Here is a 45,024-nt window from a genome sequence, read left to right on the forward strand (position 1 = left end):
AACTCGCCTAGGGAGTAGGCGAGGGCGGACACCATTCCCGCCCGCTCCGCCCGGCACACTGTGCGGATGCGCGGGCGTCAGCGGCCCGGGCTTCGAGGCGTACGCCCGGATCCTGCACCCGGCCTCGCTTCAGGGGCGGCCGGTGCGCTGGTCGGCGGTGGCCGCCGCGCACGGGACCCGGGTCACTCCGGGCTCGCGCTGGTACGAGGTCGCCGGAAGGGACAGCGAGTACGTCAACGCCTCCGCATACGGACTGCCCGGTGTCTGGGACGAGCATCCCGGGGAGAGGCCGACCCCACCCGGTGTCGCGCGTGACCTCATCCCCCTGCCGGCCCGGCACACCACGGCTCCGGAGCGGTGCTGGTTCGGGCTGTGGCACGGGTACGGCCGCCGGGACTTCGGCCGGTGGCCGACCTTCGAGACCCCGGGCCGGGACGAGGTGCTGCTCACCGGCGCGCCGGCCGATGCCGCCTCGCCGGTGTCCCTGGGCGGTGACACCGATCTGACCAGCACCTCTGTCGGAGGGTCCGCCGAGCCGGTCGCGGTCCGCCGGCGTCGACGCGCCGTGGCTTCCCCGGCTAAGATCGGCAGTGGCATCGCGTGCCGGTCATCGGCTGGGTGAGGCATGGAGGTGCCGGGACATGCCCTGGAGGCATTCCTTGTCGGTCGAGTTGAACCACACCATCGTCCATGCCCGGGACAACCGGGAGTCCGCCGAGTTCTTCACCGAACTGCTCGGTCTCGAGATCACCGCGGAATGGGGCCCGTTCGTCGCGGTCGCCCTCGGCAACGGAGTCACCCTGGACTTCGCCACCGTCCCCGAGGACCGGATCACGCCACAGCACTACGCTTTCCTCGTCTCCGAGGAGGAGTTCGACGCCGCGTACGCGCGTATCGTCGAGCGCGGCATCGAGCACTACGCCGACCCGCACCAGAAGCAGCCGAACGCGATCAACCACAACGACGGCGGCCGCGGCGTGTACTTCATGGATCCGGCGGGCCATGCCATGGAGCTGCTGACCGTCCCCTACGGCGGCTGGCCTTCGTAACCGGCGCGCCTCACCTGCCGAATCCCCGGCACCTGGTGAGACGCGCCCGCAGCTCTAAACGTCACCCGGGTGCGCGCTGGTGGCCTGAACGCTCCGGGCGGGACGCCGTCGGCAACGGCGTCCCGCCGGGAGTGTGCCGTTCGTCGGCTACGGCGTCACGACCGAGCCGCCGAAGGTCACCACCAGCCGGCCGTTCGAGGCGAAGGACCAGCCGAAGGCGCCCGAGTACGGGGAGCAGCGGGAGCCGTTGGTGCCGGTCCAGAACTGGTTGGAGCTGTCGGCGTCGCCGATGGCCTTGTCGTTCGAGCCGCTGACGGCGAAGCGGCACGAGGTGTTGCCGCGGAACACCGAAGTGCCCTTGTCGAAGGCGTAGTTGCGCTCGGTGTTGTCGCTGCTCACGTTGTTGGAGATGGGTGCCGTCGGTGAGCGTGCCGTTGCCGTAGGACAGGGAGTACTCGATGGTCACCGGGCCGATGGCGCCGGTGTCGGTCTTGGTGCAGAGGTCCCAGCCGTCGTCGATGTTGTTGTGGGAGACGTCGTAGCGGAACACGTGGGTGAGACCGTACAGGCGCCAGTAGTCGGCGTTGAGCTGGATCCCGCGGTTGGACGAACTCTCGCTCTGGCCCGAGAAGTTCAGTACGGGCTTCTCGCCCGGGTAGGCGGAGAGGGTGGTGCGGGCGCTGGACGTGCCGTTGCTGCCGGGGAGGGCGTCGCCTACTCGCCCGGGGCGAGGATGCGGGCCACGATACGGGCCGCATCCGCGACGAGCGCGTCGTCCGCCGGTGCGTCCTGGGTGCTCTTGGCCGACAGCACGGTCAGCAGGAGCGGTGTCTTCCGGGTCGTCCAGGCCACGCCGATGTCGTTGGCGCTGCCGTAGGAGCCGGTGCCGGTCTTGTCGGCCAGCACCCAGTCGCGCGGCAGTCCGGCGCGGAACCGGGCGGCGCTGGTGGTGTTCCCTTTCAGCCAGGTGACGAGCCGTTCCCGGTCCGCGTCGGCGAGCGCCCGGCCCAGGGTGAGCCGCTCGAAGCTGCCGCCGAGGGCCTGCGGGGTCGTGGTGTCACGCAGGTCGCCTGGGATCGCACTGCCCAGGTCCGTCTCCCACCGGTCGAGCCGGCTCACCCGGTCGCCGAGCGAGCGGAAGAAGCGGGTGAGTCCGGCGGGTCCGCCGATCTCCCGCAGCAGCAGATTGCCGGCCGCGTTGTCGCTGTACTGGATCGCCGCCGCGCACAGGTCCGCCACCGTCATGCCGGTGTCCACGTGTTCCTCGGTGCGCGGCGAGTTGGGCAGGATGTCGTGGGGCGGATAGTGGACGACCCTGTCCAGCGGCGCGCAGCCGCCGTGGTCGCGCAGGACCGCCGCCGCGGCGAACGCCTTGAACGTCGAACACATCGCGAACCGCTCCCCCGCCCGGTGGGACACGGTGCGACCCGTGCGCACGTTGCGTGCGTAGACGCCGAGCCGGGCGCCGTGCCGCCGCTCCAGTTCGGTCAACTCGGCTTCCGCTGCCCGCCGTACGTCGTCCGGCGCCGCCGATGCGGCGGGTGCGGAGGCCGCGGTCGCCGCCATGGCCGCGGTGGTGAGGGCCAGGCCCGCCTTGAACAGGCCGCGTCGGGCCATGGGGGCGGGGCCGGGGCGGTCGGGGCGGGAGTGGTCGGGGCTGGTCATGGGCACAGTCCTCCTCTGGTCGGCGTCCGTGATCCGCTTCCTGGATCTTCGACGGGGACAGCGAAACAGCCGGAGGCCACTCATGTCCAAGAGTGAACTTTGAACGCCCCATGCTTTATTGATATGAGTGCTGGATGGATCTCCTGGCGCACCTCGAGGCGTATGTCGCGACGGCCGACGAAGCGAGCTTCTCCCGGGCGGCCGACCGGCTCGGCATCGCCCAGCCGCTGCTCAGCCGTCGTATCAAGACGCTGGAGGAGCACTTCGGCGGCCTGTTGTTCGACCGTTCGAAGCGGCAGATCACCACCACGGAGCTGGGGGTCCTACTGCTCCCGTACTCCCGGGACGTGCTGGACCGGGCCCAGCGGCTGCGCCAGGTCGCCGGTGCGGCCGGGCGGGCGCGGACGCGAGCCGTCGGGGTGCCCGCGCACTGCGCCCCGGTGGCACTGGCGCGCGCGATCCGCGCCGGAGCCGAGCGCGGGATCACCCTCGGCGTGCGTGAACTGCCGCCCGGTGAAAGGGATTCCGGACTCGCCGATGGCTCGCTCGCGTACGCGCTGGTGCGGGTTCTTCCGGAGCGGGGCGCGTTCCAGGTGCCGCTGGGTCTGGCGTCCGCGCCGGAGCCGGACACGGCGGACGGGGATCGGGTTCCGGTGTACGGCGGCGGCACTCGGCGCGGGGTGCACCTGGAGGACCTGCGCCCGCGGCGTGGTCGTAGCGCCGAACGCGCTGTGGCGCTACCGGTGTTGACCTTGCCGGAGGATCACGTGCCGTCCGGCGCGGACCGTCTGGAGCGGGCCGTGGCCCGCGCCGGGCTGCCCCCGGGCCGGTTCCGGCCGGCCGGGCCCGCGGCCACCGCGCTCGCCGAGACGCTGGCCGGGCGGACGCTGCTGCTGTGCGCCGAGTCGTTCGCCCGGCAGCACGGGGCACGATGGGCCCCGCTGGCCGACCGGTCACTGCACCGGGGGTACGACGTCAGCGCCGCCCCGGACCGGGCCGGCGCGGCGGATGTGCCGGAGTGGCTGGTCCCGCTGCTGGCGTCGGCGGTGGGGGCCGCCGCCCGCGGTACCGGCGCGGCGGGCCAGGGGACCGGTGGCGAGGACGTGGCGGCGCGACTGGCGGCCCGCGGATGAGCGCGGCACCGGTGTACGTCGGGGACGACGGCGCCCTGCTGGACGTCGCCGAGGCGATCGCCGCCGACTGGGCGGCACTCGGCGTGCGCGGCTCCTTCCTCGCCCGGAACCTGGACACGGGCGAACAACTCGGCTTCGACGTAGAGGAGTTGGTGCCGCTCGCGTCGGTGGTCAAGGTCCCGCTCGCCCTCGTCGTGCTGGACCGGATCGCGGCCGGTGACCTCGATCCGGCACACCCGGTGACGGTCGACCCGGCGAGGAGCAGCGTCGGTCCCACCGGACTCGCGGCGTTCCGGTACCCGGCGACCGTGGCCGTCCGCGATCTGCTGCTGCAGATGCTGTCGGTGAGCGACAACGCCGCGGCGGACGCCTTGCTCGACCTGGTGCCGGTGGCGGACGTGGACGCGCGGTTGCGCGCCTGGGGGTGCGGGGAGGTCCGGATGCGGCACCGGATGAACCACATGTACGAGTGTGCCGCCGGTGCCGCCGGCAACGACTTCTCGCTCGCGCTGGAACTGGCCCTCCGGGACGAGCGGGCTGACCGGCACACCATCGAGACCCTGGATCCCGCCTACGCCAACGCGGGCTCGGCCGCGGCGCTCGTCGAGCTGCTGCGGCGGGTGTGGTGCGACGAGGTCGCCGTCCCCGCGGCGACAGCGGAGCTGCGGCGGCTGATGGGGTTGCAGGTGTTCGCGCATCGGCTGGCGAGCGAACTACGGGCGGACACGCTGCGGTGGAGCGGCAAGACGGGCTCGTTCCTGCACCTGCGGCACGAGATCGGTGTGGTCGAGGCCGATTCGGGGGACCGGGTGGCCATCGCCGCGCTGACCCGCGCGGACCGCTGCGCGGGGCTCGCGCCGGACATCGACCTTGCGATCGGGGTCGCGGGGCGGGAGGCCTTCGAGGTGCTGCGGAGGTGACGGGGCCGTGCGCGTCGGCAGCGTTGGGCTACGGCCGTCGGGCGTCTGCGGGTGTCTTGTGGCTGCTCGCGCCCACGCGGCGGAGCCGCACATCGCATACGGCCTCGCGCCCCTTTGGGGGGCCGCCGCGCTCGGCCTCGACCGGATGGCCGGCGGCGCCGACCGGATCGTGCGGGCGCAGCGGGCGGCCCCGGCCGCCGTCTTGGTCGGGGCCGCCCGCTGGTCGAGGGGCGGTCAGGAAGGCTTTGCCGCCAGGACCGCGGTCGCGGTGACGGTGTTGTCGCACTCGGCGAACTCACCGTCCGAAAGGGCGACTTGGTGCGCCCCGGAGCCGGGAATTCCGACCACGAGCGTCGGGTAGACGACGGGCTTCGCACCCGACACGCAGTACCCGTCGGCCTCGCCCTGGACCTGGACGAAGGTCAGCTTCACCCATGCCTTGCCGCCCGGCGCGAGGGACACGGCCGACGCGCTGCCCGTGGGAGTCACCTTCAGCGGGCTGTTGTGCTCGGGGGACCCGTTGCCCGCTCCGGCCACCGACGGGTGGCCGCTCAGGACGCACGCGTGTCCGGAGGCGTTGGTGAACTCGACGATCGCCGCGCCCGTGCCGGTGCCGTCCGGGCGGTTGGCCGCCTGGTAGGCCGTCGCCGTCACGGCCGACACCGAGCACGTCGGCGTCGTACCGGCCGAGGTGCCGGACGTAGGAGTGGCCGGGGTGCTCGGAGCGGTCGATGTGCCGCCGCCGGAGGATCTCGTGGCCGACGGGGCCGTGGGGGTGGGGTTCGCGGCGGTGGGGGCGGTGTGGGCGGGGGTGGCGGAGGCCGGGGTCGGGGAGGACGTCTTGGCCGCCCCATTGTCATCGCCCTGGCTGCACGCCGTCAGGGACAGCGCGGCGGCGATCACGGCCGTAGCAGACGCAGCGAGGCGGATGGTGTTGCGGTGGTGCATGGGGTCCCCCGATTCCGGTGATCCGTGTTACGACCGGCTCCGTGCCGGTGTTCACGGACGGAGACAGCGCCGGGAGACTCGGAGTTTCCGCTGTGGCCCGCCTGTGACGGTTGTGGATCACCTGTGACGGTTCCATGAAGCCAAGGCCCCTGCCTCTGCCCCTGCCCCTGCCCCTGCCCCTGCCCCTGCCCCTGCCGGCAACGACGAGGGCGTCCGGGCCGACCTGTGCGGGTCGGCCCGGACGCCCTCGAAGCGTTGATCAGACGAGGTCGAACCGGTCCGCGTTCATGACCTTGACCCACGCGGCGACGAAGTCCTTCACGAACTTCTCCTTCGCGTCGTCGCTGGCGTAGACCTCGGCGAGGGCACGCAGCTCGGAGTTCGCACCGAACACCAGGTCGGCACGGGTTCCGGTCCACTTGACCGCACCGGAGGCGTCACGGGCCTCGAACTCGTCCTGCGCGGAGGACGTCGACTTCCACTCGGTGTCCAGGTCGAGCAGGTTGACGAAGAAGTCGTTCGTCAGCGTGCCCGGCCGGTCGGTGAGGACACCGTGCTTGGAGCCGTTGTGGTTGGCACCGAGGACGCGCAGACCACCGACGAGGACGGTCATCTCGGGCGCGCTCAGCCTGAGCAGGTTCGCCTTGTCGACCAGCAGGAACTCGGCCGGCAGGCGGTTGCCCTTGCCGACGTAGTTCCGGAAGCCGTCGGCGGCCGGCTCCAGCGCGGCGAACGACTCGACGTCCGTCTGCTCCTGCGAGGCGTCGACACGGCCCGGCGCGAACGGCACCTCGACCTCGACGCCGCCGTCCTTGGCCGCCTTCTCGACGGCCGCGGAGCCCGCGAGTACGACCAGGTCGGCCAGCGAGACCTGCTTGCCGCCCTTGGCGTTGAAGGACTGCTGGATCCCCTCCAGGGCGCGCAGCACCTGGGCCAGCTCGTCCGGGTTGTTGACCTCCCAGTTGCGCTGCGGCTCCAGGCGGATACGGCCGCCGTTGGCGCCGCCGCGCTTGTCGCTGCCGCGGAAGGAGGAGGCCGCGGCCCAGGCGGCGGAGACCAGCTGCGAGACGGTGAGGCCCGTGCCGAGGATCTCCTCCTTGAGGGAGGCGATGTCCGCGGCGTCGATGACCTCACCGATGCGCTGCGGCAGCGGGTCCTGCCACAGCAGCTCCTCGCTGGGGACCTCCGGGCCGAGGTAGCGGACGACCGGGCCCATGTCGCGGTGCGTCAGCTTGTACCAGGCGCGGGCGAAGGCATCCGCGAACTGTTCCGGGTGCTCGTAGAAGCGGCGCGAGATCGGCTCGTAGATCGGGTCGAAGCGCAGCGAGAGGTCCGTGGTGAGCATCGTCGGACGGTGCTTCTTCTCCGGGTCGAACGCGTCCGGGACGTCCTCCGGGGCATCCTTGGCCACCCACTGGTTGGCGCCGGCCGGGCTCTGGGTCAGCTCGTACTCGTACTCGAAGAGGTTCTTGAAGAACTCGTTGCTCCACTTCGTCGGCGACTGGGTCCAGATGACCTCGAGGCCACTGGTGATGGCGTCCTTGCCGACGCCCGTGCCGTAGGTGCTCTTCCAGCCGAGGCCCATCTGCTCCAGCGGGGCCGCCTCGGGGTCGGCGCCGACGTTGTCCGCCGGGCCGGCGCCGTGGGTCTTGCCGAAGGTGTGGCCACCGGCGATGAGGGCGACGGTCTCCTCGTCGTTCATCGCCATACGGCGGAAGGTCTCACGGATGTCGCGGGCCGCGGCGATCGGGTCCGGGTTGCCGTTCGGGCCCTCGGGGTTGACGTAGATGAGACCCATCTGGACCGCGGCGAGCGGGTTCTCCAGCTCACGGTCACCGGTGTAGCGCTTGTCGTCCAGCCAGACGGTCTCGGGACCCCAGTAGACGTCCTCGTCGGGCTCCCACTCGTCGACGCGGCCACCGGCGAAGCCGAAGGTCTTGAAGCCCATCGTCTCCAGCGCCACGTTGCCCGTGAGGATCATCAGGTCGGCCCAGGAAATGGACTTGCCGTACTTTTTCTTGACCGGCCACAGCAGCCGGCGGGCCTTGTCCAGGCTCGCGTTGTCCGGCCAGCTGTTGATCGGGGCGAAGCGCTGCTGGCCGCCGCCGGCGCCGCCGCGGCCGTCGCTGATGCGGTACGTACCGGCGCTGTGCCAGGCCATACGGATCATCAGCGGGCCGTAGTTGCCGAAGTCGGCGGGCCACCAGTCCTGCGAGGTGGTGAGCACCTCGGCGATGTCCCGTTTCACGGCCGCGAGGTCCAGGGCGTTGAAGGCCTCGCGGTAGTCGAAGTCCTCGCCGAACGGGTTGGCCACGGCCGGGTTCTTGGCAAGGATCTTCAGGTTGAGCCGGTCCGGCCACCACTGGCGGTTGCCACCGCCCTGGGTGGGGTGCGGGGCACGGTCGTGGGCGACCGGGCAGCCGCCGCTCGCTCCCTCCGACTTCGCGTCTGTGACGATCGCGTCGTGGTTCTCGGTCATGGCAATCCTTCCGAACTGTGCGGAACTCGGTGCTCAGGAACTGCGGCCGGTGGAACAGTCGGGGCACAGGCCCCAGTAGACGACCTCGGCCTCGTCGATGGCGAAGCCGCGGTCGTCGGAGGCGGTCAGGCAGGGCGCGTCGCCGACCGAACAGTCGACGTCGGCGACGGCGGCGCATGACCGGCACACGATGTGGTGGTGGTTGTCCCCCACGCGTCCCTCGTACCTGGCCGGGTGACCGGCCGGCTCGATACGGCGGACGAGGCCCGCCGCGGTGAGGGCGTGAAGGGCCTCGTAGACGGCTTGCAGGGAGATGTGGCCTACGCGGTGGCGCACCCCGGAGGCGATCGCCTCGACGCCGAGGTGGTCGCCCGCCCGGACGGTCTCCAGCAGCGCGACGCGGGCTGCCGTCACGCGCAGGCCGGCACCGCGGAGCTCCTCGGCGGTGGTCGGAGTCGGGGAGGCGGTCATAGAGCCGAACCTACCCTCAAAAACACGAGGGGTTCAAGAAAACGAACGATGCAATTTTGGTCGTGTGCCGTGGCCCGCCGTCCACCTCCGCGTCGCCCTCGGCACCGTCGTCCGCGCCCGCCCGGGCGTTTGCGTTCATGCTTGCGTTCGCATAGACCCGCCTGGTGGGCACGTCCGTCACCGGGTAGCCGCGCCCGGCGTGGGGCGCACGGGCACGGGCGGTACGGCGACCGGTCACGCCGTCGGCCGCGGGGCGGGGCGGCGAGTCGGTCTGTGGGTGGTTCTGCGGGTGGGTCTGCAGGTGGGTCGGGGACATGCCCGCATCATCTGGCCCGGGATCGGCGACAGCGGCGCGGCAAGCCGGACGGTCCTCCGAACAGGTGAGCCTGCGCGTGCCTTGCCGCGCTCTGTTCGCCTGGGCGGGGGCGAGGGCGAGGCGAGGGCGGCGGATACCAACGCTCTGTACGGCCTGGTGAACCCGCGGGCTCGGCCTGGGACGTCGGCTGTGGCACCGGCACGATGCCGCACCGGGCACGCGAGCGCGGGCATGCCGGGCGCGTGCGCCTCGCCCCGGCCCCGGCCGCCCTGGGGCCGCGCGCGACGTGGGAGCGGATGCCAACCTCGTGACCGCGGCTGACCTCGCCTTCCGGTTCCTGGCCACGGACGACGAGATCCCTGCCTCCCTCCACACCGTCCGTGCCGTGCCGCGGGACCTGCGATGCCGTCGGCTGGGAGCTGGGGGTCGCCCACGCCCGGCTTCGCTACCTGGACGTTCCTGGCCGAGACCGGCTTCGAGATCGAGGGCCGCCCCGGCGACTGGTGTCGCGCCCCCGTCACCCTGGCGGGCGGGGAGATCATCACCGTTGCCGGGCGCGCATAGCCGGAGGCTGTAACCGGGTGGCGGAGGCCGAGCCGACCGCAGACGGAGCAGCGGGTGGACGGCAGCCGACTCCGGCGCAGCGGAGTCGCGCGACCGGTCGGCGGCCAGGTCAGGTGCGGCCGGGTCGGTCGACCTGCCAACGGCCAAGTCCGGTGCAGCCCGGTCAGCCGACGTGGCGGAGGTCGGCGTGGGCGTGCCGGTAGCGGCGGGACAGGGCGTGGAAGGCTTCCTTCGGTTTCCAGTGCCAGTCGGAGGCGGGGTCGTCCGGGTGGGCCTTGATGGACTTGGTGATGGCGTAGCTCGCCATGTCGAGGTCGTGGCGCGGGTCGCCCGGGCGGTGCGGGGCGTCGGGGGTCACGAACTCGAAGGCCATCGCCGCGTACAGGTCCAACGAATCGAAGGCGTCCAGGAGTTGCATGAGATAGGCCGCTTGGGTGCGCTCGCTGCGGATCAGGTGGCCCTTGATCTCCGGGGGCTTCTGGTCGTAGTCGACGACGTCCCAGCCCATGCCGGCGGTCTGGGGCGCCCCGACGTAGGCGCAGGTGCCGAACTCCGTGATGGCCAGCGGTTTGCCCCACCGCAGATAGCGGCTCAGCTCCCTTACGTAGTCGGCCTTGCGGGGGAACCACGAGTAGTAGTCGATGCCCACGATGTCGAAGAGGCGCCAGTCGACCCGGTCGTCCTGGGCGGCGGCGTAGCTCAGCCGGCCGTGGAAGACGGACCGGCCGACCGCGGCCGCCTTCGCGGTGAAGCGGTCCAGGCGGCGCTGCATCGCGACCGGGTCCACCTTGCCCTCGCGCAGGTTCCGGATGCGCTCGAAGACGGTGTCACCGGGGACGATCCCGGGCACGAACAGCCAGAACTCGCAGCCCACGCTGAGGTCCACGGCCGCACCGTGCCGGCGCAGCCGCTCCGCGAACCGGCCGGTCTCGGCGAGGTGTTCCAGGATGTCGCGTTCCGGGACGTCGCCGAGGGTCGGCTGCAGCCAGACCCGCAACCCCCGTTCGGCGGCCTCGGCGGCGGTGGCCGTGAGGCGGTCGACGCCGTCACCCGTCACGTCGACCGTGTCGGCGTGCAGTTCGTCCCGGATGGCCCGGATGTCCTCCCGCATCCGCGCAACGCTGAAGGCCGTACCCGGTGTCTCCCTCTCGCCCACGGTGTACACGACCCCGTGGTGGCGCAGTCCGCCCCGTGCGGCTGCACGGGTCTGCCCCGAGTCGTCCTGTGTCGTGGCGCGGGCCCGCCCCGACGGCAGCACGGTCGCGGCAAGGCCCGCGGACGCCAGGCCGGCCAGGAACTGTGCGCGCTTGATCCCCTTGGTCCTCTGCATACGATCACCCTGCCGGGGCGGGCCGCACCGGCGCCGTCCGCCGACGGTCTACGGCACGGAGCCGAAGGTTGGGGATCCGGCGCCGAAAGTCACCGCCTCCGCCCCACCTCAACTCTCTCCCCCGCCCCACCTCCCTCACCTGGATGCATCGCCGGACACGGCACATGAACACTGCGGAGTGGGATACCCGGGCTCTGTCACCGAGGTCGCCGTCGAGAGGGACACTGGTGGACCTGGACGCCGTCGCCGACGAGCTGTACGGGCTGCGGCCGGAGGAGTTCGTCGCCGCCCGCGACCGCCGCGCCCTGGACGCCCGAAAGGCCGGTGATCAGGCCCTCGCCAAGGAGATCGGCGCGCTGCGGCGGCCGAGCCTGGCGGCCTGGGTCGGCAATCTGCTCGTACGCCGGCAGCCGGAGCAGGTCGAGCCGCTGCTCGGGCTCGGCGAGGAGCTGCGCCGCGCCCACCGCGAACTGGACGGAGCACAGCTGCGCAAGCTGGCTCGCCGGCAGAACGAGATGATCGGCACGCTCGGTCGGCAGGCCCGGCGACTGGCCGCGGAGGCCGGGCATCCGGTGGGCGAGGGCGTCCAGCGTGAGGTCGAGGAGACCCTGCATGCCGTGCTGGCCGATCCGGAGGCCGCGCGGGAGTGGGCGGCGGGCCGGCTGGTGAAACCGCTCAGCTCGATGGTGGGGTTCCCGGCGGCCGACGAGGCCCTGCTCGGCAGCCGCCCCGCTCCCCCTGCGGCCGAGTCGAAGAAACCCGGCCGAGGCAAGGATCGCGAGGCGAAGGACCGCGAGACGAAGGACCCGGAGCGCCGCCGGCGCCTCACCGAGGCCCGCGAGAAGGCCCGTGAGGCCGAACGGGAACTGCGCGCCCGGGAGAAGGAGGCCGACGACGCCGGACAGGCGGTGGAGGAGGCGGGCGCCCGGGCGGCCGGGGCAGAGGAGCAAGTCCGTGAGCTGCGGGAGCGGCTACGGCACGCCGAGGAGGAGCAGCGGCGGGCACGGGCCGGTGAACGGGACGCGCGGGACCGGGCGCGACAGGCCGACCGCGCCGTACGGGAGGCCCGGCGCCGCGCGGAGTCCGCCGCCGCGCAGGTCGAAGGGCTGACCACGGGTGCAGGCACTCGCTGACGACCGGCCGCCAAACTCCATCCGGGCGCGGACGGCAGGCGGCCTCGCTCACGCTCCCGTGCTGCCGGTGTCGGCCACGGAAGCGCTGGAGGCCTCGGTGACCGTCGCCGAACGGAGTGACTCGAGCAGGCGGGCCGTCTCCGAGCCCGGTGCGGCGTGGTAGATCGCCAGGATCTGGCCGTCGGAGTCACTGAGTGGCAGTTTCTCCCGGCGCAGCTCGAGCATGCCGGCCTGCGGATGGCGCAGCCGCATCGCCCCTCCCGCCAGCGGGGCGACGTCGTGCCGGGCCCACAGCCGCCGGAACGGTTCGCTGGCCAGCGACAGCTCGCCGACCAGCTGGACGATCCGCGGGTCGTCGACGTCGCTGCCCACGGATGCGCGGAACCCGGCGACCAGGCTGCCGGCCACTTGCTCCCAGCCGGGATGGAGATCCTGCTCGTCGGGGTCGAGGAAGATCGCACGGAGCCGGTTGACGCCTGGCCGGATGCTGGGTGACACGGCGGTGGCGAGCCGGTTCGCGGCGAGCACCTCGAACATCCGGCTCTCCACGAACGCCGGCAGGTTGATCACGTCGAGCAGCTGCCGGATCCCGGCCGGCACCACCTCGCGGCGCGGCCGCCGGGGCGCGGCCGGGCGGGCGGTGGACAGGCTCAGCAGGTGACCGGTGGCGGTCGCGTCCAGCCGGAACACCCGTGCCAGAGCCTCCAGCACCTGCGGGGACGGATTGCGGTCGCGGCCCTGCTCCAGGCGGAGGTAGTAGTCGGCGCTGATCCCGGCCAGGGTGGCGACCTCTTCACGGCGCAGCCCGGGGGTACGGCGTACGCCCACGACCGGCAGCCCCACGTCCGCCGGATCGGTCAGCTCACGACGGGCCCGCAGGTACTCCCCGAGCGCATTCGGCCTGCTCATGTCCCCGAGCTTACGAGCCCGACGAGCACCGAGCCTGGCCCCGTCACCCCCAGGATGAGCTGTGGCCCGGGCAGGGCCCCTCCCACCCAAACCATATTTGACACCCCGTCAACTCTCTGGATCTCAGGACAGCTGGAAGGCGTCTGCGAGCAGCCCCAGTTGGGCGTCGAGGAGCGTGGCGGCCCGATGACCCATGCCCGTGTACTGCCCGGTGACTTCGAGGCTGACGGTGCCGTGCAGGTGCGACCAGGCCAGGATGGTGCCGCCCAGGGCGCAACGTGCGCGCGGGTCCGCTGGGTCCAGGTCGGTCCGGGCGTGCAGCCAGGCGACGGCGCTCTGGTCGCTGCGCAGCCAGGTCGCCATCTCGTCGATGACCGGCTGGACGGGCTCGGTGGCCTCGCCCTGGGCGAAGACGGTGACGAACGGCCCCATCGCGTAGCGCGAGCGCTCGACGATGTCGGCCGGGGGTGTGTAGCCAGGGGCGGGCGGCCCCTGGATGAGCAGGTAGCGGTGCGGCTGTGACAGGGCCCAGGCGTGGTAGGCGCGGCCGAGGGCGAGCAGGGTGGTGCGCGGGTCGGGACTCGGGGTCACCGCGTTGATCGCCTGCCCCGCGTCGTCGTACGCGGAGCGGACCAGCTCGTGGAGCAGCTCGTCACGGCCCGCGAAGTAGCGGTACAGGGCCGGCCCCGACATCCCCATCTCCCGCGCGATGGCGTTGAGCGCGACGCCCTGCACTCCGCTCTCGGCGAGCTGCCGCAGGGCGACCTCCTGGATCTCCTCGCGGACCTGTGCGCGGTAGCGGGCGCGCGGCCCGGCGGGTGTGGCGGCCATCTCTCTCCCTCGGGTCGGTTCGGTGCGTCTCCTGCTGTTGCCCATACATAGTGCCAGTAGGTATTGCCAGAGTTAGAGCCTATAACTAATCTGAGAGCTACAAACCGATGGCTCCGGGAACACCACACGGAAAGAGGGACCCGACATGACCTCCACCGCACGCGAACTGCACGTCGTCCTGGGCGCCGGACCGGCCGGCTCGACGCTCGCCGGGGAGCTGGCCCGCCGTGGGCACGCGGTCCGCCTGGTCGACCGGTCAGGGACCGGGCCCACTCCCGAGGGCGTGGTCCGCCGCAAGGGCGACGTCGGCACCGTCGAGGGTGCGCGCGCCGCGATCAAGGGCGCCGCCGTCGTCCACCACTGCGTGAACGTCGCCTACCACCTGCAGGTCGACGTGATGCCGGGCATCCAGGACGCGGTGCTCGGCGCCGTCGAGGCCGAGGGCGCCCGGCTGGTCGTGCTCGACACGCTCTACCCCTACGGCGAGACGCACGGCCGGGTCATGACCGAGGACAGCCCGTGGAACGCGACCAGCGCCAAGGGGAGGATGCGGGCGGCCCTCGACGAGAAGTACCTGGCCGCGCACCGTGCGGGCCGCGTCCGTGTCGTGCTCGGCCGCTCGGCCGACTTCGTCGGTCCCGGCGTGCTCAACTCCTCCCTGGGCGGCGCCGTCTTCCCCGGCGCGCTGACCGGCGGCGAGGTGTTCGGCCTGGGCGACATCGACCTGCCGCACAGCTACACCGACATCCGCGACGTGGCCGCCGGGCTGGCCACGCTCGGCGAGAACCCCGACGGCGACGGCCGCGTATGGCACCTGCCGACCGCTGCGGCCCGCAGTACCCGGGAGGTCTTCCGGATGATCGAGGAGAAGGCCGGGCAACCGCTGAACATCACGATCCAGCCGCAGCCGCGCCCGTTCGGCCCCTTCGGCGAGGCGTTCATGGACTCGTACGCCGAACTCTTCTACCAGCACACCGAGCCGCAGGTGATGGACTCCGCCGCGATCCAGGACACCTTCGGCCTCAAGCCCGTCCCCTTGGACACCACCCTGAACGACACCATCGTCTGGTACCGCACGTTCCTGGCCGCGCAGCGCTGAACGCGGCCGTGCCGCCACACGGCGACCTTGAGACCCTGGAACCCGGGAGAACCGGGTCAGGAGGCGAGGAGCCATGGCGAGACCGATCTGGACCGGAGTCCTGACCTTCGGGCTGGTGAGCCTGCCCGTGGGGCTGTACACCGCCACCGAGGACCACACCGTGCACTTCCACCAGCTCCAGCGCGGCACCTCCGACCGGATCCGCAACAAGCGGGTCAACGAGCGCACCGGCAAGGAGGTCGACGCCGACCGGATCGTCAAGGGCTACGAGATCGACGAGGGCGAGTACGTGGTCGTCGAGCCCGAGGAGCTGGAGGAGATCGCGCCGGGGCGGTCGAAGGTGATCGACCTGGCCGGGTTCGTCGACCTGCGCCAGGTCGAGCCCGTGTACTTCGCCCGCACGTACTACGTGGGCCCGCGCGGCAAGGAGTACGCCAAGGTGTACGAGCTGATGCGCTCGGCGCTGGACCGCTCGGACAAGGCCGGGATCGGCACGCTCACCATGCGCGGCAAGGAGTACCTGACCGCGTTGCGCGCACAGCCGGGCGTTCTGGTGCTGCACACCCTGCACTGGGCCGACGAGGTGCGTGACCCCGCCGATGTGGTGCCCGAGCTGCCGCAGCGGCGCACGAAGAGCGACAGCAAGGAACTACGGACGGCCGAGCAGCTGGTCGACGCCCTCACCATCGACTGGGATCCCGGCGAGTACCACGACACGTACGAGGAGCGCGTCAAGAAACTCGTCGCCGCGAAGCAGAAGGGCGAGGAGGTCGTCACGGAGCCGGAACCGCCCGAGGCGACGAACGTCATCGACCTCATGGACGTACTCAGCCGGAGCGTCGAGCAGAGCAGGTCCGGGGGCCGCCGTAAGGGCGGGGGCAGGAAACAGGCCGCGAGCGGGACGGCGGCCGAGGATCTGGCGTCCCTGTCGAAGGCGGAGCTGTACGAGCGGGCGAGTGCCGTGGGTGTGCCGGGCAGGTCGAAGATGACACGGGACCAGCTCGTCAAGGCCCTTGCGGGAAAGGCGGCTTGACCGTCGCCCGGATTGCGGCTCGCCCCGAATTCAGGCAGGTGGCGGGCCGCTCGTGTCCCGCACCACGAGCTTCGGGTCCAACTCCGCCTCTCTGGGCTCCAGTTCCGGGTTCTCCAGGCGCTGGACGGCGAACCGGACCGCGTGTTCGGCCACGAGCCGGGCGTCCTGGCGTACGGTCGTCAGGCCGATCGGCATCAGATGGGACAGGTGGCTGTCGTCGTAGCCGACGACGGAGAGGTCGCGCGGCACCTCCACGCCGCCCCGGGTCAGCGCCATCAACAGGCCCATGGCGCTACGGTCGTTGCCGGCGAGGACGGCCGTGGGCAGTGCCGCACCGGCATCCCGCTCGGCGAGCAGCAGCCGGCCCGGTGTGGTCGCCCGGGATGACGCGCAGCTCGGCCTGTAGTCCGTGCCGGCGCATCGCGGCCCGGCCGGCGCGGCGGCGCTCGGCGGAACCGGGGCCGTGGCCGCCGTCGATGTGCACGATCCGGCGGTGGCCGAGTTCCACGAGGTGCTGCATGGCCTGCCGCACGGCCTCGCCCTCGGCGGTGTGCACGAAGTCGAGGCGGGCCCCGGGCGCCCGGCGGCCGACGGAGACGGTGGCCGTGCGCTGTCCGAGCTGGTTCAGGAAGGCGGAGTCGGACCCGGGACCCTGCAGGATGAGCGCCTCGCCGCGGTGGCTGAGCAGGGCCTCGACCGCCTTGACCTAGCTGCGGCCCTCGGCGACGGCCGACAGCAGCACGTCGTAGCCGAGGCGCTCGGCCTCGGGGTAGATCCCCTCGACCAGGTCCGACTGGAAGATCCGGTGCGCGATGAACATCACGCCGAGGGTGCGACTGCGGCCCCGGGGCAGCAACCGGGCGGCGCTGTCGGTCCGGTAGCCGATCTCGTCGGCCACCCGCAGGACCCGCTCCCGGGTCTCCTCGCCGGCTCCCGGCTGGTTGCGGAACACGATCGACACCAGCGCCCGGGAGACCCCCGCCTTCTCGGCGACGTCCGCCATCGTGGGCCGTGCCGACGGACTGGGTGGGCCGCTTCGCGGGCGCCTTCGACACCGAGTTCCGCGAGTGGATCGCGGGCATCGCCGCCGGCCGGGAGCCCACCGGCCCGTCGGTCTGGGAAGGGCTACGCCGCCACCGTCGTCACCGCCGCGACGGTCGAGGCCCTGGGGTCGGGGCGCGTCTTGGCCACGGACCTCAAGCCCCGCCCCGCGTTCTACGGAGGTGCCGCGTGAAGATCGCCCTCGACCCGTACATGTTCCGCACCCTGCCGATCGACGAACTCGGATACGAATACATGGGGGTTGCCCCCGCGCGCGAACTTCATGCCGTTCGTCCTGCACCCGTGGGCGAACGACGCGCGCGTGACCGAGCTGAAGAACTCCCTGCGCACGCACGGGGTGCAGCTGTCCTCGGTGCTGCCGCTGTACAAGTGGTCCTCGCCCGACGAGGAGGAGGGGCAGGTGGCCGTGCGCTACTGGAAGCGGGTGATCGAGATCACCGCGGACCTGGAATACCCGCTGATGAACTCGGAGTTCAACGCCCGTTCTGAGCCGCTGCCGCTGTTCGAGCGGGAGGGCATCGCGGGAAGCACGTCCACATCGCGGACACCTTCAACCATAAGGGCTCCTCCAGGCTGCGGTACAACCTCAACCCGCCCGGCACCCCGGCCCGTATCCACCAGCGCCTGGACATCGGGCAGGGCGAGATCGACTGGGCCGCGTTCTTCGGTACGCTGCGGGAGTTGAAGTTCGACGGCGTCGCCACGGCCTGTGTGTTCGCCTGGGAGGAGCGGGCCCGCGAGTCCTCGGCGTTCATGCTGGAGCGGATCGCGAAGGAACCGGCCGCGCGCTGATCAAGGGGTGCGTGGGGCGTCACTCGTACGGGTGCACCCGGTCCGTCGTTCCGTGGCATACGGAGGGGTCTGTCGTTCGGCAGCGAGTGTGATGTTTCCCATGTGACGTGATGGACTCGGGGTGAACGGGCAAGGTACCCCTTCATGCCCTACGCCAACCCTCTGCGGCAGGTGATTCGATGACAACGGCGACGACCCGGACGTTCCGGACGACGCCGCCCACCCGTACCGGTGACACGACCGGCCGGGATTCCCCAGCCGCCGCCATGCCCTCGCTCCCCTCCCTCACGGGACTGCGGTGGATGGCGGCGCTGCTGGTGTTCGGACTGCACGTGAACAACTTCGGCTACTTCTCAGGCACCGGTGGCCGCCTCGTCTCCTGGGGATTCGGGGCCGGAGCCACCGGAGTGTCGTTCTTCTTCGTGCTGTCCGGCTTCGTACTGACCTGGTCGGCACGGCCCCGCGACCGAACGCTCGCCTTCTGGAGACGACGCATCGCGCGCGTCTACCCGGTGCACCTGGTCACTCTGGCCATCGCCCTGGTCATGGCGTACACGCTGGCCGACCAGCCAAGGCCGACACCGAAGCAGGCCCTGTCCAACGCGCTGCTGCTGCACTCCTGGTGGCGCCCCTGGTGGCAGACCCTGAACCCGGTCAGCTGGTCCCTCGCCTGCGAGGCCTTCTTCTACGCCGCCTTCCCGCTGCTGTTCCTGCTGCTGCGCCGGCTCGGTGCGCGCGCCTCGGCCGCGCTGGGCGCCCTGTCGGTGGTGGCGGTCGTGGTGCTGGCCTGGGCGGACGCCCACCACTGGTGGACCTACGCGTTGTACTCGTTCCCGGCGGCCCGGCTGCCCGAGTTCGTCCTCGGCGCGGTCACCGCGCGACTGGTGCTGCTCGGCCGGTGGCGCGGGCCCGGCCTCGAGGCGTCGCTCGCCCTGGCGATCATCGGCTACTTCCTCGTCCCGCAGGTCACACCCGGCTACTCCGCCACCGTGTGCACCATCACCGGGTTCGCGCTGCTCATCCCGGCCGCCGCCGTCGCGGACGTCCAGGGCCTGCCCTCGCTGTGGCGGCGCCGGCGGCTGGTGCGGCTCGGCGAACTGTCGTTCGCCTTCTACATGATCCATCTGCTGGTGCTGCGCGCCGGCACCCACCTGCTCGGAACGAAGCCGCACTTCGGGCTGCTGGCGGGGGTGGCCGTGACCACCACCGCGTTCGCCCTGTCTCTCGGGCTGTCCTGGGTGCTGTACGAGGCGGTGGAACGCCCGGCGAGACGCCTGCTGCTGCGTCGGCGCCGCCGTCCGGCTCCCCAGCCGGACCCGGCCCAGGCCGGTCGCGAGGCACCGGCCGCCGCCCAGGACTGAGCCGGGCCCGGGCTTTGGGGAGCGGGCGAGAAAGTGCCCCCGGCCCGGTCGCGGAAGACCGCGTGCCGGTGCGCCACGGGGGCCCGGCAGGCCTGTCGGCCGAACTCCGGGGGAGGTTCCCACCTCTCCTCCGTCGCCCTCTCAGGCGCCCACCGACGCCCTCCGGCCCGGCCCCGCGACCTGGTGTCCCTCCGCCCCCGCCCCTATGTTCTGCGCATCGGGAAAGGGGGCGGGATGGACCGGGACATCCGCACGGTGGAGGACGTCCTACGGCTTCTGGACGGGCTGTTCGGGCCGGAGGCCGACCGCTGGACGCAGGGGGCGGCCGCCTGGTGGGACGGTTTCTACACGGACCGGGACAGACCGGTGCCGTTCTTCACGACGAAGCCGGACGAGAACCTGGTCTCCTACCTGGACCGCGGCCTGATCGCGCCGGGACGCGCCCTCGACCTGGGCTGCGGTCCCGGCCGTAACGCCCTGCACCTCACCGCGCGCGGTTTCGAGGTGGACGCCGTCGATCTCTCCCCCGCCGCGATCGCCTGGGCCGAGGACCGAGCGCGGGAAGCGAGTGCGACCCGGGGGGAGGGCGTCGTACGGTTCCACTGCGGTGATGCCTTCGCCCTGACGTCGGGGAACGCGGGCGAGCTGCGGGGCCCGTACGACCTGGTCTACGACTCCGGCTGCTTCCACCACCTGCCGCCGCACCGCCGGGTGAGCCATCTGGCGCTGCTGGAGCGCGTGCTGGCACCCGGCGGGCACTTCGCGCTCACCTGCTTCGCCGCGGGGCGGATGGGATCCGAACTCCCCGACGCGGCCTTCTACCGCGAGCCCGGTCTGCACGGCGGCCTCGCCTACACACCCGGGTCACTGCGCCGGATCTTCTCCGATCTGGAGGAGGTCGAACTGCGCGCCATGCGACAGGAACCGGCGGACTCCGCGCTCTTCGGGGAGGACTTCCTCTGGACGGCCCTGTTCCGCCGTCCGGCCCAGCCGGCACCGCCTGACGGAATCGCGGAGGGTGTCCGGTCGGGGTGAAGTCGGGCCGTCTGCCATCGGGTTGGCGCCACCTTGGGTTTCGAGCGCGCGGGGCTAGGGCAGCCGGACGGCGGGCCGCCGTTCGACGGAACCGGCGTCCGCCACCAGGGAACGCAGGGCGTCGAGCGGGCGGCAAGCCTTCGGGAGCCAAGCCTTCAGAACCGCAGACCGTGTCCCCGCGCCAGGATCAGATGCGGGTCGAAGCGCCGTTTGGTGTCGGCGAGGGCCGGCCACCGGCTGCCGTAATGGTCCTGCCAGTCGGCGTCCGACATGGGCAGGGCGTTGACCGGATAGGCGACGGCCCCGTGGGCCCGGGCGAGTGCGTAGGCGGCGCGGTTGGCGGCCACCATCGCCGCGGCCGTCTCAGGGCTGTCGGGCGGAGCCGTGCGCAACAGGGCCAGAAGGTACAGGACTTCACCGGACGGGCGGGTGAAGAGGGGCGCACGCAGCCGGTCGGAGAGCAGGGGGTACAGCAGGACGAGGCCGCTGGTGCGCAGGTCGTCGAAGGCCGGGTCGGCGAGTACGGCACGGACGACGGACTCGGCGCTGTCGTGCGGGAGCAGCAGATTGAGCCACGGGTGGGGGTAGAGCCACTCCCCCGTCGCCCGCAGGACCTCCTCGTCGGTGTCCACGCGGTGCGCGAACTCGGCGTAGCCCAGGTCCTCCGTCTCCAGGGCGGCGGGATCGTACGCGAGTCCGGCGAGGAGGGCGGCGTCCTCGGGCGGGTACGGGCCGTCGTGCGGGGCCACGGCCTCGATCATGTACTGCCAGCCACGCTCACCGGCCGGCCGGGCCTGGCCCTCCAGATAGGTGAAGCGCTGCTCCTCGGCGAGCCGCCGCTGGTCGGCGAGGTAGCGGGTGAGGTCGGCGTAGTACAGGCAGTAGCGGCGTACCCGCTCGGGCGCGGTGACCAGGCGCAGGGTGGCGGCCACGATGACGGCGAACTGGCCGAGGCCGCCGAGCACGGCGTGGAAGAGTTCGGGGTCCCGGTCGGGCGAGCAGAGCCGGTGCTCCCCGGCCCCGGTCACCACCTCCAGTTCCAGGACCTGGTCCGCGACCAGGCCGTGCCGGTGGCCCGCACCGCCGAGTCCGCCCGCCGACAGGACACCGCCGACGCCGGCGCCGAGGTAGTCCGTGAGGACGGGCGGGGTGCGGCCGGATGGCAGGGTGGCCGCCAGCACCTCGCGCCACAACGCGCCTGCCTGTACGGTCACTTGGCCGTCCGTCACGGGGCCGACCTCGTTCAGCGCCCGCAGGTCCAGCGCGATCCCGCCGCCCGCTTGTCCCTGGCCGTACATCGAGTGGCCGCCGCCGCGCGCGCTCACCGGGATGCCCTGCGGTCCGGCGAACTCCAGCAGTTCCTTGAGCTCGGCGGCGGACCGTGGGCGCAGGACCGCCAGCGGCGGGGCCGACACGATGTGCCCGAAGTCCTGTGCGGCCTCGCGCAGGGTCTCCGGGCGGGTGTCCAGGGCCTGTGCGAAGCGGGTGGCGAGGTCGGCGGCCAGGGTCATGCGGGCATGACATCAGACGAGCGGTGTCCGCGTCGAGACGGCAGGCGCGGGACGCTCGGCTAACTCCCCTCGCCCCTCTGCTCCTTGATGAGCTCCAGCAGCGCTGCATGGGTCTTGGCGTCGGCCGCCGCGACGAGCCCGTTCGCGCCGCTGAACACGGGCTCGCCGTACAGGCCGGTGACCGTGCAGCCGGCCGCCCGGCACAGGGCGATCCCGGCCGCGAAGTGCACGCTGTCGCGCAGGTCGCCGTCGGTGACGTAGGCGGCCCGGCGTCCGGCGGCCACCCAGGCAACCGCGAGGGTGCTGGAGACCACCCGGGGCCGGAACCGTGCGGCGAAGCCCGGGTCGGCGAGGAGACGGGCCGCCCGGAAACCGGGGGCGCTCGGGAAGGGCGGATCGAGGTTGACGTCCACCAGCGCGGACCCGGCCCAGGGCGTCAGCCGCTCGTCACCGCCGTCACCGCGGACCCAGGCCGCCTCGCCGCCGGTCCAGAACACCTCGCCGCTGAACGGGTCGGCGGTCGCGGCGGCCGTGATCCCGGTCCCCTCCCGCAGGGCGACGTTCACACCGACGAGCATGTTCCGCACGGCGTAGTTGAGGGTGCCGCACAGCGGGTCGACGAGCCAGCGGCGGTGGGCGTCGGCCGCGCCGGAGCGTCCGCTCTCCTCGCCGGTCACGGCGTCGTCGGGGCGGGCGGCGCGCAGCACGTCCAGGATGGCCCGCTCGGCGGCGAGGTCGGCCTCGGTCGCGAAGTCTCCGGCGGACTTGTCGTAGCGCGCGAGCCGGCCGCCGTAGAGGCCACGGACCACGGCTGCGCCCGCCTGGGCCGCGGTCACGGCGAGTTGGGCGTCGGTTTCCCCGTTGGTGATCGACATGGGTCGCAGGATAGCCAGAGGTCCTGGTCCATCGAGGGGTTGGGCCCGCGCGGCCGGGGAGTGCCCGCGCGGGCCCGGATCGGTCGGCTAGGGCCTGTCCGGCGGATCAGGTCGCAGGAAAGTGACGGCGCCTCATCAGCGCAGGTGAGCGGGGGCTGGTGCGTCCAGCTGCAAGGCGGAGGAGGGAGTCGACGCGATGGGGGTGCCCCCGCGATGGGGGTCCCCCCGCGCGAGCGAAGCCGAGCGTGGGGGAGAAGCCGAGCGTGGGGGAGTCGGCGACCGACGACAACGCCGCTGGGGGTGCCCCCACGCCCTTAAGGCAGTGGGGGACGGCGTGCCAGCCCCCGCGTCTGCGACAGGATCCGCCGGACAGGCCCTAGTGGCCGGCCTGGCCCCTGCCGGTGTGCGCGAAGCCGGTCGCGGTGAGGGACAGGGTCTGTTCGGCGGCGCAGCGCCCCGCGCCGACGGAACTCCCGCTGCTGTCCTTCCAGTTGCGTACCGGCGTGGTCTCGGCGAGCCGGCCGGCGCTGCCGGAGAGACCGAGCACGAGGCCGCTGTAGCGGTTGACCAGCCGGTAGGTGCCGCCGGAGGCGTTCGCGATCACGAACCACTGCTGACCGACCGACGGCCCGCCGGCCCGTTCCGCGGTGACGGTGGGCTTGGCACCCCAGGCGCGTCCGGCGTCCGAGGAGGAGTCGACGCCGAGCAGCCGGCCGCTGGCGGCGTTCGCGATGGTGAAGGCGCCGTCGCCGGTCGGGGTGAAGACCCAGGTGTCGCGGCCCGATCCGGTGGGCCGCGCCAGCGAGGTGGTGGCGCTGCCGCCGGCCGCCTGGGCGAGGATCCGGCCGGCTCCGCTCGCGATGCGGTAACCGCGGCTGGTGTCCACGGGCGCGGCCGCGGGTGCGGCGGAGTCGACGGTGATGTCGACGTACTCGCCGGAGGCGTCGTGCGAGCAGCCGAAGGCGCAGTAGGAGCGGAAGGACTTGCCGACGATCGTGGAGCTGGTGCGGTTGGCGCTGTCGAGGAACCAGCGGTACCAGGAGGCGTCGGTGTAGCTGCCGGTGTCCCCGATCAGGCGCCACTTCTGGGTCGTCAGGTCGTCGGTGGCGTAGAGGTACTGCGGTGCGTTCCCGCTCTGGTCGACGGCCTGCGGTTCGCCGATGTACAGCCCCAGGTAGGCGTCGTAGGCGATGTTCATGACGAACAGCGGCGAGGTCGGCGGCATCTTGCCGGCCGCGATCTGCTGGGCGGCGGTGCCGGTGTTGGCCGGGTCGTACTCGGCGGAGGCCGGGGTGTAGCCGGTGGGGTGGACGGCGTCCACGGGGACGATGTTGCTCTCCCCGCCGCCGGTGCCGGGCTGGGACCAGGCGCCGTCGTACCACTTGCGCCAGGAGCCGGGCGCCATCTTCGCGGAGATCGGGGCGCGGGCAACGTGCTCGTAGAACGCCTTCCAGCCGCCGCTCTTGTCGATGATCCTGGAGCCGTAATAGACGTAGAAGTAGCCGGAGGCGGTGTCGACGAAGAGGCGCTGGTCGCCGTCACCGTAGGAGTACGTCTGGTTCGGGAAGGCCGTCGTGTCCCCACGCTTGGTGCTGTACGGGGATGTGATCACGTGGTCCTTGATGGTCCAGGTGCGGCCACGGTCGGTGGAGACGGCGTAGTCGATGGCGTCGTAGTGCAGTCCGTCACCGAAGGGCTGCGGGGTGAACTCGTTGTGCACCAGGCCGTACCAGGCGCCGGTGTCGGGGTCGACCCACACCCCGGACAGGTCGCAGTAGTTCTTCTGGGCGTAGCCGGAGCCGCTCGGCGCGTACGTCGCCTCCCGGCCGGTGGGGCTGTTGTTGCAGCGCCAGGTGGTGTCGTCGTTGCGGTCGGCGGGGTTGGCCGGGTTGACCGCCTTGCTCAGCGTCTTGTCGAAGGTCGCGGAGTCGAAGTCCTTGCCGGTGTAGAAGTCCCAGGTACGCGGGTCCTTGGCGCCGTACAGGGCGGCGGACTGCTGGTAGTGGAAGGTGCCGTCCCGGTCGAGGTAGGGGCTGGCGGGGGTGTCCGTGGGGTGGGTGAAGGGCACCGGGGTCCCCACGGTCACGGTGTAGGTGACATCGGCGGGGGTCGCGGCCGGTGCCGGGGACGCGCTGCCGCCCAGGACCAGGGCGGCAGTCGTCGAAAGCACCGCCACGGCACCGCCTGCTCTGCTCAAGAGTCGCAACTGTGCTCCTTGTTGCCGAAGGGCCGGTTGCACGGAACGATCCGGCTCCGGCGGTTTTCCCGGCAATGGACTCCAGTGCTCCGCCTCTTGCACTTTCGCGCGCGCAGGTCCGCTGGGACCCGCCGGTCAGGGCTCCTCGGGCGGGGCGGCGGACAGCGGGGTGTCCCAGGCCAGTTGGCGGATGAGCGCCTCGTCCGGCTCCGTGGGGCGGGCGACGACGGGGGCCGGACCGGACCGGTCCGGGGTGCCGCGGGAGATGCCACCGCTGACGGTGATGTTGTGCTCCACACGCGGGCGGCGGTGCCGTTCGTAGGCGGTGAACGCGACCTGTGCGGCGGGCAGGTCGCGCAGCGCCTTGGCCAGGACGACGGCGTCCTCCAGGGCCATGGAGGCCCCTTGGCCGGTCGCCGGGGAGGCCGCGTGGGCCGCGTCGCCGATGAGCAGGACGCGTCCCTTCTGCCACAGTGTGCCGAGCGGCATCTCGGCGGCGTTGGTGACCATCACGGGGCCCTGGGAGGCGGCGACGACGTCCGCGGCGGGTGTGGCGTCCTTGCGCAGCAGCGGCAGCAGTTCCTCGCGCCACGGGGCACGCTGTGCGGAGCGGCCGACGGGCAGGGGTTCCGTGCTCACGCGGGCGAACCAGTACGTCTGTCCGGCCGGCGACACCGCGTACCCGAAGGTGGTCTCGCTGCCCCGGACGAAGGTGATGACGCCGGTGCCGTCCGCGACGGGTGCGAAGCCGGAGTAGCCGTAGAAGACGCGCTGGCCGGCGTACCTGTGCCGGACACCGGGGGTGAGGATCCGGCGCACGAGGGAGTTCAGCCCGTCGGCGCCCACGAGGAGGTCCGCGCCGGCGGTACTGCCGTCGGCGAACCGGGCGGTGACACCCTGCGGGCCGTCCGTCATGGCCACCAGACGGGCACCGTGGCACAGGCGGATACCGCGCCGTGCCGCCTCGCCCTGCAGCGCCGCGTTCAGCTCGCCGCGGCGCAGACACCGGTAGCGCAGCCCGGGGTCGGCCACCTCGCCGAGCGGTGCGTGTGTCAGCTCGGTGCCCTGGCTGTCGAGCAGCCGCAGCGAAGTCAGCGGAAAACCGACGGCCGTGACGGCGTCCGTGGCGTCGAGCTGGGCCAGGGCGCGCATGCCGTTGCTCGCCAGGGTCAGGAACGCCCCGATGTCCTCGGCCGTGTCGGGGTGTGCCTCGTACACGGTGACGTCGAACCCGGCCTTGTGCAGCCCGAGCGCGGCCGCCGTCCCCGCGATCCCGCCGCCGATCACCAGTACCCTCGTCGCATCCGTCCCGCTCAAGTGCCGCTCCTTGCGCCGACAGTGGTGGTGACCATCTATAGGGCAGGGGCGGGCTTGCGCGGGGGCCGAGGGGCCGAGATCCGGACAGGATCCGTCGGAAGGGTCGCGGGAGTGCCGGATGGAGGAGCCGCCGCTCGCGGTGGTGCGCAGCCGTTCCCGTGCCGGTGGTCGAGCAGACCTGCGTCGGGGCGGCCGCCGGACGGGGGGCCGGTGGACGCCGGTCCGCGCGCGGCTCGCGCCTGGTCCGCCTCCGGCTGTCCCGCGAGCCGCCGCTCAGGGGCACGCCGACGGGTGCCGTGCGCACGAGCGCCCTCCGTGCGACGGGTTCTTGGCGGGAAAGTGGGTACTTCCCGGCCATGCGGGTGAGCGTGGTGGACGCGGGGTCGAACACGGTTCGGTTGGTGATCGCGGATGTGGAGGGCGGCGTTCCGCTGCCGGTGCACACCGTCAAGTGGAAGCTGCGCCTGTCCGAACACGTGGGTCCGGACGGCACCATCGCGGACGAGGCGGTGGAGCGGCTGGTGAAGGCGGTGGGCGCGGCCGGGGCCACCGCCCACAGGTGGCATGCGCCGGGGCCGCTGGCCTTCGCCACCGCGGTGGTGCGCGGTGCCCCGAACCGGCAGGAGGTGCTGCGGCGGGTCGCGGCCGGGACCGGGATCCGGATGTGCACGCTGCCGGGTGAGACCGAGGCCGAGCTGACCTTTCTGGCGGCCCGGCGCTGGCTGGGCTGGCAGGCCGGCCCGCTCGCGGTGCTCGACATCGGCGGCGGCTCGCTGGAGGTGGCCTTCGGCCGGGGCCGGCTGCCCGACTTCGCCGCCTCCCTGCCGCTCGGCGCGCGGCGGCTCACCCAGGAGTACCTCGGTGGCCAGGACCCGCCGGTGCCGGAGGAACTGAAGGAGCTGCGCCGCCGGATCCGCCATGAGCTGCGGGACGTGGCCTCGCGGATCCGCTGGGAGCGGCCGCGCACCGCAGCGGTCAGCTCCCGTACGTTCCAGCAGCTGGGCCGGCTGTGCGGGGCGACGCCCGGGCGGTACGGGCCGTTCGTGCAACGGGAGATGCGCTGCCGGGATCTGCGCGAGGTGATCCGCACCCTGGCCGCGCTGCCCGCCGACGAGCGTGCCCGACTGCCCGGGATCTCCGCGCCGCGCGCCGGGCAGAGCCTGGCCGGAGCGGTCGTCGGGCACACGGCGCTGAAGCTCATGGGGCTGCGCGGGGCCGTCGTCTGCCCGTGGGCCATCCGCGAGGGCGTCCTCCTGCGCTACATCGAGGACGGCGCGGACTGGTGGACGGACGTGACCGGCGCGGTCGCGCCCGCGGCACAGCCCACCGCAACGCCCCTGCGCATCGCAAGCCCACCGGCCTGACCGGGCGTCAGCCCGGCTGCGCCCCAGCGGAGATCGGCACCGGAAACCCACACACCTGACCCGGTTCAGTCCCGGCCAGGCCCCCGGCGTGGATCGGCACCGCAATCCGCAGGGCCGACATGTAGCGATCATGACAATGGCGGGGTAGTCATGCCGGTATGGCATTACGACGATCACGATCGGGAACGAAACGGCTCGCCGCGCTCGTCGCCGCCGCGGCGCTGATCCTCGTGGGCTGCGACAGCGGCGGCACGTCGCCCTCCGACGACGGGCGGCAGCAGCTGACCGTGGCGGCGCTGCCGCTCACCGACTCGGCCGCCCTCTATCTCGCCCGGGACCGCGGGCTGTTCGCCAAGGAGGGCCTGGACGTGCGCATCCAGCCGGTCCAGCAGAGCATCCAGGCGCTGCCCGCGCTACTCAGGGGCCAGGTGAGCGTGATCGCGAGCGCGAACTACGTCACCTACCTCCAGGCCTACGAGAAGGGCACCCTGGACCTGCGCATCCTCGCCGAGGGCGTCCGGATCGCCCCGCACATGATGGATGTCCTCGTGCCCAAGGACTCGTCGCTGAGGAAACCCGCCGACCTCGCGGGCCGGAAGGTCGCCGTCGCCGTCCTGAACAACATCCAGTCCCTGACCCTGAACGCGATCCTCGGCGCCCAGGGCGCCGGCCGGCCCGTCTACCGGCAGATCCTGTTCCCGCAGATGGGCCCCGCCCTGGAGAAGGGCCAGGTGGACGCCGCCCACGTGGTCGAGCCCTTCGACACCGCCGTCCAGGGCGAGTTGGGCGCACGGGTGCTCCTGGACGGCGGCTCGGGACCGGCGCTCGGCCTGCCCGCCAGCGGATACATCACCACGGCCGACTTCGTGAAGAAGAACCCGAAGGCCGCGGCGGGCTTCCGGCGCGCCGTCGAAGCCGCTTCCAAGCTCGCCGCCGGGGATCCCGCAGCGGTGCGCACGGAGCTGCCGAAGTACGCCAAGGTGACCGCGGACCAGGCCAGGTCGATCCATCTGCCCGCCTATCCGGCGACCGCCGACCCGGCCGCACTGCGCCGGCTCATCCGGCTCATGCGGGACCAGGGGCTGCTGAAGAAGGACGTCGATCCGGCTCCCCTGCTGGTGAAATGACACGGCGTCAGGACTTCCTGCTCGGTCTGCTCGGCGCGGCGGGGGCCTTCGGGGTGTGCGAGGCGGTCTCCCGGGCCGGGATCGTACGGCGCAGCTATCTGCCGCCCGCCTCCGAAGTCCTCGCCCGTGCGGCCCGGTTGGCGGGCGACCCGGCCTTTGTCGACGGCATCGGGGTGACGCTCCGGGCGTGGGCGCTGGGCCTCGGGCTCGCCTGTGCGATCGCCGTACCGCTGGGGCTGCTGCTGGGCGCGGTGCCGTTCGTGGAGGCCGCCGCACGCGCGGTGATCGAGTTTCTGCGGCCACTGCCGTCCGTCGCGCTGATCCCTCTGGTGTCGCTGCTGCTCGGGTCGGGCACGGAGACGGAGGTGACGCTGATCGCGTACGCCTCGCTCTGGCCGGTGCTGTTCAACACCGTCTACGGCCTCGGCGAGACCGACCCGCTGGCCAAGGACACCCTGCGCGCCTTCGGGTTCGGGCGGCTCGCGGTGCTGCTGCGGGTGGAGTTGCCGGCTACGGCTCCGTTCATCGCCGCCGGTGTGCGGATCTCGGCCGCGGTCGCCCTGATCCTGGCCGTCGCGACGGAGCTCCTCTCCGGCTTCGGCCAGGGCCTCGGCATCTTCATCGCCCAGGCCCAGACGGCGACGGACGGCACGCGGGACGTGCTGGCGGGGGTGGTGTGGGCGGGCGGTCTCGGGCTGGTGATCAACGGCGTACTGACGGGCGTGGAGCGGCGGTTGTTCGCCTGGGCGCAGGAACCGAGCGCGGCCGTACACAAGTTGGGTCCGGGCCGCCCGTGACGCGGACACAGCCCGGATCCGCGTCCGGCCGGCCCCGCGCCGCCGCCGTCCCGTTCCTGTTGCGCTGGTCGGTGCTCCTGGTCGCCGTGGCCTGCTGGGAGCTGGCCGCGCGGGCGCAGGCCAGCGTCTACTTCCCGCCGCCGCTGCGCATCGCCCGGCACGCGCGCGACCTGTGGTTCTCGGGGCCCGTCGGCCATCTGTTCCTCACCCCGGCCGCCGTCGACACCATTGTGCCGAGCCTCGGCCGGATGGCGGCCGGGTTCGCGCTCGCCGCCGTCGCCGGGATCACCCTGGGGATCGCGGTGGGCCGCTCGCGCCGGGCGTACGCGCTGTGCAACCCGGTGCTCCAGTTCGCCCGGGCCGTGCCGCCGCCCGCCCTGGTGCCGGTGTTCGTCGTCGTCTTCGACTTCGGTACGCCCATGCAGGTGGCGTCGATCGTGTTCAGCGCCGTATGGCCGGTGCTGGTCAACTCGGCCGAGGGCGCCCGCGCCACCGACCCGTTGCGCCTCCAGGTGGCGGCCGTGCTGCGGCTGACGGCCCCCGAACGGCTGTGGTTCCTGATCCTGCCCTCGGCGCTGCCCCGGATCTTCGCCGGACTGCGGCTCAGCCTGTCGCTGTGCCTGATCCTGATGGTGTTCTCGGAGCTGCTGCCGGGCAGCGACAACGGGATCGGCTTCACGCTCACCGACGCCCAGACACGCTCGGACCTGCTCACGGTGTGGGCCGCGCTGATGCTGCTCGGCGCGCTGGGTTATCTGCTCAACACCGGCTTGCTGGCGGTCGAGAAGCGGCTCGTCGGCTCCAGGACGTCCGCGGGGAGGACAGCATGACGACGGCCACGGTGCGCGAGGCGGTCGTACGGTTCCTGCGGGACACCGGCATGACCACGGTGTTCGGCAATCCGGGCTCCACGGAACTGCGGATGTTCCGCGACTGGCCGGGCGACTTCACCTATGTGCTGGGCCTGCAGGAGTCCGTCGCCGTCGGGATGGCGGCCGGGTACGCGCTCGGCACCCGGCGCGCCGCCTTCGTCGGCCTGCACTCGGCCGGGGGGGTGGGGCACGCGCTCGGCGCGGTGTTCAACGCCTTCCGCGACCGGGTGCCGCTGGTCATCGTGGCGGGGCAGCAGGCGCGCTCGCTGATCCAGCTGCGGCCGTTCCTCGGCGCCGACGAACCGGCCCTGTTCCCGCGCCCGTATGTGAAGTCCGCCCGCCAGCCGGAGCGGGCCGAGGACGTGCCGGCCGTGCTCGCCGAGGCCTACCGGATCGCGATGACACATCCGCGCGGCCCGGTGTTCGTGTCCGTGCCCGAGGACGACTGGGACCGGCCCGCCGAGCCCGTCCCGCCCCACACGGTGCACTCGGCGTTCGCCGCCGCCCCGGATGCCCTCGAGGCGCTCGCCGCCCGGCTGGAGGCCTGCGCGCGGCCGGCGCTCGTGGTGGGGCCGGGCGTGGACGACGAGGACGCGCTGGAACAGGTCCGGGCGCTGGCCGAGCGGATCCGGGCCGGGGTGTGGATCAGCCCGCTCTCCGGCCGCTCCGGCTTCCCGGAGTCGCATCCGCTGTTCCAGGGGTTCCTGCCGCCGATCGCCCGTCAACTGGCCGCGCGTCTCGCGCCGTACGACGTGGTGGTCGCCCTCGGCACACCGGTCTTCACCTATCACGTGGCCGACGACGGCCCGCCGCTCGCGTCCGGCACCGAACTGTTCCACCTGGACTGCGACCCCGGCCAGGCCGCCTGGCTGCCCACCGGCACCAGCATCGTCACCACCCTGCGGCCCGCCCTGGAACGGCTCACCGAGCTGATGGGCGAGGAGCCCGACCGCGACCCGCCGCCACCCCGGCCGGCCCCCGCCCCGGCCCCGGCCCCCGCCGACGGGCACCTCACCCCGGAGCTGTTCTTCGACCTGCTGAGTGCCCGGCTGCCGCGCGACCGGGTCCTCGTCGAGGAGGCGCCGAGCCACCGTGACGCGCTGCACGCGCGCGTACCCGTCGAGTCGAGCGGCGGCTTCCTCACCACGGGCAGCGGGGCGCTCGGCTGGGGCCTGTCGCTCGCGGTCGGCCGGGCGCTCGCCGACCGGCGCCGGGTGGTGTGCGTGGTCGGCGACGGCTCGGCGCTGTACTCGGTGCAGGCCCTGTGGAGCGCGGCCCGGCACACGGCACCGGTCACCTACGTCCTTCTGGACAACGGCGGTTACGCGGCCGTCCGCACGCTGGGCCGCCGGATCGGCATCGCGCCCGTCCCCGGCACGGACATCACCGGCATCGACTTCGCGTCCCTCGCCGAGTCCTTCGGCTGCCCGGCGGCGCGCGCCGAACACGCCGGGGAGCTGCCGGCCGCGCTGGACCACGCCCTGGGCCGCGGCGACGACACCGGGCCCTTCCTTCTGCACCTGCGCCTCACCGGCGGCGCGGGCGCCCTGTACGAGCCCTGGGCCGGGTGAGGGATGCTGCGCCTCGACTCCGTCAGCCGGCACTTCGGCGACACCCGTGTCCTGGACCGCATCAGCCTCACCGTGCCCGACGGCCAGCTCCTCAGCGTGGTCGGGCCCTCGGGCTGCGGCAAGTCCACGCTGCTGCGCGCCATCGCCGGGCTGCTGCCCGCGCAGGAGGGCACGATCACCATCGACGGCACACCGGTGACGGGCGTACCGGAGCGGCTCGCGGTCGTCTTCCAGGAGTACGGCCGCTCGCTGCTGCCCTGGCTCACCGTGCGCGACAACGTGGCCCTGCCGCTGCGCCGCCGGGGCCTGGGGCGCGCCGCCCGCCGGGCCGAGGCCGAGACGATCCTCGAACGCGTCGGCCTGCACGGGGTCGCCCGGCGCCATCCCCGCGAGCTGTCCGGCGGCATGCAGCAGCGCGTGGCCATCGCCCGCGCCCTGGTCTGCCGGCCGTCCCTGCTGCTCATGGACGAGCCGTTCGGCTCGCTGGACGCGCGTACCCGCGAGGATCTGGAGGACCTGCTCCTGGAGGTCCATCGCGCCGACGGCACGACCATCGTGTTCGTCACCCACGACATCGACGAGAGCGTGTACGTCGGCGACCGCGTCGTGGTCCTCTCCCCCGGCCCCGGATCGCGCGTCGTCCGTGACCTTCCGGTCGACCTGCCGGAGGAACGGGACCAGTTGACCACCCGGAGTCTGCCCGGGTTCGTGAGCCTGCGCACGGAGGTGGGGCGGGCGGTGAGGGGCGGTCGCTGAGGGAGCCGAAATGGGCGAGTGCGCCGTAGGCGCCCGGTGCGACGACACCGGGCGAGGTGCGGGCCTCGGCGTACCCCTCGGCGATCCAGTCCGCCTCGTTGCCGCCGTCATCCTCGCCGGCCACCTACGGAGCCATGGTGCCCACCGACTGCTCGCGCTGGTGGGCGAGTTGGCCGAGGGTGCTGACGCCGAAGGGGCTCGGCGAGCGCCCGGAGGCGGCGGACGGGGTGAGCGCACAGACGGTGAACCACCGTCTTCTGCGGGTCGGTACGGACACCAGGGAGCAGGAGACCGACCACGCTGGCGCGAAAACGTCCGCCGCTGGGCGAAATTCTGACGAGAACCTGCCAGTAACTACCGCTCCGGGAGGCGATTCCTCCGGACGGCCGAGGCGGCCGCCACGCCCCGGGTACGGAGCCTGCCGACCGTCTTCAGCAGCTGGTCGGCCGGATCACGCAGCCCGGGGTGGGCCAGCACCGTGTTGCGCAGCCCGCGCACCGGTCTGCGCCACAGCCGCTGGGCCAGCGCCACCGGGTGGGCGCGGGCGGCGAAGCCCTCGGCGACCCGCAGTTCGCGGGTCTTCAGCCAGTCCTTGTACTCCTTGTCGCCACGACCCAGGTCGACCATGGTCACCCCGGCCCGGGCGGCCGCCTCGGCGGTCCTCAGGTGCATCATCAACCCCGGTGAGTAGTAGTGCAGTTCGGGGTCGTACGCGGTGAACCAGGCCGCCAGCACCGTGCTCGACCGGGGCCCGAAGTGGGCCGCGACCGGCCGGTCGCCCGCGTACAGCACGGACAGCACTCCGGTGCAGTGCTCCTCGCGGACGCCGTGGAGATGGTCGACGAGTGCGACGATCCACGGCCGGGAGAACCGGTCCATGCGGCCGGTCCTGCGGTACTGGGCGGACTTCCACCGCATGAGGGTGCGCAGGACCTGCGGGTCGCGCTCGTCGAACACGAACCGCACCTCGCCGATGTCCCGGCCGAGCCGCCGTTCCTTCTTCAAGGTCGTCTTGGCCAGCCCCGGGTAGGTGCCGCGCAGCCACTCCGGGTAGCCGCCGTCGCCGGGCTTCACATCGATGACCGGTGAGGCGAAGGTGCCGGTGACGTGCGGTGCGAACGGCCGCTGTTCCTGGACGAGATGGTCGAACTCGAAGATGCTGAGCCCGCAGGCCCGCAGCAGCTCCTCGGCGTTCCAGGTGAGCCCGGGCCGGTGCACGAGGGCCTGGCAGTCGGACAGTCCGAGCCCGATGGCCCGTCCGGTGCCGAACGGCCCCCGCTCGTACGGGAAGAACCCGGCCGGCTCGCCGCCCTCGCGCAGCACCGCCACGCGCGCCCCGCCGCGGTACCGGCCGACGCCGATCGCGAACTCCGGGGCGAGGAAGGGGTTGGCGTACTCGGGCGACTCGTCCATCGCACGGTGCCAGGCCCCGCGCAGCTCGGCCGTCAGCTCGCCGGGTCTGTGGATGGTGATCTCCACCTCAGCTCGACCGCCCTTCCGCAGGCTCCGCGAGCGGTGTGCCCGAGGCGGCACAGGCCGGTGAGGCGTATGGATCATGGCTCATGGATCGCATAGGCGACCGCTCCCCCCACGACGCGCCGGGCGCGTCCTGCCACTGGTTCCGATGTGCGCAAAAATCCCCTCCGCGCGCGACTGCTCAAACGTCGCGAAACAGTACGCACACTGTCAAGGGTGCCTCAGGCGACGGACGGTCCGCCACGGGTCTGCGGACATCGGTGACAACTGCCCGGTCCGGCCTTGTCAGCGAGTCCGGCGCCCGAGGTCCTCCCTCGCGGCGCTCAGGTCCTGGGTCCCGATCACCGACAGCAGTTCCAGCTGGGCGGCTCCCTCGGTGCCGGGCGGGGCGCTGAACCACAGCAGGCGCTGGCGGCCGTCCTCGCTGAAGAGGCTGTGGCAGTCCAGCTCGATCACGCCGAGGGAGGGGTGGACGATCCGTTTGTGGTCGGTGCGGCGCAGGGCCACCTCCCGCTGCTCCCACAACTCGGCGAACTCCGCGCTGCGCCGCAGCAGCGTGGCCACCAGCCAGGTCACGTCCGCGTCCTTGGCGCGCCGGGCCGCGACCGCCTGGAGGTCGGCGGTGAACACCCGGGAGTGGTGCGGATGGTCCTCGGCCGGGTAGAGGCCGCGGGCGGCGGGGTCGGTGAACCAGCGGTGGACGAGGCTCCGGTGGGGCCCCCCGTCCGCTCGGCATCTCCCCGAGCAGCGCCACCGCGAGGGGGAGGATTCATGACCACCGACACTCCCCGAACGATCCTGGTCACCGGCGCCTCCAGCGGCTTCGGCGCGCTGACCGTGCGCGCCCTCGCCGACGCCGGCCACACCGTCCACGCGGGGATCCGGCAGACCGCCGATCGCAACGCGCCCGCCGTGGCCGACCTGGAACGGTACGCGACCGAGCGAGACGTCCGCCTGCACGCTGTCGAACTCGACGTCACCTCCCAGAGCTCCGCCGACGCCGCGGTGGCCCGGGTGCTGGCCACCGAGGGCCGGCCGGACGTGGTGGTGCACAACGCGGGCCACATGGTCAGCGGGCCCGCCGAGGCCTTCACGCCCGAACAGCTGGCGGACCTGTACGACATCAACGTGCTGGGCGCCCAGCGTGTGAACCGGGCCGCACTGCCCCAGCTGCGGGCGCGCGGCGAGGGCCTGCTGGTGTGGATCGGCAGCTCCAGCACGCGTGGTGGCTGCCCGCCGTTCCTGGGGCCGTACTTCGCGGCCAAGGCGGCGATGGACGCGCTGGCGGTCAGTTACGCCGGCGAACTGGTCCGGTTCGGCATCGACACCGCGATCGTCGTACCGGGCGCCTTCACCTCCGGCACGAACCACTTCCTGCACGCCGACACCCCCGCCGACACCGGACGCGCGGCCGCCTACGAGGAGCGCTACGGCGCCCTGCTGGCGAGGCTGGACCAGCGGCTCGCCGCTCTGATTCCGCTGGCCGCTGCGCACGCACAGTTCCCTCTGACGCCCCGTCAACCAAGGAGAGGCACCATGCCGTTCGCGAACTTCAAGGTGCCGGCCGGAAGCCTGGACGAGAAGCAGAAGGAGCTGATCGTCACTCGCACGACCGAGCTGTACGTCGAGATCTACGGCGAGGGCGCCCGCGCCACCACCCTGGTCCTGGTGGAGGAGGTGACGGACGGCGGCTGGGGCATCGGCGGCGCGGTGCTGACCCTGGCCATGCTCCGGGAGCCGTCCGAAGGCTGACGGGCTCTTGACATGAACCTGCGCCAAGCCCGAGTCTTCGTGCGTGAAAGTGCTCGATTGGAGCCTATTTCGAGCGCTTGCGAGCATCCAGAGCAAGAACAGTCAGTCCGCAGTGCTGCGAGGGGAGCTGTTCCGCCGTGCAAAGACCGCGAAGACTCCGACACCGTGTGCCGTGGCCGGCCTGGGTACCGCTGGGGCTGGCGGCCGCCCTGGCGGCAACCGCGCTCGCCGCCCCGGCGCCCGCCCAGGCCGCCGCCACCGCCACCGGCGCCGTACTCGACCCCGCTCACAGCAGCGTCGGCTGGCAGAGCCCGGTCTACGCCAAGGGCACCGGCGGGGGCACCGAGAGCTGTCCCGATGCCGCCGCCGACCCCGACAACAAGGTCTGCGACCGCTTCGACCTGACCGTCTCGGTGCCGGACGGCTACTGGGACGACAACCCCGAGGGCGGCGTCCCGCTGTCGATCAAGTGGGAGAAGCCCTCCGACGACTTCGACCTGTACGTCTACGACGACCACGGCAAGCAGGTCGCGTCCAGCGCGGGCACCGCCGACCCCGAGGCCACGGTGATCCCGCGGGCGTCGGGGACGTACCACGTGCTCGTCGTGCCGTACGACGTGCACGACAACTCCTTCACGGGCACGGCGTATCTGCCGGCCACCACGGACGCCGGTGATCTCACGTCCTTCTCGGGCGGCGACGGCAGCTACACCATCGGGGCCGGGCAGCTCACGGCCCGCGCCGACTTCCTGACCGGTGGCCAACTACGGCTGCAGGCCGACCCGTCCGGTTCGCTGAGCGATCCGGCGGGCACCGCCATCGTGCGCAAGCAGCCCGCCGTCGAGCGGCACACCTCGTCCTTCGACGCGGGCGACTACTTCGGCATCCGCTCTCCGCAGGCCGTCCTGCGCGTCTACAAGAAGCCGCTGCGCTTCGGGCTGTACAAGCCCGACAACCGCACCCGGATCTGGCAGGAGGACAAGCCGCTGCGCTGGTCCACCGGCGGGATGCGGCAGAGCCTCGCCCGGGGCGCGGACGAGCAGTTCTTCGGTGGCGGGGAGCAGAACGGCAGCTTCTCGCACCGCGGGCAGACGATGTACGTGGCCAACAGCTTCGACTGGAACGAGGGCGGCTACAACAACTCGCAGCCGTTCTACCTCTCCAGCGCGGGCTACGGCGTCTTCCGCAACACCTTCGCCCCGGGTGTGTACACCTTCGGCTCGCCCGTGACCACGGGTCAGCAGGAACGGCGCCTGGACGCCTACTACTTCCTCGGCGACGCCAAGCAAGTGATCGGCAAGTACACGGCGTTGGCGGGCAAGCCCTTCATGCCTCCGGTGTACGGCCTCGAACCCGGCGACTCCGACTGCTATCTGCACAACGCCAACCGGGGCGAGCGGCACACCCTGGACGCGCTGAAGATCGCCGACGGGTACACGCAGAACCAGATGCCGCTCGGCTGGATGCTGGTCAACGACGGCTACGGCTGCGGGTACGAGAACCTGGCGCAGACCGCCCAGGGCCTGCAGGACCACCACACCCAGCTCGGCCTGTGGACCCAGGACGGCATCGACAAGCTCGCCGACCAGGTCAAGGCGGGCCAGCGGGTGGCCAAGCTGGACGTGGCCTGGGTCGGCAACGGCTACAAGTTCGCGCTCGACGCCTGCGACGCCGCCAAGAAGGGGATCGAGGACAACAGCGACGCGCGCGGTTTCGTGTGGCTGCCGGTGTCCTGGGCGGGCGCCCAGCGCTGCGGGGTGCTGTGGAGCGGCGACCAGAAGCTGTCCTGGGACTACATCCGCTGGCAGATCCCGACCTACGCCGGTGCGACCATGTCGGGTATCGCCTACAACACCGGCGACGTGGGCAGCATCTACCGTCACGACGCCAAGATGTACGCCCGTGACCTGCAGTGGAAGGCGTTCCTGCCGACCATCATGACCATGGACGGCTGGGCGACCGACCTCACCACCAAGAAGCCCGCCGACCAGCAGCCCTGGCTCGACGGCGAGCCGTACACCTCCGTCAACAGGAAGTACCTGCAGCTGAAGGAACGGCTGCTGCCGTACATGTACACGCTGTCCGCCGAGGCGGCGAAGTCCGGTGTCGGCGCGGTGCGTCCGCTGTGGCTGGAGTACCCGGACGATCCGGGCACCCTGTCGGACCAGGCGAAGTACGAGTTCCTGTCCGGGCCCGACTTCCTCGTCGCCCCCGTGTACCAGGACTCCGACACCCGCGACGGCATCTACCTGCCGAAGGGCACCTGGACCGACTACTGGACCGGCCGCACCTACCAGGGCCCGACCACCATCAACGGCTACCACGCCCCGCTCGACACGCTCCCGCTGTTCGTGCGCGAGGGCGCGGTCGTACCGATGTGGCCGAAGGGGACGACGAGTTGGCAGACCCGGGACCGGCACGAGCTGGACTGGGACCTGTATCCGGCGGCGCACGGCACGAGCCGCTACACCCTGTACGAGGACGACGGCCTGACCCGCGACTTCGCCCAGGGCGCCGCGGCCACCCAGCGGGTGTCCGTGCACACCGACGGCGACGGGACCACGGTCTCGGTGGGCGCGAGCAGGGGCGACTACACCGGCAAGGTGGACGCCCGCACCTACCGGTTCGCCGTGCACGGCGACTCGGCGCCGGAGCAGGTCCTCCTCGACGGCCGCCAACTGCCCGCCTCCGCCTGGTCGTACGACCCGGGCACGCGGGTCACGACCATCACCACACCGAGTCTGTCACTGGACCGCGGCTTCACCGTGCGGCTGGTCGACGGGAGGTAAAGGAATCGTATGGTCTAGTCCAAAGTGAGCGTTGGTCTAGTCCAACTTATTGACGTGACCGCAACAGCTCCCGGAGGGTGGGGCTCCCCGCTCTGGGGACCTCCCCCACCCCCACCCTCTGGAGGCACGCAGTGAGACGTCTTCGGGCATGTCTGGGCGCGACGGCCGCCGTCACGCTCGCCGCCGCGGGCAGCACCGCGCTCGTCGCGAGCAACGCCTCGGGCGCGACGACCGCGCTGAGCAACCGCTGGTACGCCGCCGCCCCCTATCTGATGCCGCTGGACAACGATCCGCCGGACCCGGCCGCCATCATGGACGCCACCGGCCTCAAGGCCTTCCAGCTGGCCTTCATCCTGGCCCCCAACGGCGGTGGCTGCTCCCCCACTTGGGGCGGCACCGCCCCCGTCTCCTCGGACACGGCCGTGCAGTCGCTGATCAACACCATCCGGGGCAAGGGCGGTGACGTGTCGGTCTCCATCGGCGGCTACGGCGGCACCAAGCTCGGCCAGGCCTGCGCGGACGCCGCGTCCACGGCGGCGGCCTACCAGCAGGTCATCACCAAGTACGGGCTGCGTGCCATCGACTTCGACCTGGAGGAGCCGGAGTACGAGAACACCGCGGCCATCAAGAACGAGATCGGCGCGGCCAAGATCCTCCAGCAGAACAACCCGGGGCTGTACGTCTCCGTGACGACGGCCGGCACGGCGGACGGCACCGGCTGGTTCGGCAAGCAGATGCTGCTGGAGGCCAAGTCCCAGGGGTTCACCCCGAACAACTTCTCCATCATGCCGTTCGACGGCGGCTTCAACGGCGCGGCGAGCCAGACCAACGCGCTGACCAACTTCAACTCGATCCTGCAGTCGACCTTCGGCTGGGACCAGGCGACCGCGTACGCCCACGAGGGCTTCTCCGGCATGAACGGCCGCAGCGACACGGGCGAGTACTTCACCCAGGCGGACTTCCAGACGGTGCTGGACTACGCGACGAGTCACAACATGGACCGGTTCACGTTCTGGTCCCTGAACCGCGACCGGCAGTGCAACCCGGTGGACAACGGCGGGCGTACGTCCGGCACTTGCTCCAGCGTGGCACAGAGCTCCTGGGACTTCGCCAAGTACTCGGTGAAATTCGCCGGTGTCACCCCGCCCACCACCCCGCCGACGCCGACCCCCACACCGACGCCGACCTCCTGCAAGTCCGCGTGGAGTTCTACCGCGGTGTACACGCAGGGGAACGAGGTCTCGTACAACAAGCACAACTGGAAGGCCAAGTGGTGGACCCAGAACGAGGTGCCCGGCGCCTCGGAATGGGGGCCGTGGCAGGACGAGGGAGCCTGCTGAACCTCTTGACGCGTATGGTTCGGACCTTTAGTTTCACGGGTCATCGACAATCAAGGATGCGTTCAGCGTTCACTATGCTGAACGCATCCTGGTCGGATCCTCCGATTCGACGAAGGGACCCCCACATGACCCGATCCCGGCAGCTCGCGGTGCCGACCACCGCGGGCCTCGCCCTCGCGCTCAGCCTCCTCGGCAGCCCTTGCGCGCTCGCCGCCGATCCGCATGTCGCGCCCGGCGGCAACTTCGACCTGTCGGTCTGGGAGCTCCAGGAGCCCGTCGGCTCCCCCGGCAGCCCCACCACCATCCCGTCGTCCCGGCTCCAGGGCGCGAACGGCTATCAGGACGCGTACTTCTACACCGACACCCGCGACGGAGCCATGACGTTCTGGGCGCCCGAGAAGGGCGTCACCACACCGAACTCGAACTACGCCCGCTCCGAGCTGCGCGAGATGAACCGCGACGGCAGCGCGGCCGACTGGTCCCTGTCCGGCTCGCACCGGTTGAGCGCAACCCTGCGCGTGGTGTCCGTGACGAAGAACGTCTGCGTCGGGCAGATCCACCTCGGCAGCGGCGGCTCCTCCACCAAGCCGCTGCTGGAGCTGTACTACCACGCGAACGGCGACATCGTCCTCGGCACGGAGAACTCGCCGTCCGGCGGGCAGACCGCGCACGCCGTGGGGCACATTGCGGTCGGAAAGACCTGGAGCTACACCATCGCCGTCTCCGGCGGTAACACCATCGACCTGACCGTCAACGGCACCACCACCCACTACGCCATCCCGTCGTCGTTCCAGCAGTACAAGCAGTACTTCAAGGCCGGCTCGTACAACCAGTCGTCCTCGGACAGCACCACCGACGGCGCCCGGGTGGCGTTCTACGGCCTGACCGTCAGGCACGGCTGACACGCGGTCCGACCTGCCCGATTGGTGCAAACGGCCGGACGGTCGTAGCGTCGGGTGCACGCGGTCGGACACAGCACGACGGGTGGGAGCGACCATGCGCGGATCAGTGATGGGAACGGCGGTCACCCTCGCGGCAGGCGCCCTTGTGACGGCGGCCATGACCACGGCCTCGGCGAGTCCGCCGGGCGCGGCGGCCAAGGCCGATCCCCCGCGCCCCGTCCTCGTCGACTGCACCTGGCACCAGGACGTCCGCCCGGCCGACTTCATCCTGGCCTGCGGCGACGGCAACAGCCGGCTCATCGGGCTGCACTGGAAGCAGTGGGGCCAAGACGGGGCGACGGCCAAGGGTGTGAACATGGTCAACGACTGCAAGCCGTACTGCGCGGCCGGCCGCTTCCACAGCTACCTGGTGACCGTCCGGCTCGACGAACCCAAGACCTGGAAGAAGAATCCGCACGTGCAGCACTACACGCGGATGACCCTCACCTACGCCGATGACCGGCCCGAGGGATTCAAGCAGGTCATGACCTACCCGCTCTGGGACTGAGCGCCCGCGAGCGGGTAGGTGCCGGGCGCCTTGTCAGGCCAGCTCCACCAGTAGGTCGCCGCCCTCCACCTGCTGGATGCGGTTGATGGCCAGACGGGACACGCGGCCCGCCTTGGGTGCGGTGATGGTGGCCTCCATCTTCATCGCCTCGATGGTGGCGACGGTGGCGCCGGCGGCGACCTCGTCGCCCTCGGCCACCGCCAGGGTCACCACTCCGGCGAACGGCGCCGCCACATGGCCGGAGTTGCCGCGGTCGGCCTTCTCCGTCACCGGCACATCCGAGGCCGCGGCCCGGTCGCGCACCTGGATGGGCCGCAACTGGCCGTTGAGCGTGGACATCACCGTGCGCATGCCGCGCTCGTCCGCCTCGCCGATCGCCTGCAGCTCGATCAGCAGCCGAACGCCGGGCTCCAGGTCGACGGCGTACTCCTTGGCCGGACGCAGACCGTAGAAGAACGCCTTGCTGTCCAGGACGCTGGTGTCGCCGAAGGCCTGCCGGTGGGTGTCGAACTCCCGTGTCGGGCCCGGGAACAGCAGCCGGTTGAGGGTGACCCGGCGGTCCTTGGCGAGGCCCTCGCGGTCCTCGGCGGACAGCTCGGGCGCCGGCTTGGGCGCGGCCCGGCCCCGCAGCGCCTTGGTACGGAACGGCTCGGGCCAGCCGCCGGGCGGGGTGCCCAGCTCGCCGCGCAGGAAGCCGATCACCGAGTCCGGGATGTCGAACCTGTCGGGCGTCTCCTCGAAGTCCTTCGGGGAGACTCCGGCGCCGACCAGGTGCAGGGCGAGGTCGCCGACCACCTTGGAGGACGGGGTGACCTTGACCAGGCGGCCGAGGATGCGGTCGGCGGCTGCGTACATGGCCTCGATGTCCTCGAAGCGGTCGCCGAGGCCGAGGGCGACGGCCTGGGTGCGCAGGTTGGACAGCTGTCCGCCGGGGATCTCGTGGTGGTAGACCCGGCCGGTCGGGGAGGCGAGGCCCGCCTCGAACGGGGCGTAGATCTTGCGGACACCCTCCCAGTACGGCTCCAGGTCGCCCACGGCCTGCAGGTCGAGGCCGGTGGGACGGTCGGAGTGGTCGGTGGCGGCCACCAGCGCCGACAGCGACGGCTGAGAGGTCGTACCGGCCATGGAGGCCACCGCGCCGTCCACGGCGTCGGCGCCCGCCTGGATCGCGGCGAGGTAGGTGGCGAGCTGGCCGCCGGCCGTGTCGTGCGTGTGCAGATGCACGGGCAGATCGAACTCGCGGCGCAGCGCGGAGACGAGCTTCGCGGCGGCCGGTGCGCGCAGCAGTCCCGCCATGTCCTTGACGGCGAGGACGTGCGCGCCCGCCTCGACGATCTGCTCGGCCAGACGCAGGTAGTAGTCGAGGGTGTAGAGCCGCTCTGCCGGGTTGTTGAGGTCGGCGGTGTAGCAGAGGGCGACCTCGGCGATCGCGGTGCCGGTCTCGCGTACGGCTTCGATGGCGGGCCGCATCTGGCCGACGTCGTTGAGGGCGTCGAAGATGCGGAAGATGTCGATGCCGGTGGCGGCGGCCTCCTGCACGAAGGCGTCGGTCACCTCGGTCGGGTACGGGGTGTAGCCGACGGTGTTGCGGCCGCGCAGCAGCATCTGGAGGCAGATGTTGGGGACGGCCTCGCGCAGGGCGGCCAGCCGCTCCCAGGGGTCCTCGGCGAGGAAGCGCAGCGCCACGTCGTAGGTGGCGCCGCCCCAGCACTCCAGGGAGAGCAGCTGCGGCAGGGTGCGGGCGACGACCGGGGCGACGGCGAGGAGGTCCTTGGTGCGCACGCGGGTGGCGAGCAGGGACTGGTGGGCGTCGCGGAAGGTGGTGTCGGTGACGCCGATGGTCGGCGACTCGCGCAGCCGGCGGGCGAAGCCCTCGGGGCCGAGGTCGACCAGCAACTGGCGGGACCCGGCGGGGGGTTCGCCGGTCGGCAGCGGCGGCAGCTTGGTGACCGGGTCGAGCAGGTCGGGGCGTCCGCCGTGCGGCTTGTTGACGGTCACGTCGGCGAGGTAGGTGAGCAGCTTGGTGCCGCGGTCCGCGGAGGAGCGGGCGGTGAGCAGGTGCGGGCGCTGCTCGATGAAGGAGGTGGTGACCCGGCCCGCCTGGAAGTCGGGGTCGTCCAGGACGGCCTGTAGGAACGGGATGTTGGTGGCCACACCGCGGATGCGGAACTCGGCCACGGCACGCCGGGCCCGGCCGACGGCGGCCTTGAAGTCCCGGCCCCGGCAGGTGAGTTTGACCAGCATCGAGTCGAAGTGCGCGCTGATCTCCGTACCGGCGTGGGTGGTGCCGCCGTCCAGCCGGATGCCGGAGCCGCCCGGGGAGCGGTAGGCGCTGATCCGGCCGGTGTCCGGGCGGAAGCCGTTGGCGGGGTCCTCGGTGGTGATACGGCACTGCAGGGCGGCGCCGCGCAGGGTGATGGTGTCCTGGGCGAGGCCGAGGTCGGCGAGGGTCTCCCCGGAGGCGATCCGCAGCTGGGCCTGGACCAGGTCCACGTCCGTGACTTCCTCCGTCACGGTGTGCTCGACCTGGATGCGCGGGTTCATCTCGATGAAGACGTGGTTGCCCTCGCGGTCGAGGAGGAACTCGACGGTGCCCGCGTTGCGGTAGCCGATCTCGCGGGCGAAGCGCACCGCGTCGGCGCAGATCCGCTCCCGCACGCCGGGGTCGAGGTTGGGGGCGGGGGCCAGCTCGATGACCTTCTGGTGGCGGCGCTGGAGCGAGCAGTCGCGTTCGTAGAGGTGGATGACGTTGCCCGCGCCGTCGGCGAGGATCTGCACCTCGATGTGGCGCGGGTCCACGACGGCCTTCTCCAGGAAGACGGTCGGGTCACCGAACGCGGAGGCGGCCTCGCGGGAGGCGGCCTCGATGGACTCGCGCAGCTGGGCGGGGTCCTCCACGCGGCGCATGCCGCGCCCGCCGCCGCCCGCGACGGCCTTGACGAAGACGGGGAAGCCGATCTCCTCGGCGGCGCGCACCAGTTCGTCCACGTCGGTGGAGGGCTGGGAGGAGCCGAGCACGGGCACGCCGGCAGCGCGGGCCGCGGCGACCGCGCGGGCCTTGTTGCCGGTCAGCTCCAGGGTGGCCGCGCTCGGGCCGACGAAGGTGATGCCCGCCTCCTCGCAGGCGCGGGCCAGTTCCGGGTTCTCGGACAGGAAGCCGTAGCCCGGGTAGACGGCATCGGCACCGGCCCGGCGGGCGGCACCCACGATCTCCTCCACGGAGAGGTACGCCCGCACCGGGTGCCCCGGCTCTCCGATCTCGTACGCCTCGTCGGCCTTCAGCCGGTGCAGTGAGTTGCGGTCCTCGTGCGGGAAGACGGCGACGGTGCGCGCGCCGAGTTCGTAGCCCGCCCGGAACGCGCGGATCGCGATCTCTCCACGGTTGGCGACCAGCACCTTGCGGAACATCCTGGATTCCCTTCAGCTGCCTGCCGGCGACGAACACCATGGTGTCAGCCACGCCCTGCCGTACCTCGCGGCCACCTTAGGGGGTGCCCGCGCGTGTCGATGTGCGAAAACCATCACACTGACGGGGTGGGCCGCGCCACAGGCGGGCATGCCGGATCAGCATTCCAGGGACGTCATCGCCGTGTCCTTCGAACGGTCGGCGGTCGCCGGGGCGGGCACGGTACGAGGCGGCGTAGTGGCGCGGGGCGCCGGCCGCTCGGCCGATCCCCGCGCAGGCGGCGCCGCCTGCGGCG

35 protein-coding genes and 7 pseudogenes are annotated in these 45,024 nt (G+C 72.1%); 24 read left to right on the forward strand and 18 right to left on the reverse strand.

Annotated elements, in window-relative coordinates; translation table 11 throughout:
- Positions 1–142: 142 nt before the first annotated feature.
- Complete coding sequence (locus ACWC0C_RS10500; RefSeq protein ID WP_450863126.1) at positions 143–622, forward strand: hypothetical protein; 480 nt, start codon at positions 143–145, stop codon at positions 620–622.
- A 37-nt stretch (positions 623–659) separates the two neighbouring features.
- Positions 660–1,049, forward strand: coding sequence for a VOC family protein (locus ACWC0C_RS10505; protein ID WP_450863197.1), 390 nt, complete (start codon positions 660–662; stop codon positions 1,047–1,049).
- Positions 1,050–1,196: 147 nt separating this feature from the next.
- Here ACWC0C_RS10505 and ACWC0C_RS10510 read toward each other — a convergent pair.
- Positions 1,197–1,749: pseudogene (locus ACWC0C_RS10510) on the reverse strand (right-handed parallel beta-helix repeat-containing protein); the annotation flags it as partial.
- A gap of 14 nt (positions 1,750–1,763) precedes the next feature.
- A complete protein-coding gene (gene bla / locus ACWC0C_RS10515; RefSeq protein ID WP_450863128.1) occupies positions 1,764–2,714 on the reverse strand; it encodes a class A beta-lactamase in 951 nt (316 codons plus the stop codon).
- 134 nt (positions 2,715–2,848) lie between these two features.
- On the opposite strand from bla, the gene ACWC0C_RS10520 reads away from it, so the two are divergent.
- Together ACWC0C_RS10520 and ACWC0C_RS10525 are read left to right on the forward strand one after the other, a co-directional pair.
- Complete coding sequence (locus tag ACWC0C_RS10520) at positions 2,849–3,847, forward strand: LysR family transcriptional regulator (RefSeq protein ID WP_450863130.1); 999 nt, start codon at positions 2,849–2,851, stop codon at positions 3,845–3,847.
- Positions 3,844–4,767: a serine hydrolase gene (locus ACWC0C_RS10525; RefSeq protein WP_450863132.1), complete on the forward strand. Its 924-nt coding sequence runs from the start codon at positions 3,844–3,846 to the stop codon at positions 4,765–4,767. Before ACWC0C_RS10520 ends, ACWC0C_RS10525 begins: the two co-directional genes overlap by 4 nt.
- 234 nt (positions 4,768–5,001) lie before the next feature.
- Here the strand turns inward: ACWC0C_RS10525 and ACWC0C_RS10530 are convergent, their stop codons facing one another.
- The 3 genes from ACWC0C_RS10530 to ACWC0C_RS10540 all read right to left on the reverse strand — a co-directional run bounded on the left by ACWC0C_RS10530 (position 5,002) and on the right by ACWC0C_RS10540 (position 8,665).
- Positions 5,002–5,715, reverse strand: coding sequence for a DUF4232 domain-containing protein (locus ACWC0C_RS10530; RefSeq protein ID WP_450863134.1), 714 nt, complete (start codon positions 5,713–5,715; stop codon positions 5,002–5,004).
- 259 nt (positions 5,716–5,974) lie between these two features.
- Positions 5,975–8,194, reverse strand: a complete 2,220-nt coding sequence (gene katG / locus ACWC0C_RS10535; protein ID WP_450863135.1) for a catalase/peroxidase HPI — start codon at positions 8,192–8,194, stop codon at positions 5,975–5,977.
- Between the two features lie 33 nt (positions 8,195–8,227).
- Entirely contained in the window at positions 8,228–8,665 is a 438-nt protein-coding gene (locus ACWC0C_RS10540) for a Fur family transcriptional regulator (protein WP_449194131.1), read from the reverse strand.
- Positions 8,666–9,383: 718 nt separating this feature from the next.
- On the opposite strand from ACWC0C_RS10540, the gene ACWC0C_RS10545 reads away from it, so the two are divergent.
- On the forward strand, positions 9,384–9,545 hold the full coding sequence (locus ACWC0C_RS10545) for a hypothetical protein (protein ID WP_450863137.1): 162 nt from the start codon (positions 9,384–9,386) through the stop codon (positions 9,543–9,545).
- 163 nt (positions 9,546–9,708) lie between these two features.
- Here the strand turns inward: ACWC0C_RS10545 and ACWC0C_RS10550 are convergent, their stop codons facing one another.
- Positions 9,709–10,875, reverse strand: coding sequence for an abortive phage infection protein (locus ACWC0C_RS10550; protein ID WP_450863139.1), 1,167 nt, complete (start codon positions 10,873–10,875; stop codon positions 9,709–9,711).
- A gap of 227 nt (positions 10,876–11,102) precedes the next feature.
- Here ACWC0C_RS10550 and ACWC0C_RS10555 point away from each other — a divergent pair, with 227 nt between their 5' ends.
- Complete coding sequence (locus tag ACWC0C_RS10555) at positions 11,103–12,008, forward strand: hypothetical protein (RefSeq protein WP_450863140.1); 906 nt, start codon at positions 11,103–11,105, stop codon at positions 12,006–12,008.
- Positions 12,009–12,056: 48 nt separating this feature from the next.
- On the opposite strand, the gene ACWC0C_RS10560 is transcribed toward ACWC0C_RS10555, so the two are convergent.
- Together ACWC0C_RS10560 and ACWC0C_RS10565 are read right to left on the reverse strand one after the other, a co-directional pair.
- The gene (locus ACWC0C_RS10560; protein WP_450863142.1) at positions 12,057–12,917 is read right to left on the reverse strand and encodes a helix-turn-helix transcriptional regulator; all 861 of its coding nucleotides are present in this window, start codon (positions 12,915–12,917) and stop codon (positions 12,057–12,059) included.
- A gap of 123 nt (positions 12,918–13,040) precedes the next feature.
- A complete protein-coding gene (locus ACWC0C_RS10565; protein ID WP_450863143.1) occupies positions 13,041–13,748 on the reverse strand; it encodes a TetR/AcrR family transcriptional regulator in 708 nt (235 codons plus the stop codon).
- A gap of 145 nt (positions 13,749–13,893) precedes the next feature.
- Between ACWC0C_RS10565 and ACWC0C_RS10570 the strand changes: the two genes are divergently transcribed.
- The gene (locus tag ACWC0C_RS10570) at positions 13,894–14,847 is read left to right on the forward strand and encodes an NAD-dependent epimerase/dehydratase family protein (RefSeq protein WP_450863145.1); all 954 of its coding nucleotides are present in this window, start codon (positions 13,894–13,896) and stop codon (positions 14,845–14,847) included.
- 73 nt (positions 14,848–14,920) lie between these two features.
- Positions 14,921–15,880, forward strand: a complete 960-nt coding sequence (gene ku, locus ACWC0C_RS10575) for a non-homologous end joining protein Ku (RefSeq protein ID WP_450863147.1) — start codon at positions 14,921–14,923, stop codon at positions 15,878–15,880.
- 30 nt (positions 15,881–15,910) lie between these two features.
- Here ku and ACWC0C_RS10580 read toward each other — a convergent pair.
- Positions 15,911–16,568: pseudogene (locus ACWC0C_RS10580) on the reverse strand (LacI family DNA-binding transcriptional regulator).
- A gap of 18 nt (positions 16,569–16,586) precedes the next feature.
- Positions 16,587–16,883, reverse strand: coding sequence for a LacI family DNA-binding transcriptional regulator (locus tag ACWC0C_RS10585; protein ID WP_450863149.1), 297 nt, complete (start codon positions 16,881–16,883; stop codon positions 16,587–16,589).
- Here ACWC0C_RS10585 and ACWC0C_RS10590 point away from each other — a divergent pair.
- The 4 genes and pseudogenes from ACWC0C_RS10590 to ACWC0C_RS10605 form a co-directional block, all read left to right on the forward strand.
- A pseudogene (locus ACWC0C_RS10590) lies at positions 16,883–17,114 on the forward strand (inositol 2-dehydrogenase); the annotation flags it as partial. The gene ACWC0C_RS10585 and the pseudogene ACWC0C_RS10590 overlap by 1 nt on opposite strands.
- Positions 17,111–17,734, forward strand: a pseudogene (locus tag ACWC0C_RS10595) (TIM barrel protein). The pseudogenes ACWC0C_RS10590 and ACWC0C_RS10595, both read left to right, overlap by 4 nt.
- A gap of 179 nt (positions 17,735–17,913) precedes the next feature.
- Positions 17,914–19,095 carry an acyltransferase family protein gene (locus ACWC0C_RS10600; protein WP_450863150.1) on the forward strand — a complete coding sequence of 394 codons (1,182 nt, stop codon included), beginning with the start codon at positions 17,914–17,916 and terminating at the stop codon, positions 19,093–19,095.
- Between the two features lie 234 nt (positions 19,096–19,329).
- Positions 19,330–20,130 carry a class I SAM-dependent methyltransferase gene (locus ACWC0C_RS10605; RefSeq protein ID WP_450863152.1) on the forward strand — a complete coding sequence of 267 codons (801 nt, stop codon included), beginning with the start codon at positions 19,330–19,332 and terminating at the stop codon, positions 20,128–20,130.
- A gap of 155 nt (positions 20,131–20,285) precedes the next feature.
- Here the strand turns inward: ACWC0C_RS10605 and ACWC0C_RS10610 are convergent, their stop codons facing one another.
- The 4 genes from ACWC0C_RS10610 to ACWC0C_RS10625 all read right to left on the reverse strand — a co-directional run bounded on the left by ACWC0C_RS10610 (position 20,286) and on the right by ACWC0C_RS10625 (position 26,030).
- Entirely contained in the window at positions 20,286–21,641 is a 1,356-nt protein-coding gene (locus tag ACWC0C_RS10610) for an FAD-binding protein (protein WP_450863154.1), read from the reverse strand.
- A gap of 59 nt (positions 21,642–21,700) precedes the next feature.
- Positions 21,701–22,516, reverse strand: a complete 816-nt coding sequence (locus tag ACWC0C_RS10615) for an inositol monophosphatase family protein (protein WP_449194117.1) — start codon at positions 22,514–22,516, stop codon at positions 21,701–21,703.
- 376 nt (positions 22,517–22,892) lie between these two features.
- On the reverse strand, positions 22,893–24,713 hold the full coding sequence (locus ACWC0C_RS10620; protein WP_450863156.1) for an RICIN domain-containing protein: 1,821 nt from the start codon (positions 24,711–24,713) through the stop codon (positions 22,893–22,895).
- Positions 24,714–24,848: 135 nt separating this feature from the next.
- Complete coding sequence (locus ACWC0C_RS10625) at positions 24,849–26,030, reverse strand: FAD-dependent oxidoreductase (protein ID WP_450863157.1); 1,182 nt, start codon at positions 26,028–26,030, stop codon at positions 24,849–24,851.
- A 356-nt stretch (positions 26,031–26,386) separates the two neighbouring features.
- On the opposite strand from ACWC0C_RS10625, the gene ACWC0C_RS10630 reads away from it, so the two are divergent.
- The 6 genes from ACWC0C_RS10630 to ACWC0C_RS10655 all read left to right on the forward strand — a co-directional run bounded on the left by ACWC0C_RS10630 (position 26,387) and on the right by ACWC0C_RS10655 (position 32,517).
- Positions 26,387–27,394 (forward strand): Ppx/GppA phosphatase family protein, encoded by a 1,008-nt coding sequence (locus tag ACWC0C_RS10630; protein ID WP_450863159.1) that lies wholly within the window; start codon positions 26,387–26,389, stop codon positions 27,392–27,394.
- A gap of 158 nt (positions 27,395–27,552) precedes the next feature.
- Positions 27,553–28,521, forward strand: coding sequence for an ABC transporter substrate-binding protein (locus ACWC0C_RS10635; protein ID WP_450863161.1), 969 nt, complete (start codon positions 27,553–27,555; stop codon positions 28,519–28,521).
- Positions 28,518–29,318 (forward strand): ABC transporter permease, encoded by an 801-nt coding sequence (locus tag ACWC0C_RS10640; RefSeq protein WP_450863163.1) that lies wholly within the window; start codon positions 28,518–28,520, stop codon positions 29,316–29,318. The genes ACWC0C_RS10635 and ACWC0C_RS10640 overlap by 4 nt, the downstream gene beginning before the upstream one ends.
- Positions 29,315–30,148, forward strand: coding sequence for an ABC transporter permease (locus ACWC0C_RS10645; protein WP_450863165.1), 834 nt, complete (start codon positions 29,315–29,317; stop codon positions 30,146–30,148). The genes ACWC0C_RS10640 and ACWC0C_RS10645 overlap by 4 nt, the downstream gene beginning before the upstream one ends.
- Entirely contained in the window at positions 30,145–31,761 is a 1,617-nt protein-coding gene (gene mdlC, locus ACWC0C_RS10650; protein ID WP_450863167.1) for a benzoylformate decarboxylase, read from the forward strand. Before ACWC0C_RS10645 ends, mdlC begins: the two co-directional genes overlap by 4 nt.
- Before the next feature lie 3 nt (positions 31,762–31,764).
- Positions 31,765–32,517, forward strand: coding sequence for an ABC transporter ATP-binding protein (locus ACWC0C_RS10655; RefSeq protein ID WP_449194110.1), 753 nt, complete (start codon positions 31,765–31,767; stop codon positions 32,515–32,517).
- Positions 32,518–32,641: 124 nt separating this feature from the next.
- Here ACWC0C_RS10655 and ACWC0C_RS10660 read toward each other — a convergent pair whose 3' ends face one another.
- The 3 genes and pseudogenes from ACWC0C_RS10660 to ACWC0C_RS10670 all read right to left on the reverse strand — a co-directional run.
- Positions 32,642–32,794 carry a hypothetical protein gene (locus tag ACWC0C_RS10660; RefSeq protein WP_450863168.1) on the reverse strand — a complete coding sequence of 51 codons (153 nt, stop codon included), beginning with the start codon at positions 32,792–32,794 and terminating at the stop codon, positions 32,642–32,644.
- A gap of 77 nt (positions 32,795–32,871) precedes the next feature.
- Complete coding sequence (locus tag ACWC0C_RS10665; RefSeq protein WP_450863169.1) at positions 32,872–33,996, reverse strand: GNAT family N-acetyltransferase; 1,125 nt, start codon at positions 33,994–33,996, stop codon at positions 32,872–32,874.
- Between the two features lie 282 nt (positions 33,997–34,278).
- A pseudogene (locus tag ACWC0C_RS10670) lies at positions 34,279–34,753 on the reverse strand (MmyB family transcriptional regulator); the annotation flags it as partial.
- An 11-nt stretch (positions 34,754–34,764) separates the two neighbouring features.
- Here ACWC0C_RS10670 and ACWC0C_RS10675 point away from each other — a divergent pair.
- The 6 genes and pseudogenes from ACWC0C_RS10675 to ACWC0C_RS10700 form a co-directional block, all read left to right on the forward strand.
- A pseudogene (locus ACWC0C_RS10675) lies at positions 34,765–35,307 on the forward strand (SDR family NAD(P)-dependent oxidoreductase); the annotation flags it as partial.
- 222 nt (positions 35,308–35,529) lie between these two features.
- The gene (locus ACWC0C_RS10680) at positions 35,530–35,745 is read left to right on the forward strand and encodes a tautomerase family protein (protein WP_450863199.1); all 216 of its coding nucleotides are present in this window, start codon (positions 35,530–35,532) and stop codon (positions 35,743–35,745) included.
- Positions 35,746–36,362: 617 nt separating this feature from the next.
- Positions 36,363–38,519: pseudogene (locus ACWC0C_RS10685) on the forward strand (TIM-barrel domain-containing protein); the annotation flags it as partial.
- Positions 38,520–38,665: 146 nt separating this feature from the next.
- Positions 38,666–39,874: a carbohydrate-binding protein gene (locus ACWC0C_RS10690; RefSeq protein WP_450863171.1), complete on the forward strand. Its 1,209-nt coding sequence runs from the start codon at positions 38,666–38,668 to the stop codon at positions 39,872–39,874.
- 125 nt (positions 39,875–39,999) lie between these two features.
- Positions 40,000–40,776 carry a polysaccharide lyase family 7 protein gene (locus tag ACWC0C_RS10695; protein WP_450863172.1) on the forward strand — a complete coding sequence of 259 codons (777 nt, stop codon included), beginning with the start codon at positions 40,000–40,002 and terminating at the stop codon, positions 40,774–40,776.
- A gap of 94 nt (positions 40,777–40,870) precedes the next feature.
- A complete protein-coding gene (locus ACWC0C_RS10700) occupies positions 40,871–41,323 on the forward strand; it encodes a hypothetical protein (protein ID WP_450863173.1) in 453 nt (150 codons plus the stop codon).
- A gap of 33 nt (positions 41,324–41,356) precedes the next feature.
- Here ACWC0C_RS10700 and ACWC0C_RS10705 read toward each other — a convergent pair whose 3' ends face one another.
- Entirely contained in the window at positions 41,357–44,731 is a 3,375-nt protein-coding gene (locus ACWC0C_RS10705; RefSeq protein WP_450863174.1) for a pyruvate carboxylase, read from the reverse strand.
- Between the last annotated feature and the right edge of the window lie 293 nt (positions 44,732–45,024).

The organism is Streptomyces sp. NPDC001709, assembly GCF_053596375.1.

Coding starts and splice junctions, on each gene's coding strand:
- bla (WP_450863128.1), bottom strand. CDS start 2,714: ATGACCAGCCCCGACCACTCCCGCCCCGACCGCCCCGGCCCCGCCCCC.
- ACWC0C_RS10520 (WP_450863130.1), top strand. CDS start 2,849: ATGGATCTCCTGGCGCACCTCGAGGCGTATGTCGCGACGGCCGACGAA.
- ACWC0C_RS10525 (WP_450863132.1), top strand. CDS start 3,844: ATGAGCGCGGCACCGGTGTACGTCGGGGACGACGGCGCCCTGCTGGAC.
- ACWC0C_RS10530 (WP_450863134.1), bottom strand. CDS start 5,715: ATGCACCACCGCAACACCATCCGCCTCGCTGCGTCTGCTACGGCCGTG.
- katG (WP_450863135.1), bottom strand. CDS start 8,194: ATGACCGAGAACCACGACGCGATCGTCACAGACGCGAAGTCGGAGGGA.
- ACWC0C_RS10540 (WP_449194131.1), bottom strand. CDS start 8,665: ATGACCGCCTCCCCGACTCCGACCACCGCCGAGGAGCTCCGCGGTGCC.
- ACWC0C_RS10545 (WP_450863137.1), top strand. CDS start 9,384: ATGCCGTCGGCTGGGAGCTGGGGGTCGCCCACGCCCGGCTTCGCTACC.
- ACWC0C_RS10550 (WP_450863139.1), bottom strand. CDS start 10,875: ATGCAGAGGACCAAGGGGATCAAGCGCGCACAGTTCCTGGCCGGCCTG.
- ACWC0C_RS10560 (WP_450863142.1), bottom strand. CDS start 12,917: ATGAGCAGGCCGAATGCGCTCGGGGAGTACCTGCGGGCCCGTCGTGAG.
- ACWC0C_RS10565 (WP_450863143.1), bottom strand. CDS start 13,748: ATGGCCGCCACACCCGCCGGGCCGCGCGCCCGCTACCGCGCACAGGTC.
- ACWC0C_RS10570 (WP_450863145.1), top strand. CDS start 13,894: ATGACCTCCACCGCACGCGAACTGCACGTCGTCCTGGGCGCCGGACCG.
- ku (WP_450863147.1), top strand. CDS start 14,921: ATGGCGAGACCGATCTGGACCGGAGTCCTGACCTTCGGGCTGGTGAGC.
- ACWC0C_RS10585 (WP_450863149.1), bottom strand. CDS start 16,883: ATGGCGGACGTCGCCGAGAAGGCGGGGGTCTCCCGGGCGCTGGTGTCG.
- ACWC0C_RS10600 (WP_450863150.1), top strand. CDS start 17,914: ATGACAACGGCGACGACCCGGACGTTCCGGACGACGCCGCCCACCCGT.
- ACWC0C_RS10605 (WP_450863152.1), top strand. CDS start 19,330: ATGGACCGGGACATCCGCACGGTGGAGGACGTCCTACGGCTTCTGGAC.
- ACWC0C_RS10610 (WP_450863154.1), bottom strand. CDS start 21,641: ATGACCCTGGCCGCCGACCTCGCCACCCGCTTCGCACAGGCCCTGGAC.
- ACWC0C_RS10615 (WP_449194117.1), bottom strand. CDS start 22,516: ATGTCGATCACCAACGGGGAAACCGACGCCCAACTCGCCGTGACCGCG.
- ACWC0C_RS10630 (WP_450863159.1), top strand. CDS start 26,387: ATGCGGGTGAGCGTGGTGGACGCGGGGTCGAACACGGTTCGGTTGGTG.
- ACWC0C_RS10635 (WP_450863161.1), top strand. CDS start 27,553: ATGGCATTACGACGATCACGATCGGGAACGAAACGGCTCGCCGCGCTC.
- ACWC0C_RS10640 (WP_450863163.1), top strand. CDS start 28,518: ATGACACGGCGTCAGGACTTCCTGCTCGGTCTGCTCGGCGCGGCGGGG.
- mdlC (WP_450863167.1), top strand. CDS start 30,145: ATGACGACGGCCACGGTGCGCGAGGCGGTCGTACGGTTCCTGCGGGAC.
- ACWC0C_RS10655 (WP_449194110.1), top strand. CDS start 31,765: ATGCTGCGCCTCGACTCCGTCAGCCGGCACTTCGGCGACACCCGTGTC.
- ACWC0C_RS10680 (WP_450863199.1), top strand. CDS start 35,530: ATGCCGTTCGCGAACTTCAAGGTGCCGGCCGGAAGCCTGGACGAGAAG.
- ACWC0C_RS10695 (WP_450863172.1), top strand. CDS start 40,000: ATGACCCGATCCCGGCAGCTCGCGGTGCCGACCACCGCGGGCCTCGCC.
- ACWC0C_RS10700 (WP_450863173.1), top strand. CDS start 40,871: ATGCGCGGATCAGTGATGGGAACGGCGGTCACCCTCGCGGCAGGCGCC.
- ACWC0C_RS10705 (WP_450863174.1), bottom strand. CDS start 44,731: ATGTTCCGCAAGGTGCTGGTCGCCAACCGTGGAGAGATCGCGATCCGC.